46 protein-coding genes (2 of these 46 only partly in view) are annotated in these 57671 nt (G+C 35.2%); 2 read left to right on the top strand and 44 right to left on the bottom strand.

Going from position 1 to position 57671, the window contains the following annotated elements; translation table 11 throughout:
- From NTX65_00915 to NTX65_00795, 25 genes are all read right to left on the bottom strand, one after another.
- On the bottom strand, window positions 1-240 hold the 5' end (the start) of the coding sequence (locus NTX65_00915) for a gamma carbonic anhydrase family protein (protein ID MCX6167873.1). Its footprint begins 318 nt before the window's first position; 240 of the gene's 558 nt are visible here — the first part of the coding sequence; it begins with the start codon at window positions 238-240; the stop codon falls past the left edge of the window.
- A gap of 45 nt (window positions 241-285) precedes the next feature.
- Window positions 286-1893: a S41 family peptidase gene (locus NTX65_00910; GenBank protein ID MCX6167872.1), complete on the bottom strand. Its 1608-nt coding sequence runs from the start codon at window positions 1891-1893 to the stop codon at window positions 286-288.
- A gap of 8 nt (window positions 1894-1901) precedes the next feature.
- A complete protein-coding gene (gene lysS, locus NTX65_00905; GenBank protein MCX6167871.1) occupies window positions 1902-3410 on the bottom strand; it encodes a lysine--tRNA ligase in 1509 nt (502 codons plus the stop codon).
- 32 nt (window positions 3411-3442) lie between these two features.
- Window positions 3443-4951 (bottom strand): D-alanyl-D-alanine carboxypeptidase/D-alanyl-D-alanine-endopeptidase, encoded by a 1509-nt coding sequence (dacB, locus tag NTX65_00900; protein ID MCX6167870.1) that lies wholly within the window; start codon window positions 4949-4951, stop codon window positions 3443-3445.
- Window positions 4932-5645, bottom strand: coding sequence for a pseudouridine synthase (locus tag NTX65_00895; protein MCX6167869.1), 714 nt, complete (start codon window positions 5643-5645; stop codon window positions 4932-4934). The genes dacB and NTX65_00895 overlap by 20 nt, the downstream gene beginning before the upstream one ends.
- Window positions 5626-6318: an SMC-Scp complex subunit ScpB gene (gene scpB, locus NTX65_00890; protein MCX6167868.1), complete on the bottom strand. Its 693-nt coding sequence runs from the start codon at window positions 6316-6318 to the stop codon at window positions 5626-5628. Before scpB ends, NTX65_00895 begins: the two co-directional genes overlap by 20 nt.
- Window positions 6311-7030 (bottom strand): segregation/condensation protein A, encoded by a 720-nt coding sequence (locus NTX65_00885; GenBank protein MCX6167867.1) that lies wholly within the window; start codon window positions 7028-7030, stop codon window positions 6311-6313. The genes scpB and NTX65_00885 overlap by 8 nt, the downstream gene beginning before the upstream one ends.
- Before the next feature lies 1 nt (window position 7031).
- Complete coding sequence (gene trpS, locus NTX65_00880; protein ID MCX6167866.1) at window positions 7032-8018, bottom strand: tryptophan--tRNA ligase; 987 nt, start codon at window positions 8016-8018, stop codon at window positions 7032-7034.
- Window positions 8019-8080: 62 nt separating this feature from the next.
- Complete coding sequence (locus tag NTX65_00875; GenBank protein ID MCX6167865.1) at window positions 8081-8413, bottom strand: HNH endonuclease; 333 nt, start codon at window positions 8411-8413, stop codon at window positions 8081-8083.
- 306 nt (window positions 8414-8719) lie between these two features.
- On the bottom strand, window positions 8720-9823 hold the full coding sequence (mnmA, locus tag NTX65_00870; protein ID MCX6167864.1) for a tRNA 2-thiouridine(34) synthase MnmA: 1104 nt from the start codon (window positions 9821-9823) through the stop codon (window positions 8720-8722).
- Between the two features lie 88 nt (window positions 9824-9911).
- Window positions 9912-10298 carry a holo-ACP synthase gene (acpS, locus tag NTX65_00865; GenBank protein ID MCX6167863.1) on the bottom strand — a complete coding sequence of 129 codons (387 nt, stop codon included), beginning with the start codon at window positions 10296-10298 and terminating at the stop codon, window positions 9912-9914.
- Between the two features lies 1 nt (window position 10299).
- Entirely contained in the window at window positions 10300-11997 is a 1698-nt protein-coding gene (gene ggt / locus NTX65_00860; GenBank protein MCX6167862.1) for a gamma-glutamyltransferase, read from the bottom strand.
- The gene (locus tag NTX65_00855) at window positions 11981-12889 is read right to left on the bottom strand and encodes an MlaD family protein (GenBank protein MCX6167861.1); all 909 of its coding nucleotides are present in this window, start codon (window positions 12887-12889) and stop codon (window positions 11981-11983) included. The genes ggt and NTX65_00855 overlap by 17 nt, the downstream gene beginning before the upstream one ends.
- Entirely contained in the window at window positions 12861-13205 is a 345-nt protein-coding gene (locus NTX65_00850) for a hypothetical protein (GenBank protein MCX6167860.1), read from the bottom strand. The genes NTX65_00855 and NTX65_00850 overlap by 29 nt, the downstream gene beginning before the upstream one ends.
- A gap of 42 nt (window positions 13206-13247) precedes the next feature.
- A complete protein-coding gene (locus tag NTX65_00845) occupies window positions 13248-14528 on the bottom strand; it encodes a hemolysin family protein (protein MCX6167859.1) in 1281 nt (426 codons plus the stop codon).
- Window positions 14529-14562: 34 nt separating this feature from the next.
- On the bottom strand, window positions 14563-15009 hold the full coding sequence (gene ssb / locus NTX65_00840) for a single-stranded DNA-binding protein (GenBank protein ID MCX6167858.1): 447 nt from the start codon (window positions 15007-15009) through the stop codon (window positions 14563-14565).
- A gap of 162 nt (window positions 15010-15171) precedes the next feature.
- Complete coding sequence (locus tag NTX65_00835) at window positions 15172-15639, bottom strand: SPOR domain-containing protein (protein ID MCX6167857.1); 468 nt, start codon at window positions 15637-15639, stop codon at window positions 15172-15174.
- A gap of 62 nt (window positions 15640-15701) precedes the next feature.
- Window positions 15702-16979 carry an outer membrane protein transport protein gene (locus tag NTX65_00830; protein MCX6167856.1) on the bottom strand — a complete coding sequence of 426 codons (1278 nt, stop codon included), beginning with the start codon at window positions 16977-16979 and terminating at the stop codon, window positions 15702-15704.
- Window positions 16980-17050: 71 nt separating this feature from the next.
- Entirely contained in the window at window positions 17051-17551 is a 501-nt protein-coding gene (locus NTX65_00825) for a hypothetical protein (protein ID MCX6167855.1), read from the bottom strand.
- A complete protein-coding gene (locus NTX65_00820) occupies window positions 17544-19040 on the bottom strand; it encodes an acetyl-CoA carboxylase biotin carboxylase subunit (GenBank protein MCX6167854.1) in 1497 nt (498 codons plus the stop codon). The genes NTX65_00825 and NTX65_00820 overlap by 8 nt, the downstream gene beginning before the upstream one ends.
- A gap of 5 nt (window positions 19041-19045) precedes the next feature.
- Complete coding sequence (locus tag NTX65_00815) at window positions 19046-21394, bottom strand: endonuclease MutS2 (GenBank protein MCX6167853.1); 2349 nt, start codon at window positions 21392-21394, stop codon at window positions 19046-19048.
- On the bottom strand, window positions 21391-21945 hold the full coding sequence (locus tag NTX65_00810; GenBank protein MCX6167852.1) for a CvpA family protein: 555 nt from the start codon (window positions 21943-21945) through the stop codon (window positions 21391-21393). Before NTX65_00810 ends, NTX65_00815 begins: the two co-directional genes overlap by 4 nt.
- Window positions 21942-22394, bottom strand: a complete 453-nt coding sequence (locus tag NTX65_00805) for a GatB/YqeY domain-containing protein (GenBank protein ID MCX6167851.1) — start codon at window positions 22392-22394, stop codon at window positions 21942-21944. The genes NTX65_00810 and NTX65_00805 overlap by 4 nt, the downstream gene beginning before the upstream one ends.
- 64 nt (window positions 22395-22458) lie before the next feature.
- Window positions 22459-23148, bottom strand: a complete 690-nt coding sequence (locus tag NTX65_00800) for an SDR family oxidoreductase (GenBank protein ID MCX6167850.1) — start codon at window positions 23146-23148, stop codon at window positions 22459-22461.
- The gene (locus tag NTX65_00795; GenBank protein MCX6167849.1) at window positions 23145-24170 is read right to left on the bottom strand and encodes a hypothetical protein; all 1026 of its coding nucleotides are present in this window, start codon (window positions 24168-24170) and stop codon (window positions 23145-23147) included. Before NTX65_00795 ends, NTX65_00800 begins: the two co-directional genes overlap by 4 nt.
- Before the next feature lie 93 nt (window positions 24171-24263).
- Between NTX65_00795 and polA the strand changes: the two genes are divergently transcribed.
- The gene (gene polA / locus NTX65_00790) at window positions 24264-27095 is read left to right on the top strand and encodes a DNA polymerase I (GenBank protein ID MCX6167848.1); all 2832 of its coding nucleotides are present in this window, start codon (window positions 24264-24266) and stop codon (window positions 27093-27095) included.
- Window positions 27096-27138: 43 nt separating this feature from the next.
- Here polA and NTX65_00785 read toward each other — a convergent pair whose 3' ends face one another.
- The 8 genes from NTX65_00785 to fni are packed head-to-tail and all read right to left on the bottom strand — an operon-like array spanning window position 27139 to window position 36746.
- Window positions 27139-27744, bottom strand: a complete 606-nt coding sequence (locus tag NTX65_00785; protein MCX6167847.1) for a hypothetical protein — start codon at window positions 27742-27744, stop codon at window positions 27139-27141.
- The gene (locus NTX65_00780; GenBank protein MCX6167846.1) at window positions 27716-28870 is read right to left on the bottom strand and encodes a PQQ-binding-like beta-propeller repeat protein; all 1155 of its coding nucleotides are present in this window, start codon (window positions 28868-28870) and stop codon (window positions 27716-27718) included. Before NTX65_00780 ends, NTX65_00785 begins: the two co-directional genes overlap by 29 nt.
- A complete protein-coding gene (locus NTX65_00775; GenBank protein ID MCX6167845.1) occupies window positions 28867-31671 on the bottom strand; it encodes a BamA/TamA family outer membrane protein in 2805 nt (934 codons plus the stop codon). Before NTX65_00775 ends, NTX65_00780 begins: the two co-directional genes overlap by 4 nt.
- Entirely contained in the window at window positions 31668-32696 is a 1029-nt protein-coding gene (locus NTX65_00770; GenBank protein MCX6167844.1) for a bifunctional phosphoglucose/phosphomannose isomerase, read from the bottom strand. Before NTX65_00770 ends, NTX65_00775 begins: the two co-directional genes overlap by 4 nt.
- Window positions 32697-32703: 7 nt before the next feature.
- Window positions 32704-34452 (bottom strand): phosphoenolpyruvate--protein phosphotransferase, encoded by a 1749-nt coding sequence (gene ptsP / locus NTX65_00765; GenBank protein MCX6167843.1) that lies wholly within the window; start codon window positions 34450-34452, stop codon window positions 32704-32706.
- A 4-nt stretch (window positions 34453-34456) separates the two neighbouring features.
- Window positions 34457-34720 (bottom strand): HPr family phosphocarrier protein, encoded by a 264-nt coding sequence (locus tag NTX65_00760; GenBank protein MCX6167842.1) that lies wholly within the window; start codon window positions 34718-34720, stop codon window positions 34457-34459.
- Entirely contained in the window at window positions 34717-35709 is a 993-nt protein-coding gene (locus NTX65_00755; protein MCX6167841.1) for a polyprenyl synthetase family protein, read from the bottom strand. The genes NTX65_00760 and NTX65_00755 overlap by 4 nt, the downstream gene beginning before the upstream one ends.
- Window positions 35706-36746: a type 2 isopentenyl-diphosphate Delta-isomerase gene (gene fni, locus NTX65_00750; protein MCX6167840.1), complete on the bottom strand. Its 1041-nt coding sequence runs from the start codon at window positions 36744-36746 to the stop codon at window positions 35706-35708. The genes NTX65_00755 and fni overlap by 4 nt, the downstream gene beginning before the upstream one ends.
- Window positions 36747-36973: 227 nt before the next feature.
- Here fni and NTX65_00745 point away from each other — a divergent pair, with 227 nt between their 5' ends.
- Window positions 36974-38272 (top strand): MFS transporter, encoded by a 1299-nt coding sequence (locus NTX65_00745; protein MCX6167839.1) that lies wholly within the window; start codon window positions 36974-36976, stop codon window positions 38270-38272.
- Between the two features lie 51 nt (window positions 38273-38323).
- On the opposite strand, the gene NTX65_00740 is transcribed toward NTX65_00745, so the two are convergent.
- From NTX65_00740 to NTX65_00690, 11 genes are all read right to left on the bottom strand, one after another.
- A complete protein-coding gene (locus tag NTX65_00740) occupies window positions 38324-41470 on the bottom strand; it encodes a PAS domain S-box protein (GenBank protein ID MCX6167838.1) in 3147 nt (1048 codons plus the stop codon).
- A 5-nt stretch (window positions 41471-41475) separates the two neighbouring features.
- Window positions 41476-42723, bottom strand: coding sequence for a fibronectin type III domain-containing protein (locus NTX65_00735; protein MCX6167837.1), 1248 nt, complete (start codon window positions 42721-42723; stop codon window positions 41476-41478).
- A gap of 209 nt (window positions 42724-42932) precedes the next feature.
- A complete protein-coding gene (locus NTX65_00730) occupies window positions 42933-44831 on the bottom strand; it encodes a hypothetical protein (GenBank protein ID MCX6167836.1) in 1899 nt (632 codons plus the stop codon).
- Window positions 44822-45310, bottom strand: coding sequence for a hypothetical protein (locus NTX65_00725; GenBank protein MCX6167835.1), 489 nt, complete (start codon window positions 45308-45310; stop codon window positions 44822-44824). Before NTX65_00725 ends, NTX65_00730 begins: the two co-directional genes overlap by 10 nt.
- Before the next feature lie 24 nt (window positions 45311-45334).
- Window positions 45335-46774 (bottom strand): glycosyltransferase, encoded by a 1440-nt coding sequence (locus NTX65_00720; protein ID MCX6167834.1) that lies wholly within the window; start codon window positions 46772-46774, stop codon window positions 45335-45337.
- 300 nt (window positions 46775-47074) lie between these two features.
- Complete coding sequence (locus NTX65_00715) at window positions 47075-49531, bottom strand: hypothetical protein (GenBank protein MCX6167833.1); 2457 nt, start codon at window positions 49529-49531, stop codon at window positions 47075-47077.
- A gap of 11 nt (window positions 49532-49542) precedes the next feature.
- On the bottom strand, window positions 49543-50799 hold the full coding sequence (locus NTX65_00710) for a hypothetical protein (protein MCX6167832.1): 1257 nt from the start codon (window positions 50797-50799) through the stop codon (window positions 49543-49545).
- A gap of 154 nt (window positions 50800-50953) precedes the next feature.
- Window positions 50954-52621: a glycoside hydrolase family 9 protein gene (locus tag NTX65_00705; protein ID MCX6167831.1), complete on the bottom strand. Its 1668-nt coding sequence runs from the start codon at window positions 52619-52621 to the stop codon at window positions 50954-50956.
- Between the two features lie 42 nt (window positions 52622-52663).
- Window positions 52664-53326 carry a sterol desaturase family protein gene (locus NTX65_00700; protein MCX6167830.1) on the bottom strand — a complete coding sequence of 221 codons (663 nt, stop codon included), beginning with the start codon at window positions 53324-53326 and terminating at the stop codon, window positions 52664-52666.
- An 80-nt stretch (window positions 53327-53406) separates the two neighbouring features.
- A complete protein-coding gene (locus NTX65_00695) occupies window positions 53407-54444 on the bottom strand; it encodes a dipeptide epimerase (GenBank protein MCX6167829.1) in 1038 nt (345 codons plus the stop codon).
- 269 nt (window positions 54445-54713) lie between these two features.
- Window positions 54714-57671: the 3' portion of a fibronectin type III domain-containing protein gene (locus NTX65_00690; GenBank protein ID MCX6167828.1), read on the bottom strand. The gene runs 648 nt beyond the window's last position; only the last 2958 of its 3606 coding nucleotides appear in the window; its start codon lies off the right edge, out of view; the stop codon is at window positions 54714-54716.

Below are 57671 nucleotides of genomic sequence, written 5' to 3'. Positions count from 1 at the left end.
CCCAATTACAAGCGGGTATTTTTGATTTGTAACATGAAGCATCGAGCTATCCTGAATGTTCGTCATAGCACCAATCTTAATGTAATTAACATCACCACGAATTACTGTATTGTACCACACAGATGAGTATTCGAGTATTTCAACATCGCCAATAATTTTTGATCCCGGTGCCAAAAAAACCGAACTGTGCAGTTTTGGAAATGTGTCGTTATATGGAAAAAGTTTAGTTTCTATATTCATCGATTAATTTTTCAACGTGATCTAACAGTTCTATTTTTAAAATATTTATTTAGATAGACCTTCTAATTTTTCTGCTTCTCCAAAAAGTGTAATTGCTTTTTTAAATTGCCGGTCAGACCGAAGTAAAGTCAAATACCAGCCGTTGTTCTTGAACATATCACGAGCAACATAAGCTTTAAGCCATGCACGGATCATTTCTTTATCAGTCGAATATCCTTTAGCATCATATTTCACTTTTTGAGATTCTGCAAATTTGATAAAACTTTGCATTTGTTCTTCGTTAAACTGAAATTCATCAACAAATTGATGAAGATTGTTTTTAAATTTTTCTTTCAACTGTTTGCTGTTTTTATCTAAATAGTTACGGACAAACTGGTAATAAATATTATTTTTTCTCAGCTCAACCGAGTAATTTGAAATAGTACCAGATTCAACTAAATAATCTGGAGTTATACCGCCGCCGCCGTAAACGGTGCGTCCATTTTTGGTTTTGAATTTTGGCTTTGCGGAATCCTTTTCAGTTTTATGATCGATATTTTCACCATCCGCTTCTTTACGTGCGAGTACATCTTGATAATATTTTTGTTTGTCTTTATAATCTCTTTGAATCTGTCTGCCGGAAGGTGTATAATATTTTGCAATTGTGATTCTAACAGCAGATCCATCAGAAAGTTGGATTGGTCTCTGTACCAATCCTTTTCCAAATGTTGTTTCTCCTACTATCAGTCCCCTATCCCAATCTTGAATAGCACCGGAAACAATTTCACTTGCAGAAGCGCTTCCGCGATTAACCAATAATATCAAAGGGATTTTTTCATACGGATAACTTTTCTCCGCGTGGAATTCTTCGTTAAATTTGTTTACTCTACTTTTATTGTATACGATCATTTTGTCGCCATCTATAAAAAGATCGGCTACATTGGAAGCTTGAAATTCGTATCCGCCGGGATTGTTACGCAAATCCAATATCAGTCTTTTCATGCCTTTTGCAGATAACTCTTGAAGTGCATTTTTCATTTCATCTGTAGTAGTTTCCGAAAACCGAGTCAAATTAACATAACCAGTTTCGTTATCAACCATTACTGATGCATCTACCGAATACAAATTAATTTTATCGCGGATTACATTATAATTAGTTACAAGTTTTGACGACGGACGGAAAATAGTCAACTCGACAGATGTTCCTTTCTTGCCGCGTAGTTTTTTTATTACGTCTAAATTTTTCCATCCAACACTTGCCTTTCCTTCTATTTTCACAATTCGATCACCGGATATTATGCCAATTGCTTCACTTGGTCCACCAGTTATAGCACTTACAACAGTTATCGTATCATTCACAATTTGAAATTCAACTCCAATTCCGTCAAAATTTCCTCTAAAAGTTTCTTCTTCGGCAGATTGTTCTTCCTTGTCTATATAAATAGTGTGCGGATCAAGTTCACTAAACATCCCCTTGATTGCATCTTCTACTAATCGATTTGAATTGACGGTATCGACATAATAATCTTCGGTATAGCTTAGTATCTCGCTAAATTTATCAATTTGTTTTTTATTGCCGGAAAAAGAAAAATGTTTATTTAACTGAATCCCGATATACGTTCCGAGAATCAAAAAGAGCAATAAATATGGCAGTTGTTTCAAAATATTTTTCATTATTATCCTTATTTCTGCGGACGCATTTGCGGGAACAAAATTACATCGCGTATAGATGATTGATTTGTAAAGAGCATAATTAATCGATCGATTCCGATTCCAAGTCCGGCAGTTGGCGGCATTCCATACTCTAAAGCCCGGACAAAATCTTCATCAATCTGATGAGCTTCCTCATCACCTGCTTCTTTCATCTTTGCTTGATCTTCAAACCGGCTGCGCTGGTCGATCGGATCATTCAATTCACTAAATGCATTGCAAATTTCTCTGCCAAGGATAAAGCCTTCAAAACGCTCAACCAAACCTTCTCGACTTCTATGCTTCTTTGCCAGCGGAGATAACTCAACCGGATAATCAGTTATGAACGTTGGTTGAATTAAATTTGGCTGTATAGTTACTTCGAACAAGAGGTCAATCAATTTACCTTTACTTTCTCCCCCTTCCATATCAACATTTTTTGTCTTCAATAGTTTAATCAATTCTTCATTCGAAGCCGCCAAAACATCAACACCCACTTTATTTTTTAATTCATCAACCATAGAAATTCTTTGCCAGGGCGGATTAAAATTGATTTTATTTCCTTCGATTTCAAATTTGGTTTTTCCAAAAACATTTTTGCACAACTTGGCAACCATGTTCTCAACAAATTCCATCATCCAGAAATAATCTTTGTAGGCAACATACAGCTCAAGCATTGTAAATTCCGGATTGTGGGTTTTGTCCATTCCTTCATTTCTAAAATCTTTTGAGATTTCATAAACGCCGTCAAATCCACCAACAATCAATCGTTTGAGGTAAAGTTCATCGGCAATTCTCAAGTAAAGATCAATATCCAAAGCATTATGATGGGTTACAAACGGACGTGCCGTTGCGCCTCCATATAATGGTTGAAGAACCGGTGTTTCTACTTCGAGAAGTCCATTCTCATCAAGATATTTTCTAATTTCAGTCACAACTTTAGAACGCATTCTAAAAACTTCCTTTACATCAGAATTCAGGATAAGATCCAGGTAACGCTGACGATATCGAAGTTCTTTATCGGAAAATTGATCATGAATTACTTTGTTCCCTTGTTCATCTAAAGTTTCTTTTGGAATTGGAATTGGCCTTATCGATTTTGAGAGTACAACAAATGATTTTCCATGTACCGATATTTCTCCGGTTTTGGTCTTGAATACAAATCCTTCTACTCCAATAATATCACCGATATCAAGAAGCTTAAATACATCGTAATAATCTCCGATGTCATCCTTCTTTAAATAGATTTGTATCTTTCCTTCATTATCTTGAATATGGGCAAAGGATGCCTTCCCCATTCGTCGTATTGCCATTAATCTGCCGGCAATTTTCACATCTTTATTTTCTAACTGCTCAAAATTATTTTTAATTTTCTCTGAGTAGCTGTTAATATCAAAATTATATGCAAAAGGCTGAATCCCTTTTTCAATAAGTGCTTTTAGCTCTTCGTGTCTGCGCTGAACCAACGAATTATATTCCTGCTCTTGACTTATGTTTTCCAATTTTCCTCCATATTTATCTGGGTACGTGAAAGTTAATTTCTAATAAAATTTACGAGGCGATTGCATACATTATCTTGTATATAATTTGCGAGTGTTGACGGGGTTAAATAATTATTTACAATGATCGAAAAAGCTAACGGTTCACCTGAAATGGTTTTTAAGTATCCAGATAATGCAGATACATTATTATTATAACCTGCTTTAGCATGGACGTTATTTTCTGCTGCTGTTTTTTTCATCCGGTTAATTAATGTCCCATCGATACCGCCAATAGGAAGTGACTCGTAAAAATTTGGGAATTCATCACTCTTATACATAAATGACAAAAGGTTAATTATTTGTCTAGGTGTTACCAAGTCTAAACGGGACAATCCCGAACCGTCTGCCATCATCATATTTTCTGGATTGATACCCATAGTATTAAATATTTCTTTACACGCCTTAACACCATTCTCGATTGTTCCGTAGTTATAGATTTCAAGACCGATTGTTTTTAATAACTGCTCGGCATAAAAATTATTACTGTTCTTATTCAATTCCTTGATAATTATTTTTAATGGAACTGATCTATAAGTATAAAGAGGAGTTAGATCATTGGGTAAAATATTCTTCTTTGAACTGTCGATAGTTCCTATTCGTCCTTGAATAACAATTCCCTTTCTTTCAAAAACTTCACGTAGAACAGTCAAGAAAAACATAGTTGGATTGGAAATTGAAACGTGCTCGATAATTGGTTGAGAATCTTTTTTGATATTTCCTGTTACATTAATTTGATTTGTTCCGCGCTGACGTTGAACTGATACTGATGATTCACCTAGTTCATCAACCGTAATAACTTTTGAAACAAGTGAAACATATTTAGTATAAGGTGTTATGATGATTTTTGCCGGAAAATTGACTTCAGTTGGTTCAATTTTTACTTCAATACTATTATCATTAAAACTCAGAGCACCAGAAGGAGCTTCAAACCAGCTTGATTCATAATCCCAGGTCCAGCCGTTTCCAAGTCCGACGTTATCAAAAAAAGTATCATCACCGAAAATGTTTCCGCTTATAACCCAAATTCCCTTTGATTTGAGTGTGTCAGCCCAATTTTCAAAAATTTTAATTTGATTGCTGGGAAAGAACCGGCTTGAGATTGTAGGGTCTCCAGAACCTTGAATTATAAGGTCCCCTTTTAATACACCTTTTTCCAGCCCTCCGTTAACATAAAAATCGGTTTCATAAATATAATTTGGACCTAAAAGCAAAAGCGCTGCGGCACTTGTAAATAATTTCATATTGGATGCCGGTATAAATAATTTATCAGCATTCCGCTTATAAATTATTTCACCTGTTTTCAAAGATTTAACAAGAACGCCCCAGGTGGCACTGCTAAAATTTGGATCGTTGAAATAATCATCCAGTTGATCACGCAATTCTACCAACGGATTTAATATTTGAACGGATTTTTTTTCGTTCAACGAATCTTTTTGTTGAGCGGATAAAACCGACAACGAAACAAAAAAAATAATAATTAGCTTACTTACCGTAAACTTCATAAATTTTTTCAATTTCACGATGAGATAAAATTCTATAACTGCCTACCGGAATTCCTTTAACCTCCAGACCACCGTAGTTTGTTCTCTCCAGGCGGTCAACAAAATATCCAAGAGCAATGAACATATTTTTGACAAAATGATTTCTGCCTTCTACGGCAACTACCAAAACCTTGTTACGGTCTTCTTTATTAATAAATTTAATTTCAATGAAACGGCTTTTTCTTCTATCAAGAAGAATTCCTTTTATTAATTTCAATCGGTCTTCTTCTTCGAGAGGTTTATGAAGTGTAACCTTATATTCGCGGGGAATTTTATTACCCGGATGCGTTAAATAATTTGTAAAATCTCCATCATTCGTCAAAAGAAGAACGCCTGTGGTATCGTAGTCCAATCTACCAACCGGAAAAATTTTTTGCTTTGTTTCAATGAGATCGAGAACTGTTTTTCTGCCCTTTTCATCATCCGTGGATGTGATATAACCTTTCGGTTTATTTAAGAGGTAATAAACTTTTTTCTCAGGTTTAATTCTTTCTCCGTCTAGCTGAATAATATCTTTATCTGGATCAACTGTAAATGCAAGGTCTATTACAGTTTTCCCATTTATATCAACGCGCCCATCTTTAATGAACTCTTCCGATTTACGGCGTGATGCAATTCCGCATTCGGAGAGATATCTATTCAGTCGTATTTTCATTTTCTAAGTCAGACTCCGGTTCTAATTCATTTTCCTGTTCAAGTTCCGATTGAAGTTCTTCTTCTTCGGCTTTTTCTTCAATACCACTCATCATAATTCTACGCTTCTGTTCGAGGAAATCTTCATCTTTCATTATCTCTTCAATCTCGCGCGGTTTAGGAAGATCGCTTACGGTTCTTAATCCAAAATATTTTAAAAACTCTTCTGTTGTAATATAAAGAAGAGGACGACCAACCGTCTCAGCCCGCCCTTGAATTGTTATAAGATTTTTTTCCAGCAATGTATTAAGAGTATAATCTGAGTTAACACCCCGAATTGATTCAAGCTCCGGTTTTGTTAGTGGCTGTTTATAAGCAATAATTGCAAGTGTCTCAAGTGCTGCTTGACTTAATCTTCTTTTTGTTTTTTCTGTAGACAAATAGCCGACATACTTTGCATGATCTGGTTTCGTAGCATGTACAAATCCATGTGCAATTTTTAATATAGTAAAAGCATTCCCGTTCTGTTCATACTTAATATTTAGTTCATCTATTGTCTCTTCAATTTCATCATCAGTAATCTCTGTGTCGGATCCGTCCAATGCTTTTATTGCAGTTGTAATCTCCGTCGGAGTTATTGGATCGTCTGATGCAAAAATTAAGGCTTCTATAACTGAGTTATAAATTTTATCCATTTGATAATCCGTAGATAATAAAGTCGTTTAGGTTTATTGATTCTCTTAATCCAATAGTTCCCGCTTTCACCATTTCAAGCATTGCAATGAATGTAACGACAATCCGGATCTTATCATGCATCTCAATCATCAATTCAAGAAAGCTAACATTATTATTCTCTTTGAGTTTAGAATTTATGTAAGTCATCTGCTCATCAATTGAAACATTCCATTTTTTAATTTGATGAACTGGTTCTGGAGGACGATCTAACAATGCTTTCTTAAATGCTTTAATCAAATCATAGATTGTTATGTTTTTTAAGAGAACTTCATAATCATTTGGTGCCTGCTTGGCATCTTCTTCATAATTTCCACGGTAATTGAATTTACGCATATTCGATTCCATGAAGCTCATCTCTTCGGACATCTCTTTGTAACGTTTATATTCGATTAGAGCTCTTACTAAATCCGCACGCGGATCAATCTCTTCTCCTTTCTCATCAATTTCTTTCGGAAGAAGCATTTTAACTTTTATTTGCATCAACGTAGCTGCCATCAAAATAAAATCTCCGGCAACTTCAAGATCTAATTGTTCGAGAAGGTGAAGGTAATCCATAAATTCTTTGGTGATCTTAGAAATTGGAATATCATAAATATCCAATTCATCTCTCTTTAGGAAAAAGAGAAGCAAATCAAGAGGACCTTCGAATTCATGTAATCTTATCTTGTACACATCAACCTAACTTCATTTTCTGATGAACTTCTTCCATCGTCTGTTTTGCTATTACTTTTGCTTTGGATTCGCCATCGTTCAAGATTTCTTTTATTTTATTAATATCATTTATATAATATTTTCTTTTTTCAAGAATAGGCGCAAGCACTTCATTTATTTTGGAAGCACATCTCATTTTGCAATCTACACATCCAAGAGCACCGCTTCTGCAATTTGTATCTATTTCCGGAATTTCACCCAGATTAAATTTTTTATGATAAGTGAATACCAAACAAACTTCGGGTCTGCCGGGATCGTTCTTTCTTAATTTTTGAGGATCGGTCACAGCTTTTCGTAGTTTTTGAATAACCACATCGGGTTCATCTGAAAGAAGGATTGTATTGCCAGCTGATTTGCTCATACGCTGACCATCGAGTCCAGGTAAACGCGCAAAATTTGTTATCATTCCTTCAGGCTCAGGAAACACAGGATTATCAATTGCGTACTGTGTATTAAATTTTCTAGCAATCTCACGTGTAATTTCTATATGAGGTAATTGATCTTCACCAACCGGAACTACTTCACCTTTGTACAGCAATATATCTGCGGCTTGTAGTACGGGATAACCAAGGTGACCGTAAACCAAATTTTCAATATTCAAATCACGCACTTGCTCTTTCAATGTTGGATTCCGTTCGAGCCTGGCTTTGGTTATTAACATAGAAAATATTAGAAACAACTCTGTATGTTCTTTTATTTGAGATTGACGGAATATGGGCGATTTTTCTGGATCGAGCCCGGCAGCCAACCAATCCGTCACCATTTCGATTGTGTTGGAATAAATATCTTCGGTTGAAAGATCTGTTGTTAAAACATGGTAATCTGCTACAAGATGATAATTTTGATATTCATCCTGTAATTTAATCCAATTTTCGAGTGCGCCTACATAATTGCCTAAATGCATTTTGCCGGTGGGACGCATACCGCTAAGTATTCTTTTCTTTGCCATAAGCCGAGAATTTTATTGAGTAACTAATTTGATGTGCAAAAATAATGAAAAATTAATTGAGATTACGATTGGAATAAGTACTGTTTCCAAGTGTCTTCCAAACGGCCTGCATTATTACGGATAAACATGATATGATTCGGTGCATAAGGTTTGATTTTCATTTTAAGTTTTGCTTCTTCGGGTGTTCTGCTTCCTTTGCGGTTATTGCAAGGCAGACAAGCGGCTACTAAATTTTCCCAGCTATCATCCCCGCCTTTCGATCTCGGAATAATGTGATCTATAGTTAAAGGTAAATCCGCTCTTCCGCAATAAGCACATTTATGTCCGTCGCGTTTTAAAATGTTTCTTCTTGTTAGAATAATTTTTTTGTAAGGAACTTTAATGTAATCGTTCAAACGGACAACACTTGGCCATGGATATGACTTTGAGACTGAATGAATTTCTTTTTTTTCATTATTAACAACTAATTCAGCTTTACCAAGAAAAATAAGTACGACTGCCTTTTTGACATTGCAGATAGTGAGGGGTTCGTAGCTTTGATTAAGGAGAAGAACTCTTGCGTTAAGTGATCCATTTGTTCCAAGTTTTCTTTCGAAGACTTACCTCCGTAAGTTTTATAATTTCTATTTAAAGCCGGATTTTTGATAATTACCCTTCCTTAAACATTGCAAATATCGTAATTAGATTAGAATAATGAAAGCCTAATCAGTTTTTTTCTGAATTATACCTCCCGCCAGCACATACCCTTGTTCATCGTACAAAACAAGCGATTGCCCAGGAGTAACTGCATTTTTAGGTTCATTAAATTTTATTTTGATTTCTTTTTCGTTAGCATCAATAACTACTGCCAATGATGCTTTATCACTATACCTAATCTTTCCAAAAACAATTTCATCTTTTTTTAATTCGGATTTGCTGACGTAGTTGATTTCATTTGCAACACAAACATCTTCAAGCAGTTCATCCTTGTCGGCAATTTCAACCGTATTAGTCTCTTGATCGATACTCTTCACATAGACTGGTTTACCAAGAGTCACTCCAAGTCCTTTTCTTTGACCTACTGTATAAAATGGAATTCCGCGATGCTTTCCGACCGTCTCTCCATGATAGACAAGATTGCCGCCTTGAATTTTTTCAACAACTTCCGGTGCTCTTTCTCTCAAAAATCTTTCATAATTATCATCCGCAACAAAACAAATTTCTTGACTGTCCGGTTTGTTAGCAGTTTTTAAACCGAATTCAGTTGCGAGCCTGCGTACCTCTTCTTTTGTGTAGCCACCCAATGGAAATAGCGTCCTGCTCAAACTTTCCTGTGTTAAACCCCAAAGTGCATATGTCTGATCTTTCCTCTGATCCGTAGAATATTTCAATGAAAAACGATTCAATGAAACGTTATGCTCCACACATGCATAATGACCGGTTGCGACATACTTTGCATCAAGCGAATCTGCTTTCTTTAGAAGTTCCTCCCATTTAATTTTTCTATTACAAACCACACATGGATTAGGAGTTCTGCCGTTGACATATTCATCAACAAAATTATCTATCACAGCTTCTTCGAATGCTTTTGTGAAGTCAACCGTATAATGCGGTATACCGAATGAAGTTGCAACATTCTTTGCATCAAATATTGCGTCTAATGAGCAACATCCGGATTCATGTTTCGGCGCACCGCCGACTTCCATGAATCCCCACGTTTTCATAGTTACACCAATAACTTCGTAACCTTGTTTGTGTAAAAGCGCTGCAGCAACAGATGAATCAACACCGCCGCTCATTGCTACTATAACTCGTTTTTCGTTCACTTATTCCCTTTCTGAGAATATTTCTATTAACCTTAACAACAAATATAAAGAAATAGTTTAGTTTGATGATGTGAGAAGAAAATGCATCTTATTCTGAATTTTTGGTAGAATAAAGAATTGCTACACATGTAACATAGTTCTCGGAATGGCTCATTGAGATTTTCAATTCTTTACCATGATTAAGATAATCCTTAAGTGATCCGTAAAATTTTACTTTAGGAAGTCCGTTTACTTCGTTATAGATCTCTACATCCTGCCAGCTGTAAACTGTATCTGTATCATTCGAAAGTGCTTTGTAGATAGCTTCTTTGGCAGCGAAGCGTGCGGCGAGATGCTGATATTTATTCGGTCGGGAAAGTGAATAATCTATTTCAGTTTTAGTGTATATTTTTTTTAAGAAAGCATCACCGTACTCATCAATACTCTTTTGAATGCGCTCAATTTCTATTATATCAATTCCAATTCCAAGAACCATATTACCATCCAGCTGCTTTCCCAAATCCACGTGGATCTGATGCACCATAAAATGTTTTAGTACTTGAATCGATTATAATTCCTTCCAAACGTCCCAAAGATTTTACTTCATTCAATTTATATCCCAGAGAGACAAGATCCTTGTAAGTTTCATCAGATAAAGCCGGCTTCTCAAAATCAATTTGATCTGGAAACCATTGATGGTGAATCTTCGGAGCGGCAATTGCATCATAAATGCTCATATTGAAGTTAATTACATTCATAACTGTTTGAAGCACCGCGGTAATAATTGTTGAACCGCCCGGTGTACCGATAACCATAAACGGTTTATCATCTTGCAGAATTATTGTCGGCGTCATTGAACTCAACATTCTTTTCTTAGGCTGAATCGAGTTAGCTTTACTTCCAATCAAACCATATTGATTTGGCGCTCCCGGTTTGGCGCTAAAATCATCCATCTCATTGTTCAACAAAAAACCAAGACCATCTACAACAAATTTATTCCCAAAGCCGCCGTTTAGCGTATATGTTGTACTAACCGCATTCCCAAATTCATCTGCAACTGAGTAGTGAGTAGTTTCTTCTTTTTCTCGATGCTGAGGAATTTTTGCGGCTGAGATTTTATTTGATGGAACTGCGTAATTTCCTATTTCGTCTTTTAATTCAGCTGCATATTGTTTAGAGGTCAGATAATTTGTTGGCACATCATAAAAATCCGGATCGCCCATATGTTCAGAACGGTCGGCATAAATATGTTTCATAACCTCTGCAAGTGTGTGAATATATTTTGCACTATTCCAACTTTCCTTATTGAAAGAAAAATTTTCCAGAACATTTAACGCTTCGATCAAACATATTCCGCCTGAAGATGGCGGAGGCATCGAAATAATTTTATATCCGCGATAAAATCCCTCTACCGGAAAGCGTTCAATAACTTTGTAGTCTTCCAAATCTTTTAATGAAAATAAACCATTATTCTTCTTCGATTCAGCAACAAATTTAGCAGCGATTTCGCCTCTGTAAAAAGCATCTTCGCCATTATCTCTAATCAATTTCAAAGTATTTGCCAATTCTTTTTGAATCAGAGTGTCACCTTCCACATACTTTATTCCGTTCTTAGTAAATATTTTTTTTGAAGTTTCTATTTTCAAAAAATCTTCATAATAAAAATTAATTGATTCAGCCATATCTGCATTAAGGACAAATCCTTTTTCTGCAAGATCAATCGCGGGCTGAATAACTTCTTTAATATTCATTGTACCGTATTTCTGAAGAGCGTAAATTAATCCCGCGACTGTCCCCGGAACACCGGTTGAACTCCACCCGGTTTGGCTAAGTTCTGGAATAAAATTTCCAATGCTATCTAGGTACATTTTTTCATATGCTGCAAGAGGGGCAACTTCTCTAAAATCGATTGTTGTATTCTTACCATTTGAAAGATGAATAACCATAAATCCGCCGCCGCCAATATTTCCTGCGCTTGGAAATGTTACTGCCAGTGCAAATCCGACTGCAACTGAAGCGTCAACCGCATTGCCACCCTTCTTTAGAATTGAAACGCCTATATCGGTCGCAATATCATTTGCGGTTACAACCATCCCATGTTTTGAATGTGCGGCAATTACTTTAAAAGAATAAGTTGTGGAGAAAAGTGAAAGGATAAAAAACAAAACCAGCATGAATTTAGAAGATGTGAGCATTTACTTCTACACCTTTTGATTTCAACTGTTCCATAAGTACTTTTATAAGTTCTCTGGCTTGTTGTATTGTTGTTTTTAGATCGTTCATCAAATCCGGATCATTCAACATTTTGCCAAGATTATTCTGGTTCTTATCTGTCTTATCCATAAAATCATTTACTTTTACTAAGAGATTTTTAGAAACCATTAATACACTGTTGATTGAGGATATTGTTAGCGAGATTGAATCGCGGTTAGTTTTTAAAAAGTCATTCGCATTTTTTGTTAATTCAGTTCCCGATTTCAAAAGTTGATTTATTTCCTCTTTATTATTGAGAACTAATTTGTTAAGATTCTCCGTAAGAGTGACGAGATTAGATACCGAAGTTTTCAAATCCGAATTAAACTCTTTATCTAATAACGTTTTGTTAAGTGCCGTAAGTGATATTTTGACTTCCTTAATTACATCTACGAGATCATTCTGAACTGTTCCCAGCATTGCCATAGCAGATGCAATATCACCATCAAAAACTCCTTGCTGCAATTTATTAAGATTCATATCAGTTTCGGAAACCCCGGGATTAATCTCAACTTTTTTACCACCCATAAGATCCAACATCATTACAGAAAATTTAGCATCTTCTTTTAAGATAACATCAAGAGGTAAATTTAACAATGTGTTAACTTTATTACTTTTGATAGTAATCTCGTCAACGTAACCTTTCCTAACACCGTTAATAGTGACCGGATCACCAACTTCAAGTCCCGCGACCGAAGGGAATTCAACATTCACTTCTTTCCTTTGTGCATTGATGGTCCAATTTTTTGCCCATCCTAGAACCCAAAGGAATATGAGCAATCCGAAGAATACGGTAATACCAACTTTAATTTCTGTTTTTCTCTGATCTTTCATATCGCGTCAAATAGTTTTTGAAATTGTTGAAATCGAGAGAGTCTATTTTTTTATAGCGGAAAATATGCTGTGCTTCACTCATAACACTTTGGACTCTTTCCATTGCTGAATCAAAAGGAATATGTTCATTTTGCTTAAAGAATTTATGAATCTCAATTTGCAGCGAATCCTTATAAACTGATGCCTTAACATCCGTAAGTTTCTTATCAAATTCATCTCTTGCCATATTAATTACTTTGTTTTTCGAGAATTCTTTCAAGAAATCTTTTTTATACTTAACAAAATAAACAACAACCATCACAAATAATGTAAACAAGACCACCGATGTTATGAAGCATCCTTTTTTCATTAGCAATAATTAGTATGTGATTTTTTCAACAAGTACTTTATTGATTCGGTTGTTTACAACTTCCGTTACAGTAAATTTATAGTTATTGTGAATGAAATGAAAACCTTGCTTGGGAATACTTCCCGCATGGTTAAATATAAATCCGCCAATAGTATCGTAGTCGTCATTCTCAGATGAATAATCTTTACCCAGCAAATCATTAAGTTCATCAATCGAAACTTTTCCTAAAATCATATAACTGGTATCGCTCAATTTAGAAATTTCATTTTCTTCTTTGTCGTACTCATCACGTATTTCGCCTACTACTTCTTCCAGAATATCTTCAAGAGATATTAGTCCGGAAGTACCTCCGTATTCATCAACAACAATTCCCAAATGCATATTCTTTTCTTGAAATTCATGAAGCAGTTCGTTAATCAATTTTGTTTCCGGAACAAATAGAGCTTCCCTTGCAATGTTTCTGAAAGATAGTGTTTTTCTTGATTCGGGATTCTTTAAAAAAGGCAGTATATCTTTTGCGTAGATGATACCGCTTATTTTATCCAAACTATTTTCATACAATGGAATTCTGCTGTGTCCAGATTCATTTATAATTTTCATTAATTCATCAAAGCTTTCATCTATAGATATAGCAGTGATATCAACTCTCGGAGTCATTATTTCACGTGCTGTAACCGTTTTGAAAGAAACTATTCCATGGATAAGTTCGTGTTCTCCCTCTTCGATGGTTCCTTTCTCAATACTTAAATCGGCAAGATCGGTTATTTCTGTTCCTTGAAGAACAGATTTAGATTTATCAAAATTAAAACGTGATGTTACGAAAACTAAAAGATCGGTCAATATCTTTGAAACTGGATAGAATATTATGCTGATCCAATAGAGAGGAATAGCAACCAACTTTGCAAATTGAAGAGGATATTTTTGTGCCCATAGTTTAGGAGTAGTTTCACCTAACAATAAAATTAATATTGTCAGTAATGTTATTTGAACAAATAGAGCAATCCCGACGGAAATTTTAAATGTACTTGCAATCTCTAAAGCAATTACAACTGAAATTATAGATGCCGCAACGTTTACAATTGTATTCCCAAGAAGTATTGTAACGAGCAGTCTTTTGGGATGATCTAAAAGCAGTTGAATATACCCGCCGATTATTCTATGCTCCTTTTTAAATTCTCTAATTTTCTTTTTATTAAAAGAAAAAAGAGCAACTTCTGATCCGGAAAAAAAAGCAGAGAATAAAAAGCAGATTAGTAAAAGCAGAATTTTAGAATATAAACTATAGTCCAACTAATATTTTATCCTACACAGTTCAACATTCATATTAAAATGGAAGATCGTCATCTGGTCCGGTTGTAGAAGCATCCGGATCACTTTGAGCTGCAAAACTGCCGGTTCTTTCAGTGCTGTTATATTCCACACCTCCGCCTTCTCTACCTTCCAACGGAATAAGTTTTTCCGATATAATTTCCGTTATGTACCGTTTGACCCCTTCTTTATCAGTGTAATCTCTTTTTTGAATACGACCTTCAACGTAAAACTTTTTACCTTTTTTAAGAGATTCTTTGTAGAAATCGGGTATGTTGAAAGAAACAACGTTGTGCCAAGTAGTTTCGTTTACCCAATTGCCGTCTTTACCTTTATAGCTATTCGATGTGGCAATTGAGAAAGATGTGACAGACAAATTATTTGTAGTGAAGCGAGTCTCTGCATCATTTCCAAGATTACCTATCAGCATCACTTTGTTTAATGAGAATGCCAAATTATTCACCTTTATTTGTTAGAAATGTTTCTTGCTCTAAATTTATCATTATTAGTTGAAATTACAAATACCGAATAACGATGCGGGATAATATACCAGATTCTAATTCAGAAAGTCGATACGTTCATCTATACCAATTTTCAACACAAATTTTACTTGCTGAATAGTATCCTATTCAAGAGTTATAACGAAAGCATCTTTGAATGAAGGAATTTGCCAAATATTATTTTTAACTTTTTCCGCTTCTTCATGAGTGGCAAACGGCTGCAAACGAACCACGAAGCGTTTATCACTGTCGCGCAATGTTATACTCATTACGTAATCAATCTTAGCTTGATTTTCTTGTACAAATGATTGTGCACGATCTTGAGAAGAGAAAACACCTACCTGAACATAAAATTTTTTGACTGATGTGACAGGTTCGTTTTTTACATTTACTTTATTCTCTACTTTGCTAGAATCTACATTTTTCGGTAATTGCTGCTTTGGGGTTTCTACTTTTGTTGTATCTTTTTTAGTTACATCATCGAATAGATAAACTTCCGGATCTTTTTTCTGCTGCTGAGTAGTTTCTTGAGAAGCAGAGCAGGCAAAAAGAATGGCAGAAATGAACATCAAAAAATAATTAGTTTGTCTCATACGCCTACACATTTAAAAATTACAAAGGGATGGAATAAACCATCCCTTTGTTTTGAATATTCTTAGAGACTATATGAAAAGTCAAGACCGAATAAGTGTGCAGAATTACTGTACGTGCCATTAAATCCAAATTTGGAATTTCCAATGGTTCGATCTGCAAATATTAGATACATATAGGAAATATCAAGACCTAAATGATCTGTTAACTTTCCTCCGAAACCGAGATTAATACCAACACGATTTGCATCCGGTAAAGTTGGGTCAACATATCCGTCAGGAATTGGATTTCTATCATAAAGCAATCCGCCTCTTAATGCAAAACTGTCTGTTGGTTTATATTCGAAACCCCAACGGACGATAAAAGTATTTTCGTAATTTCTATCAACTGAGTTTGTGTATGTGCCGCTAAAGGTTGGGCTTGCAGGATTATAATTTGCAAAAGTAACAGCTAGTTTATCATAACTTGACCAACCGACATATTGAAAATCAAATGTTGTTGTGAAATTATCGCTAGCCATATATGCAAGACCGAAAGTAAGATTTTGTGGTGTGGTTAGTGATGCGGTGATGTCGCCATTCGGCCACGGAACAGTAACCGGTACTTTTAGAATAGGATGTACAAAGGTGAAGCTAGCCGGTGTGCTTGTTGCTGTTCCGGAAAAATCAAATGTCATTTCACTTCTGTAAGTTAAACCAAATTGCAATTTATCTGATGCCTTATACAGAATACCAGCTGTAAAACCGATTGCAACATCAGATGTTCCTTCCATAAGTGTTAAAAATTCTGGACCAAGTGGATTAACAGCATTTACGCTCTTCTTTGAAATTGTCACATTTCCAACTGCAATTGCAGGTCCGGCGCTTACTGATAAATTTTCAAATAATTTGTAAGCTATAACAGGTGTAAAAAAGTAAGTTTCAACTTTTGTTTCAACAGCCAAACTGCGACCAACCCAATTCTGATCCCATTTTGTACCAAGACCGTATTGATTGTTAATTCCCAGTCCGATAGCTAATTTATCTCCAATCTGCTGTGTTATATAAAAATTAATTGGATTGAAGACCTGACCGTTCATATCTGTCAGCGTATTTTGTGGTTTTGGGGCTGTATAAGATGAAATAGGGAGAATTAATGTTGCACCGGCTAAAAATTGTGTTCCTTTTAATTGAGTTATACCAGCCGGATTAAAATAAATTGCCGATGGATCGTTTGCTAAACCTGTAAATGCACCAGCCATAGCCATAGCGCGGGCACCGTGTTCATTCAGCTGGAAACCGCTTCCGTAAACACTATTAGCAAATAACCCACAGATGATAATAAGGGTAAATAATTTCTTCACACAACCTCCTCTTGTTTTTGAAATTTCGGCGAAAATATAAGTAATTGTATTTGAAAAGCAAATAAGATTTCTTATTCAATTGTCAGGATAATTGAATCCTTCTCAACAGACTGTCCTTCATTAAAGAATATTTGTTTCAAGATCCCGCTCGCGGGAGAGCGTAATTCATTCTCCATTTTCATTGCTTCCAGGATCAATATCGACTCCCCTATTCTTATTTCTTCTCCAACTTTCTTTTTAAATTTCAATATGAGTCCCGGCATAGGCGCCTTAACATCCGAATGATGTTTTAATTTGCTCTGTTTTTTCTGAAGATCATTGGCAGTCTCTTGAAGTTGTGTCCTAACTACAGTATCGAAATAACAAGCATCAATAACGATTCCGAATCTGTCGCTGTTTAATTTATTTGAAGTAATTTCAAAAACACTATTATCTATTCTAATTACATAAGAATTGTTTGATATTTGAGAAAGATCCGTTTTCACTTCCCGATTGCCAACCTGAACTTTGCCATCGCCGAGAATCTTTACTAAATGTTTACGATTATTAATCGTAACAATAAATTCATTCATATAATTGCGATCGCCATGAATTGTTGTCGGAAATATTATTATTAGAAAGAGTATTCTGAATTTCTCTTTGTTTAAGGAGCGCCCCAAGTATTGCGGCAATTTCTTCATAATCCTTTGATGATTCATCTTTCCATTTGTCCGGAACCAAGGGCATAAATTCATTTTCAAGAAAATTAATATCGAATGTTCCGTCGAGAAAAGTTTTTTGTTTTAGAACCCAATTGAATGCCGGAATATTTGTGATCACACCGCTAATTTGATATTCACCCAGAGCACGTTTCATTCTTGCCAGTGCTTCTTCTCTATCAATTCCCCAAGCAATAACTTTCGAAAGCATTGGATCGTAATAAATCGGCACTTCGCTGAGAACATCAATACCGCGGTCAATTCTAATTCCCGGACCTGAAGTAAGCCTGTGATGAATTATTTTTCCAGTTGATGGTGCAAAATTATTATCAACATCTTCGGCATAAATCCTACATTCTATTGCGTGCCCGTGAATTTTCAAGTCCTCTTGTTTTAGAGTAAGCTTCTCTCCATTGGCAATTTTAATCTGCTGTTTAACCAGATCAATGCCGGTGATCATCTCGGTAACAGGATGTTCAACCTGGAGTCTTGTATTCATTTCGAGGAAATAAAAATTTTTATTCTTATCCATTAAAAATTCTATAGTTCCGGCATTGTAATAATTACATGCTTTAGCTGCTTTCACCGCAGCTTGAGTAATTTTTTCACGTGTCTGTCCATCTACTGCAATGGACGGTGCTTCCTCAATTACTTTTTGATGCCGGCGCTGCACCGAGCATTCTCTTTCGAATAAATGAATGTAATTACCAAACTTGTCTGCTAATATCTGAACTTCAATATGTTTTGGATGCTCAATAAATTTTTCGATATAAACATAGTCATTGCCGAATGCTTTAAGAGCCTCATTCTTTGCCCGGTTGTAAGATTCCTCAAAATCTTCCTCGCGGTCAATCTTACGCATTCCTTTACCGCCGCCGCCTGCCGCTGCTTTTAACATTACCGGGTAACCAATTTCCGCTGATATTTTTTTCCCATCATTAATATTTTTTATCGGTTCAGTCGTTCCGGGTACAATTGGAACGTTATTAAGTTTCATCAATCTTCTAGCGGAGGTTTTTTCTCCCATCATCTCAACAGATTTTGAAGATGGTCCTATGAAAATAATTCCGGACTGTTCAACCATTCGGATAAATTCCGGATTTTCTGATATAAATCCGTAACCGGGATGAATAGCATCTGCTCCAATTTCTTTTGCAAGTTTTATAATTTTTTCTTTGTTGAGATATGATTCATTTGCGGGAGAAGGACCGATTAAGTATGCCTCGTCCGCTCTTCTAACATGAAGTGCATTTTTGTCTGCCTCAGAATAAATTGCTACCGAGGTTATCCCCAACTCGCGGCATGCTTTAATTATTCTGTGAGCAATTTCACCGCGGTTTGCTATTAAAATTTTTTTTATCATTCATCCTACTTTAATTCAACGACGGTAATTCCTTCTCCGCCGTATTCGATATTTGCAAAATAGTAATTTTTTACTGAACCGTTGTTTCTGAGCAATCCATGTACAAGTTGTTTTAGTGCACCGGTCCCTTTTCCATGTAGAATTTCCACACGATCAACACCGGCCATATAAGCGTTATCTATAAATTTAATGATTTCAAATTCCGCTTCGTCTGCTCTTTGACCGCGTAAATCTAAGCGGTAACTGATTTCACTTTGATCAAGAGTAAATGATTTTGCCGAAGGTTTTTCAATTTCCGATTTTTTTGAAGGCAGTAAATCGGAATATTTTGTTTTCATTTTTAGGGTACCGACACTTAGCACAGCTTTATTTTTCTGCTTATCAATTTCTTCAATAACACCAATAGAATCAGTTTCTTTTATTTTTACATAATCCCCTACTTTTAATTCACTTTTTTCGGAAACAGATTTTTTTTCTTTTTTGAAAACGACCTGACTTTCATTTTTTATCTCTTCAATTTTCTTTTTCTCCTCTTTGACAACTAACTTATCTGCCTGAGACTCCCGGATTTTTTTAATCGCATTTTCAACTTTCTTATTTACATCACTCAGATATGTTTCTGCTTTTTCTTTCGTATCGGCTAAAATTTCTTTCTTTTGAATTTCCAGTTGTTCAATCTTACCATGATAAAGATTTGTCAAACCTTTTAACCGGGAATTTTCACGTTCCAACTTGTTAAGTTGTTCTTTTAGACGCTGGGATTTCTTTTCCAAAGAAACTAGAAAATCTTCGATCTTCGTTTTATCAGTATCCAGATATTCCTTTGCTAGAGTTATAAATTCCTCATCGAAACCGATTCTATTAGCAACCTCAAAAGCATAACTTGAGCCTGGCGTACCTTGATTAAATTTGTAAGTCGGCTGAAGATGTTCTGTATCAAATTCCATAGAAGCGTTTTGAAATTTCTCAAGCTGGTTTGCAATTAGTTTTAAACTACCGTGGTGAGTTGTTGCAAGAACTTTGGCACCTTTATCACGAAGAGTAATAAGCATTCCGGATGCAATTGCCGCACCCTCCGCCGGATCTGTACCCGTTCCAATTTCATCAAGAACCACTAGAGTTTTTTCATCGGCTTCATCAATAATATGTTTTATGTTTTTCAGATGTGAACTAAATGTACTCAGATCGTCTTCAATTGATTGCGCGTCACCGATATCAACCAATACTTTTTCGAACACGAGAAAATTTGAATCGGGATGTGCCGGAATTGGGATACCCGCCAGAGCAAGAATAACCAACAACCCGGTTGTTTTCAAAGTAACAGTTTTGCCGCCGGCATTTGGTCCGGTGATAAGAACGATATTTATATTATCCATTTCCAAATCCATCGGCACTGTTTTCGAATAACCAATCCGTTTGATAAGTAATGGATGTCGTGCATCAATTAATTTAAATGGCTTTTCCTGATCAAAAGCAGGGTGAGAACCGATTATTTCAATTGAGTATTTACCACGCGCAAAGATGGAATCAATTTCAGCAACTGCAGCAAGAGAATTTTTCAATTCTGAATTTACTAAACCGATCCGCTCGGTCAATCCTCTTAATATTTTTTCTATTTCCCGTTTCTCCGCAAAGCTGAGTGAAAGGATCTCATTATTAAGTTCAAGGGTCTCTTCAGGCTCAATATAAACAGTCTGCCCCGTAGACGATTCTGAATGGACGAATCCTCTTACGTGGCGTTTATGTTCCGCTTTCACGGGAAGAACAATTCTTCCGTCGCGTTGAGTTATATATTCTTCCTGGACAAGATAAGAATCGCTCAATTGCTTTAAAAGTTTTTGTACTTGTTTACGGAGCGACGTTTCTTTGTCTCGAATTTCAATTCTGATTTCACGGAGTTTTGGACTCGCATCGTCACGTATTTCACCATTCTCTGTAAAGACTTTTCCAATGAAGTGCTCGAATACTTTATCAACAAAGAGTTTTTCAGTTAACTCATGCAGGAAAGTGTGTCCGCCGTCTTTAGGTTTCAAAAATTGAAAAAGTTTACGCGATACTTCGGCAAGTTTAAGGATATCAATAATTTGTTTCGCCTGAAGAACTGTTCCTTCAATTCTACTCCGGGAAATGACTTCGTTTAAATCCGGCAGGTATTCAATCGGGGGAACATCATTTTTAATTAGAATTTCTTTAGCTTCATTGACCCGGCTGCAGTTTATTTTTAAAAGATCAATATCAGTCAGCGGTTGTAAACTATTTACAACATTTTTACCATTCTCGGTGATACAATATTTGGCAATTAAGGCAATAACTTTTTTGTATTCTAATTTTTCGAGTATCTCTTGAATGATCATTTTTTTATCTGAAGTGAGTCAATTTGCGAATTAGAGTCTTCATCTTTCTTTTCAATATATTTTTTTAAATAATCTGATGCATTTACATTTTTCCCGATTACTATATCAATTGATTTGGGAATAAGATTCAAAACAAAATTGTAGCTCCAAGAATTTTCTCTTTGTGTGCTATTTGGAAAACTGAAAATATTTAAGAACAGGAATAAGGCACTAAGAAAAAAAGAAATTTGGACTACGCCGATTACACCGCCGAGGAATTGGTTAAGAAACCGGTTTACTTTATCAAATGGGTGAATTACTCGCTTTAGTAATGAGGCAATTAAAATTATTACCAAAAATATTGTTATACCGGCAATGACACTTGATAAGTACTCATCATTATTAAAAAAAGGTATTAATAATTTGCCGACTTTGTGAGAGAATTGGAATGCCAGGAATACTCCAAGTATTAGACCGATAAGACCGATTATTTTTCTAACCAACCCATCTTTGAATCCCAGCAGAAAGCCGATGATGATGACAATAAAGATTATGTAATCGAGATAGTTCAATTACCGCTCAAGACTTTTTCGACGATTTCCTTCACGACTTTCCCATCAGCTTTTCCCTTTAGTAATTTTGCGGCAACAGGCATCAGTTTTGGAAAATCTTCTTTTGTTTTAGCCCCAACTTCTACGGCAATTTTTTTTACCTCAGTTAGGATCTCTTCCAAGGAAAGTTGTTTGGGTAAATACTCTTCAATTATTTTCAACTCGGCTTCCTCTTTTTCAGCCAATTCATTTCTTCCACCGTTACGGAATTGTTCAATCGATTCTTTTCTTTTCTTTGCGGCGGTTGTAAGCATTTTAATCTCTTCTTCCGGTGTAAGTTCTTTTCCCGAACCGCTTTTTTCAAATTCTAATATTAGTGCGCGTATTGATCGGATCGTTTCGAGCCGTATTTTATCACCCGATTTCATCGCTTGCTTCATATCTTGATTTATCTTTTCAGTTAAGTTCATAATTCCTCCACTATTAAATCGTGTTTTTACTTGCGCCAAAATAACTAATTAGATCCATAAATTTTTATCGTAGGGAAAATGGCAATTCAACAATATTTCCGGATGACACTTTGTAATTTTCGAATAATGAGTTCACAACGCTGCATATATCAACTGGGCTAACTAATTGTGTAATATCTTTTACCCATTCACGGTTCGATTTAGTATCAATAATGAATGGAGCTACTGCATTAGCGCTAAGACCAATGTTTGAGCACTCAAGAGCAAGTGATTTAACAAGCATATTTAACCCATTCTTGGAAATGTTATATGCTGCTTTATTAGCTTCCGGTTTTAGACTCGAAAGAGCACTCGTAAAACAGATTGATCCGCCTTTTGTTCCATACACCAATTTTGTGAAATGCTTGGCAATTAAGAATGACGTTCCAAGATTTATATTGATCATTTTTAAGAAATCGTTATAGATAGTTTCAGAAATTGCATTCCCTCCTGTAAAACCTCCGATTGTATTAAACAAAAAATAAGTGGCGTTACTATCTTTTCGAACTTTGGAAAAAGCATCAATAACATTCTCTTCATTAGTAAAATCATCTGCGTTTATAATTACAAAATTATTTTTTGCATTTCCCAATTTGTATTGACGGCGGGCAAAGAAATAACAATAATCATAATCTTGATTTAAGAAATATTCTACAGCAACTTTTCCAAGATCCCCGGTTGAACCAAATAATAAAAATATTTTTTCAGTTTTCATTTATTCTTTCTATAAATAAATTTAGCGCCTATAGGAAAATGATCGCTGTAACCGCCAATATATTTGTTCCCTTCATAAGTTGGAATTGCCCCGCCCTTTCGATTCCCTTCTTCAAAGACAATAAACGGCGGTTTAATAATTTCAAATGAATTACAATCGTATTTAAATTTTTTTCCGTCTATCAATGTAGATGAAATAATTATCTGGTCAATCATATCAAATTTACCTTTGTATAAATATGAGCCTTCCTCATTCGAAAATTTTTTATAGGCAAGATTTAGAAAAGCATTTTTAGATTGTTTTTTGCAGTCAAAATCTTCTGCCCCCAATATTTTCTCTACCGACTCATTATTCGGTTCATCGTTAAAATCCCCTAATATGATCACTTTACTTTTCGGAGATGTTTGGGCAAGAGTATCTAAACTTTTTTTCAGTACACTTGCGGCAGCAAGGCGGTTAATATTGGATTTCTCTACACCTCCAGTTCTTGAAGGCCAGTGATTTACATAAATATGAAATTTTTCTTTATCCTTTTTATGAATTAATACAACATGAAGAATATCGCGTGTAGGGTTGCCGTTAGGCAGTTCAACATGAAGAGCCGCGAGACTATCAATTTTGAATACATTTCTATCATACATCAATGCAACATCTATTCCTCTTCTATCGGGAGAATCTCGATGAGCAACAATGTAATCGTGGTCTCTCATATTATAGATCAACTTTTTAACAACATTTATATTTTCGACTTCTTCCATAGCTATAATATCCGGACCGCATCCGTGATTCATATAATTTAGAACTCTAGTAATGTTATTAATTTTATGATCATATCTTTCATTGTTCCAGCGTTTATCTGACCCGGGCAGAAATTCTTCATCATTTTTAAGTGTATCATCTTCCGTATCATAAAGATTTTCTAGATTCCAGTTTGCAACATAAAACGAATCTTTTTTTACAATTTGACCGTTCACTGTCAAAGAGATAAGCAATACCAAAATGAAGACTATTCGGCGAATCATTTGTTCCTCTAGTTTTGTAGTTGTTGTATGAATCTATTTATATTCTCACCTGAAAATATAATTAAAATAAACTAACGAGATAAGATGAGTTTGATGGAAAAATCATACAAAAGCAATCCGCTCCTACGCCCTAAATTTGTAATTATTGATGCAATGGCGTTAGCATATAAGGGTTATTACGCATTTATATCGCGTCCGCTAACATCCTCATCCGGTGAACCAACATCTGCAGTATTCGGGTTCCTCAATCAGCTTTTTAAAATCATTGAGGATACAAAACCGGATTACCTTGCAGTCGGTTTTGATTCAAAAGAAAAAACTTTTAGGCATGAGAGGTATGAAAATTATAAATCATCACGGCAAGCCATGCCGGAAGACATGATTCCTCAAATAAAGAGGATTCAAGAAATCATTAAGGCATTTAATATTCCGCTCTACATTTTGCCTGGTTACGAAGCAGATGATTTGATTGGAACCGCTGTTAAAGAAGCGGAACAACAAGGATTTGACTGCTACGCAATTACCCCCGATAAAGATTATATACAACTCATTTCACCAAATATAAGAGTTGTAAAACCTGGCAAATCAACAGATGAGATCGTGATTTTAGATGAAGATAAAGTCCGTGAAGAAATGGGATTCGATCCAATTCAGATGATTGATTATTTAGCCTTGGTTGGAGATTCAAGCGATGACATTCCGGGAGTTGCAGGAATTGGACCCAAGACTGCAGTGCCTCTTATTCAGAAATTTAAATCACTAGAAAATATTTATAAGAACCTTGATAATATTGATAAAGCTGGAATTGTAAATAAATTAACAGAGAATAAAGAGAATGCTTTCCTTTCAAAAGAATTAGCAACAATTAAAACCGATACACCATTCCACATGAATTTTGATGAGGCGAAGTTTCACAATCCCGATTTAGAAAAATTGTTTAAAATTTTTGCTGATCTTGAATTCAAACAATTCTCCAATAAGTTGAAAAAACTTTTTATCGAATCAGAAATTGAAAAACCGCAAGAGAAGATTGAAGAACCGACCACTCCTAAAAATGAAACAGAACAAATAAGTACTGAAATGGGAGTATTTGAAAAGAACAAGGTTAAATACAAACTGATCTTATCGTTCAAAGAAGCCAAGGGGCTATCGCAAAAACTTTCCGAATGTGAGTTATTTGTTTTCGATACTGAGACAGATGGACTGGACACACTTAGCTTAAATCTTGCAGGCTGCGCATTTGCGATGAAACCGAAAGAGGCATTTTTTGTTGCGACTAACCCAGCTACACTCTCAACTTCATTTTTTGAGTCTGATCTTAGCGACCGTTTGCCGATGGACGATTTCGTAAAAATTTTCAAACCGGTATTTGAAAATAAAAAAATAAAAAAAGTCTGCCAGAACGGAAAATTTGATATCGGTGTGATGAGGCATATCGGAATTGACGTGAATAATTTTTATTTCGATACAATGCTTGCGAGTTATGTAATAGATGCCGACGAAAAACACGGTATGGATGAATTATCAAAAAAATATTTAGGCTATAGCCCAATTCCGCTTACTGAATTGATTGGTGCGAAAAAAGAACCAAAAAAAATTTTTGATGTTGATCCAAATTTACTTTCCGATTATTCCGGCGAAGATGCAGATATAACATTCAGACTTTATGAATTACTCCGGAAGGAATTAAAAAAGGAAAACCTTGAAAAAATTGCCTACGAAATTGAGTTTCCACTAGCGCCTGTTCTTGAAGATATGGAGCGCACTGGAATTAAAATCGATACGAAAAGTTTAAAAGTATTCAGTAATTTTTTACAAAATAAACTTGACGACTATTCAACTGAGATTATTAAACATGCCGGCGAGAATTTTAATATTAATTCTACTCAGCAGTTACAGAAAATTCTTTATGAAAAATTGAAACTTGTTCCTCCTTCAAAAACCAAAACCGGATTTTCGACTGATGCAAAAACACTTGAATTGTTAAAAGGTATGCATCCTATTATTGATGTGATATCTGACTACAGACAAGTTTCAAAACTAAAATCTACTTATGCCGATTCGCTGCCGCTGCTAATACATCCTTCTTCCGGCAGATTGCACACATCATATAATCAAGCTGCAGTGTCAACGGGACGTCTATCAAGCAACGATCCGAATCTTCAGAATATTCCAATTCGAACGGAACTTGGTAAAGAAATCCGGAAAGCATTCGTTCCGCGCGATAAAGACTATCTTATACTTTCAGCCGATTACAGTCAAATTGAATTGCGCATAATGGCAAGTATATGCGGAGATGTAACACTTACCAAAGCATTTAAAGACGGTGAAGATATTCATAGAAGAACTGCCGCACTTGTTTTTAAAGTTGATCCGAGGGATGTTACTCCTGATATGCGCCGTAAAGCAAAAGAAGTAAATTTTGGAATACTTTATGGTCTTGGTCCATTTGGATTAAAATCCCGATTGGGAATTACTCAAGGTGAAGCAAAAAAAATAATTGAAGACTATTTCACTTCGTTCAAGAGTGTGCGCAAATTTATGGATGATTGCGTTGCAAGTGCCAAAAAGAAAGAGTATGCCGAAACTATTTACGGAAGAAGAAGATATTTAAAGAATATTAATAGTAAGAACCGTGTGGTTCAACAATTTGAAGCGCGTGTTGCCATCAACATGCCGATACAAGGGACTGCCGCGGATATGATTAAGATTGCGATGATAAAAATTTATTCGGAACTGGAGAAGCGAAAAGCCAAAACAAAAATGGTATTGCAAGTTCATGATGAATTGGTTTTTGATGCCCACAAAGATGAAATTGATGATCTGCAGCCAATGATCAAAGAGATGATGGAAAATGCACTTCCATTGAATGTTCCAGTCGTTGCGGAAACCGGTGTTGGCGAGAATTGGTTGGATGCGCATTAACATTTCTACTGTAGATCAAAGACAATTCCAGTATCTGCAAATGTTAATCCGACAAAAATTTATAAATCAAATAACCAAAGTTAATTTGAAGAAGGCCAAAGGAGATTCCGCTGTATAGATCCAGCCGGTTAACTTCATCAAGAGTTGATTGATTCTTTGAAATGACATAATCATCATATTTTTTATCAGCACGGATCTTGTAATATGCAGCTATGCCTCCAAGTACAGCAGCACTGCCAAGTAAGATCTTAAAAGTTGCCGAGCTGAAAAAAGTATCAACCTTTTTTAATTTTCCGAATTCAAAATTTGACTGATTAATTGTAGGAACATTTTCGGGTTTGAACTCATAATTGAATAAATAATTCCGTGTGCAGTCAGTAATAATTAATGTGTCATTAATTTCTGATTTTCCCCATTGGAGCGATGATTCATTCATCCTAAGATAGTGACTTCCCTTTGTCAATTCAGTTTTAACATTGCCTTTCCCAATTAAGACGCTGTCGACAAAAACCAGCGCATTATCTTTATTAGATATGATTTCAACTTTTGCTCTGCATTCTTGTGAGTAAGTGCTACTGCACAAGAGGAACACCGAAAGGAACAATATTGCCGATTCTTTCTTAATCATTGAGCGACGTTTTATAAGCATTGATCATTCCTTTATCAGAACCGAGATATAGAATGCCGTTGTAGTATACAGGTGATAGTTTGACTCTTCTTTCAAAATCATACGTCTTTTCTATTTTCCCGGTTACTGTACTAATTAAATAAACCTTTTTATTGACATCGGGCTGAACCAGAAAATTTTTAAATAGTAAAGGAGTTGTATTAATAACACCGCTGGTTCTTGTTTTCCAGATCAGTTTACCATCTATTTTATTCAGGCAGAAAATATCTCCGGCAAGATTTCCAAAGATAATTTTAGAATTATCATGAACCGGTGTAACCATGATTTTATTTTTTGAATCGAACTGCCAATTAATAGTTCCATCATTTATATTTATTGAAAATAATCTGCCTTTATTATCACCGAAATATGAATTGTTGCCATCAATACAAATATCGCCTTCGATACCGTCACTTAACTTAGAACGATATTTAATCTCACCATTTTTCGCGGAAGCGGCTACCAGCTCACCGTTTTCATTTCCGAAAAGTATCACTTCCCCATTTGACGATGGTGAAGATTTTGAATTTACTTTTGTCGCAGTACTCCACTCTTTAGTTCCGACCAAATTATATTTAATTAGTTCGCCCAAATCTGTAAGAACAATAATCCCGTCCTTCATTTTCAGCATTTCATTCTGCACACTTCCGTTAATTTTGAACTCATTCAATATTTTCCCGTTTATAAAATCGAATATTTTTAATGTAGAATATCTTTCATTCAGATTGTTCAGAATTAGAAACATCCTAAGATTATTAATTACAGGCGCAACTGGAATGGCTCCAGAATATTTTTCATAACCAAGCTGCTTCCCATTTTCGCTATCAAAAGCATAAACTTTTCCGGAAAGATCGGTAACAAATAAAATATTCTTATAGATAACTATTGAAGTGTTGCTTTGACTTCCGCTCGTTTCTTCAGACCATTTTGACTGCAACTCTTCGTTAATTGATATATTCTCATAAAATGATCTTTCGGGATTTTTTCCAAACATAAAATAACCGGGTTCACTTGGTGACATATATTTAAATGCAATTGGTTGTGTGCAACTTATCAACCAAACTGAGACCGAAAGAAGAATGAATATTTTAGTTTGCCTGTATTTCAAAAATCCCATCCGAAGAAAAATTGATAAAACAATCCGGCTTGAAATTGCGAAAAATCATTTTCAATTTTTTTGCCGATATCATAGCGTAGAGCAATCGCATTGAAAAAATTAATACGAATCCCAGCCCCTATACTTCCTAATGTTTCTTTGTATTTAGTGTCCCATGCAGAACCAGCATCAAAAAACGCCGCTCCCCTTATCTGGAATAATGAGAGACCGAATAATGGAAAATTAATCGAGAACTGGTCTATCAACGGAAAGCGCAGTTCAATTGAAGTCAACCACAATTTTTCACCGCGGATTGACCAGCGGTTCCATCCGCGTAAATCCCAACTTCCGCCGGCAAAATATCTCCTTGCTTCTTTTCCATTATTAATAAATAGTGCAGCCCGTGCTGCAACACTGCTGCGAAGTCCAAGGCGGAAATATTTTCTGTAATCTACAATGAACGAATAAAAATTTACATTGCTGAATTTTACATCGCTTGTATATCCTAGTAGAAGTCTGAAACGTGAACCATCGATAGGACCTGTAAAAGCCCATATCGAATTATCATGAACATATGAAAGCGTATTGGTAACTAACAAAGATTTTCTAGTAATTAAATTTGCCTCAAGATCTTTAGTGGAATTAGCAATATCAAGTTCGGTTTCCAACCTATCAAATGAAGAGAAAGGATAATAGAGAGAAATGTAACCGCCGTAAACATGTTCATAAAAGAATTCATCGGACTCTCTGATGTCATATCGCCGACCGGAATAATTAAATAATCCGTAACCGTAATTCGATCTATCTTTAAGGTTAACACGCGAAATGGCAATATTGAAGTTCTCTAAGATTTCACTCTGAATTTCTGCCGAGTTCGAGATGTAAAAAATATATCTATCATCACCAAGCATATCACTCAAGGTTAATAGTGCACCACCGCGTGTTCCATAGACGGGATCGGTTATCAACTGACTTACTGCATAATCCAATGTGTATTCTTTATCGTACTTCAGACGATCTGTTTCGGATGCAATGTTAATTCTGTCGACTGTCCATTTGGAGCCAATATCATCGAAAGCAAATGAAGCATATTTTCCAACTGTAGTATTGTTTAAATCAAGCGAGTAGAATTGAAACGAAAAATTTTCGAATGCCGAGGTTATCATAGTATGTGAATCAACAAATGAAAAATCATAAACGCTAGTTAAAAAATTGGTCACTTGAATCATACCTTGAGCTTTCTTCTCTCCGTACGGAATTTTCCAGATATTATAAGTGCCGTTATAATCACAAGTGAAATAAAGTTCTTTGTAATCGGGTGAAAAATGCGGTGTGGAGATATTCGCGTTCACATTTGTTATATACGATATTTCTTTTGATGAAATATCGTACTCAAAAAGATTGTACTTTTGTTTGAAGATGCCGTCGGTACGGTCAGAAGAAAAAATAATTTTGCTTGCATCCTTATTGAAAGTTGGATCAATATCCTCGTAATAATCGTCGGTAATTCGTGTAAGATGTTTTTCTGGAAAATCATAAATGTATAAATCACTAAACCCTTTTGTATCGGTAGCCGAGAAAACAAGAAGATTACCATTTGCAGAAAAACTTGGTGCTTTAATTCTAATTAATCCATCAAACCTCAAAGTGTTAATAATTTCTTTTTCATCTATCGAATAAATATGAAGAACATCCGTCGCCTGACTTTTAGTTACAAATGAAATTAGTCCGGTGGAAGAAACTGCAATTGTGTTTTCTAAAAGATGGAATGCTTCAAAAATTGCATCCTTCTCACCTTGGATCAATACTTCCGGTTCAGCAAATTCGGTTGTATCTGCAACGTAATTCATTTTCATCAATGAAGTGTAACCGCTGTGATTCCCAATGAAATAGATCTCTTTTTTATCGCCTCGCTGAAGAAATCTTGGACCAAAGTTGAAACCGGAATTTGTGATTTTTTTTGATTTAATAAAATGTGGATAGTTCTCTTTATATAGAGGAAAATATCTTTGACGTGTTTCGTAAATCCATTTAGCATCTATTTCAGAGATCTTTTCACCGAGCGTAAATTCAAGATCATCAGAAAATTTATTGAACCGCCAGATATTTTCCATAAGAGAAAGAATTTTATCTTCTCCGTAATTTTTGCTTACAAAGTGTAAAAAATCTTGACCTTCTTTATAAACTAAATATCCTCCTAAATAGTCAAGCTCAGATAAAGGAACAAAATTTCCATTAAGCACAACATCTCGCATCACCATTTCGCCTTGCGTGTCCCAATCGCTTGACCAAAATTCGGCAAGCCCTTCAGTGAACCATAGGGGCGGTACTCGGTCGGTTGTAATTCTATGATCATTAAGAACATTATAAACCTTGTTAGTCATAAAAACATGTACCAGCTCATGGCGTATAACATGTTTGAATTGGGCAAGATTTCCGAGATATGGTATTACAACTCTTCCCTTCATAAATTCAAAAAAACCGCCGATCCCTTCGGGTAAGAAACCGGGAATTGTATTTGTCTGCTGGAAATGAGTATGTGTATTATAAAAAATGAGTGGGATTTTGTTTAAAACATAATGATTGAATTTAACCTTGTGTTCATCGAATGCTTCTTCTGCAAACTTAGCTCCAATTTCAGCGAGCTCACCGAAATCATCGTAATAGTAAATATTAAAATGCTCGGTTTTTAGAATCTTCCAGTTAAATTTTTCATATTGAACTTTATTGCGACCGAAGAAGTAAAACTGGGCGGGAATAATTTGAGGTATAAGAATAAATACCCAAATATATTTCCGCCAATTTTTTATCAAAGATGTGCCTTTAGATAGTTTATACTATTAATTGACGACGGATCAAATCCGCGCATCAATGCCAAATAATATGTTGCCCAATCGCCAAGATAAATTGAATCAATCAGACGTAATTTCGCATTAGCTTCTGTGCTTTTAACCTCGATTATTTCTCCGCCGGCTTTCCGAACCATTTCGGATGTCAATTCATATCTTTTCTTAACTTGTTGATGATAAGCGTTGTCAATAATGTTGATCAATTTAAAATTCATTGTTGGTTTATAACCTTCCCAACCTAAAATTTCATTATGATCAAGTTCCGGCAAATAACCAAAGAACGCATGCTGTTTAGCATTTTCATTGAATTGACCTTTCCAGCGAGTTCCAACTGCTGATGTATAATCACTTACAGCATAAACCAATGGTGTAAAGCCCAATATTTTTTCGGCAATTTCTAAAGCTTCATTGGTCGGTTTTGAATATTCGGTTCCTTTTCGCTTTAACAGCTCAATTGCTTGTCGTACATTTTCTGTTTGATCCGGTACTAATTTCAACGAATGAAGTGTCTTTAGCAATGTAAAAAAATTTATCCAAAGTGCGAACCTCGGTTGAAATCCTTTCAACAATTTGGCAAAAGGGATATTATTTTTTTTTGCTATCTCTTCTATCTTTCCTCCTGTTGAGACGCAAACGATCTTACATTTTTTACTAATTGCCTGGTTCAGTGCGGCGATTGTTTCTTCCGTGTTGCCGGAATATGAAGAAGCTATAACCAAAGTTTCTTCGTTAGCGTAAGGAGGTAATTCATAATTTCGATTAACAAGGTAAGGATAGTTCAGCTCCGATCTAAAAAAGTTTTGAAGGAGTTCCCCGCCGATTGCTGAACCGCCAAGGCCAGTGACAATAATATTTTTAATTTTCGACTTATCTATTGTTGAAACATCGAAATCATTATTCCACGCATATTCTATTTGTTGATACGAATTAGTTAATACTTTGAACTGATTTTCAGTATCCAATTTCGACATCATTTCTTGCAAATTCATTTTTACCTCAATATAAGTTTTTAATATGGTCTTTTTCTTTTTCATTAAAGAAATGGCGCATACGATTATTAATTTCTTTTTCAGTTTTGAAGACCAGACATTCAGCCGCAAGCATTTGCAGTTCTTTAAAATTAAGATTTCTAATAATTTTTTTTATTAACGGCACCGCCGAAGCTGAAATACTAATCGAGTCCAATCCAAGACCGATTAGTAATGGGACTGCAAACGGATCAGCAGCCATCTCTCCGCACATACTGACCATAGTTCCGGCTTTTTTACCTTCGCTAATAATGTGGTGTAATGTTCTAACAACTGCCGGATGAAATTCTTGATAAAGACTCGAAACAATTTCATTCCCACGGTCAACCGCAAGAATATATTGGATTAGATCATTCGTGCCGATACTAACAAAATCTACTTCTTCTGCAAAATCATTAATTAAAACAGCTGCAGAAGGAACCTCGATCATTATACCAACACCGATATGTTTATCGAAACCTTTACCTTCCTTTCTTAACTCTTCTTTACACGAATTAATAATTTCTTTTGATTTTTTAATTTCAAGCATTGATGTGATCATTGGTAACATTAATTTCAAATTTTTATGTGAGCTCGCTCTTAAAATTGCACGAATCTGCGACTTGAAGAGCTGGGGACTATCAAGAAGAAGTCTGATTCCGCGCCATCCGAGAAACGGATTAGGTTCTTTAAAATCAACCGGTAAAACTTTGTCTCCTCCAATATCAAAAGTACGGATAATGACAGTTTCCGGATAGATCCTTTCGGCAATAGTCTGGTAAACTTTGTATTGTTCATCTTCATCCGGGAATGCTTCATATTCTTCGAACAATTGTTCGGTTCGAACAAGTCCAATACCCTTTGCACCATTCTGATTGATTAATTCGATTTCGTCAATCAGTTCAAGATTTGCATAGAGTTGAATCTCTTTTCCATCAAGCGTAATTGCGGGCAGTTCTCGAAGTTTATTTAATTCGGTATCCTGCTTTTGTAACTGATTAATTTTCTTCTGATAGTAGTGAAGTTGTTTTTCATCCGGATTAATTAAAACTTCTCCTTTGAACCCGTCAATAATTAGCAAATCCCCTTCTTTTATTCTGTTGGAAGCATCATGCAATCCTACAACGGCGGGAATGTTAAGTGAACGGGCAACAATCGCTGCATGTGAAGTCAAACCACCAAAATCAGTCACGTAACCCTTAACGTTTACACGCGAGAAAAGAACTGTATCTGAAGGCGAAACAAATGAGGTAACAACAACAACGTCACTTGTTATTTTTGATTTCCATTTTTTCTTTTTGAGATTGCGGATGATTCTATTTTTGATATCTTCGATATCATGCGAGCGTTCTTTCATATATGGTTCATGAGATCGATTCATCAAGTCGGTATATTTGGAAATTTCATCGTTAACAATGTATTCAGGAATACGCATTTCTTTTTTAATTCTATTTTGCAAAGTTGATACTAAGATCGGATCGTCAAGGATCATAATCTGCGCATCGAAAATTGCCGCACGTTTCTCGCCCAGCTTATCAACAGCAAGTGAAAATATTTTTCTTAATTCTTTTTTGGATTTTTCGAGAGCTGTATCGAGGTTTTCAAGTGCTTCATCAATATCTGTAATCGCTTCATTTGTAATTTCTTCTTTTTCTTTCTTGTAAATGAAAGCTTGAGATATTGCTATACCGGGAGCGGCGCCAATCCCCTTCATAATATTTTCACTATCAGATTTCATTTTATTACTCGTCAAATCCTCTATTGAAATAATCGACTATTTCGTTTGAAGCCTGCTCTTCATCAACACCATCGAATATCAAAGTAATTTCAGACCCTTTTTCAGCTGCAAGAGTCATAACTCCAATTATACTCTTTCCGTTGATGTTCAAGCCGTCTTTGATTAAGAAAAATTCGCATTTATATTTCGATGCTAATTTAACAATATTAGCAGCAGGTCGCGTATGCAAGCCTGCATTATTTATTATTTTAATTTTGCGTTCAATCATTTGTCTCGATTAATTAGGATGTTCGCCAACCAATACATCAGAGATTTTCCTTCATCATTTGGCAATAGTGATAAATTTTTCAAAGCTAATTTAGTGTATTTCATTATCTCTCGCTCGGCATCTTTTAACACACCTAACTTAATATAAAGATTGCGATATTTTTCGATTTCTGATCGTTCAATTCCCTTTTTCTGTATCACTTTCAGCAGATCATATTTTTCCTTTCCTTTTGCTTTTTCCAAAGCAAGCAAAAAAAGGTAAGTTTTCTTCCCTTCAAGAAGATCGCTTCCAACAGTTTTTCCAAATTGATTCTCTTCCGCCATTATATCAAGAAGATCGTCTTGAATCTGAAATGCCATACCTAGATTTTTTCCATACTCAGAAACAATTTTAATTTGCTCTTTAGTTGCATTACATAATTGTGCACCAACAGAACAGCACATTCGAACAAGCGCTGCTGTCTTCTTGTAAATCATCTTTTCATATTCATTGATCGTTACACTTTGACGAATCTCGAATTCCTTGTCCAAACTTTGTCCCTCGCATACTTCTATTACACCACGGGTAAAAGTTGAAACAATTTCTGCGGTATGATGTTTTGAATCTTTGAGAAGACTTTCATATGCAAGAGCAATCAAACTGTCTCCCGCGAGAATAGCTGTACTCAAATCATATTTATGATGAAGCGTTGGGTGTCCGCGTCTCTTAGTTGAGTTATCCATAATGTCATCGTGAACAAGTGTAAAATTATGAAGGACTTCAACTGCTGTAGCAGCATTATATACATTTTTAAAATTTCCGCCAACTGCTTTTGCAGAAATTAGAACAAGAAATGGACGCAATCGCTTTCCACCTCCGTTTAAAATGTAAGAGCACGGTTCATATAAAGATTTTGGTTCTTTATTTAAGATTAACGCACTCAATCGTTTTTCGATTTTTACTATTTCTCTATTATAAATTTTTCCGTATCGCACTGACTCGGTATTCAAAACAAATCCTTTTTTTTAATCAACCCAACATTGGTTAGTTTTTTAATACTATCACAGTTAGTTAAAAACATAATTTTCTTCACTGTCAAAAACCAAGATTCAATTAATTTGACAACTCCTTCAACATTACTTTTCATTACATCTTGAAGAATGATTCTTGCTGAAGCACTTAGATCAGCACCCAATGCAATCGATTTGGCAATATCAACTCCATTGTAAATACCGCCGGAAGCGATCAAAGTAAATCGAAAATTACTTTTCAGTTCTTTTACAGTTCTAACACAATAAGAAGTTGGCAGACCCCAATCTCTAAAATAGCTATCCTCTTCATTTTTTCTCAATAATTCTACCGCGGCCCAACTTGTACCACCCGCTCCGGCGATATCAATTCCTTTCACTCCAATCTCTAATAACTTTTTGGCAACAGAATTGGAAATTCCAGATCCAACTTCTTTGACTATAATTGGAGTTTGAATTTTAGAACAAATTCTTTCAAGATTCTTCAAAAGTCCTTTTAAGTCCGGTTCCCCATCCAATTGTAATAATTCTTGCAGCGGGTTCAGATGGATTACCATTGCATCCGCTTCAGCAAGGTCAATAAGCGATTTTATTTCATCGATTCCATTTTTTGATTTTGCAATTTGAGATGCGCCAATATTTCCGAGTACTGGAACTTTTCCGGCGTTACGTCTAACTACTCTATATGAAGAGTGATGCTTCTTATTTTCAAGTGCCTGCCGCTGACTGCCGATACCAATTGGAATATTAAGTATTTTGGCGGTCAAAGCTAATTGTTCATTTATTTTTTCAGCTTCTTTCGTCCCGCCGGTCATGCATGAAATTAAAAACGGATAGTTTATTTTCTTGCCAATAAACTTTGTGGAAAGATCTATTTTGTTAAATTCGACTTCGGTTAGCGCATTATGTTCGAATTCGTAATTCTCAAAACCATTTGTTTTGGCTTTAAAACCAACTTCATCTGTTAGACAGAGTTGAATATGGTCTTTTTTCCTTTGTGATATTTTACTTTCAGCCATTTTTAGCAAGAATTAATTTCGGTGACAAAATAAAAATTTTTTAACTCAGATTCTCTGATTTGATTTTCGACATTTTCATCAAAATGAGAAGCATTTAACCAATTTGATTTGTAAAAAGAAGATCTATTTTTTTTCAATTATAACATCTTCTAATTTTTATAAAGATTTTTAAACAGCATTCGGTTAAATTGTTCATCAAATTATAAACTAATCACTTGGGCAAAATTATGTTGAAGAATCGATTAAACTTTTGGCAAGTTTGGAATATGAGCTTTGGATTTTTAGGAATTCAATTTGGATTTGCACTTCAAAATGCAAATGTTAGTCGCATATTTGAAACTTTAGGCGCCAGTATTGATGAAATTCCGATCCTCTGGATTGCAGCACCTGCGACCGGGTTGATTGTCCAACCGATTATTGGATATTTAAGTGATAGAACATGGGGTAAACTTGGCAGACGTCGCCCTTATTTTTTATTTGGTGCGATACTGGCTTCACTCGGGCTGGTTATAATGCCAAACTCACCTGCTTTATGGATTGCTGCCGGCATGCTCTGGATGATGGACGCTTCTATTAATATTTCTATGGAACCTTTCCGTGCATTAGTGGCAGATATTCTACCATCAGAACAGCGCACAACCGGTTTTGCCGTTCAAAGTTTTTTCATTGGGACCGGAGCAATAATTGCATCGGCTTTACCATATATTTTTACTAATTGGCTTGGAATCAGTAATACTGCACCGCATGGAGAAATTCCACCATCAGTCAGATATTCATTTTATGTCGGCGCTTTTGCATTCATATCAGCAGTAGGATGGACTGTCTTTAGAACAAAGGAATATCCCCCGGAAAATGTTGAACTATTCGAGCGTAACAAATTAGAGAATAAGGGTTTACTCAAAGGAGTTCTGGAAATTTTTAGAGCTTTTACTGGAATGCCAAAAACGATGATTCAACTAGCTTTCGTTCAATTTTTCTCTTGGTTTGCCTTATTTGCAATGTGGATTTATTCAACGCCCGCAGTAACTCATCACATATATGGTGCAAGTGATCCGACCAGTACTTTATATAATGAAGGAGCTAATTGGGTTGGAATTTTGTTTGCAGTGTATAACGGCTTTGCAGCTCTAACTGCATTTTTACTTCCTTGGATTGCCAAAAGAACCTCCCGGAAGACTGTTCATATGATAAGTTTAGTCGCAGGAGGAATTGGTCTTATCTCTTTTTACTTTATAAAAGATCCAAATCTACTACTAATTTCAGAACTTGGAATCGGCTTGGCTTGGGCCTCAATTCTCTCTATGCCATATGCAATTTTAGCAGGTTCACTCCCATCGGATAAAATGGGGGTTTATATGGGGATTTTTAACTTCTTTATTGTAATTCCACAGATAACAGCGGCAGCCATCCTTGGCTTTTTGGTAAGCCATCTTATGGGAAATGAAGCAATCTATGCACTGCTTGTAGGGGGCGTTTCAATGTTTATTGCTGCTATGCTTGTGGTATTTGTAAATGATGTTGATTAAATTTTTAAAACCGGAAAAGCATAAGAAAAAAGTTGTAGAATGAAATTCAATCTATGAGAATAAAATTCTAATTACGTCTAAAAGCTTTTCGCGCAATAATGGTTTAGAAACAAATTCCGTAAAACCAGCAGATATAAAATTATCTCGTGCCCCGGGTTGGACATATGCAGTTGAAGCTATTATCGGAATATCTTTATAACCGGGCATTTTACGAATAATTCTTAATGCATCAAGTCCGTTATACTCACCTTGTAGATTAATATCCATTACAATGAAATCAAATTTCTTAGTTTTAAGCAACGGCAATGCGCTTTCGAAACTAGGTGCAAATTCAATGCTCTTTAGATCCTTCAATTGAACTTTAAAAAGCATTTGCGAGTCGACCTGATCTTCCAGATATAAACAAGAGAGTTGAGAAAGATCCAACTGTTTTTTCTCCGAAACCATTATTTTTTCACCGGCAAGATCTTCAGCAAATTGTTTTATCGATGGTTGTGTATGCTGCTTTGTCTCAGTTTTTTTAGAAGCAACAACACTCTCAACTTCCATTTTTTCTTTGTCACCAATAACAAATTTTAGAGGAAAGATGAGAGCATACTCTTGCGGTTCCCCTTCTTTCATAATTATTTCTTTACGAACAGATAATAACTCAATTATTTTTTTTGCAAGTTTAACAGAAAATCGAGAGAAGCCGTAATTCCTTCTACTCATATTTTCATCTTCGGAAAATATTTCGGTAAACGCTTTCACCAAATAAGGAGTTATTGCATTACGTGTATCTTTTATACGGACAGCACAAAAATTGGAATCGTAGATTCCGGCAGAAAGATAAATGGAATTTTCTTTTGTTATCTGAATTGCAAATTTTATAAATAAGCTTAACAATGATAAAAACTTTGATCGATCCGTCTCCAGCATCAAAGAAGTAGATATTTTCCCGTAAGCCATTTCAACTTTTTTATCTTCTGCAGTTTTACGAGTATTTTCTTTCAGTTCATTAATAACATCAATAAACTTTATCTCTTCCGGTTTAAACTTAATGACTTTCTGTTCAAGCGTAGAATACTCAACAGCATTATCCATAACCTGTAGCAAAAGTTTTTGATTCTCTTTAATTATATCGATAGCTTCTTTTTGCTCTCCGTTCGGATCTGGTATACTATCTCCCAATTCTTGTGTAAATCCGAGGATTACATTTATTGGTGTAAGTATTTCGTGGAAAACATTCGATAGGAACGGCGGATCCGCTTTACTCGCGGAATCTTCCTGCAAATGTTTTACATCTTTAGAATTCACTGGTTCATCTATAAGTTTTATTATTAGAATAAATGAATCGATATCTCCGTTGTAATCTTTTATTGGAGCCGCTATAACTGTAGCTTTTTGAAAAGTTCCCGATGGTTTTTTAAACCCGACTTCCAGAGTGATTGTTTTAAGAAGCCCAGAATGAAAAATATTTTTATTAACCTTAGCACGATCTTCATCCGAAACTAGAGTTATAAAAGGGCGCGTCTGTAGATCTTTTTTTGAGTAGCCCAACCGCTTAGATACTGAGTCATTTATCTCAGTAATAAATCCATCTTTATCTGTGTTAAATATTGCATCACCGGAATATTCAAAGGCTGTCTCGAGAATTTGACTTCGTTTTTTAAGCTCCGCCTGTTCAGATACATTACGGACAATATTTAGATGACATTTTTTATCATTGAATTCAATAGATGATCTATTAATTTCAACCAGAACTGAAGTGCCGTCATTTTTTTTATGGCGCCAAGGCCCGCTATAACTTCCCGGTACCAACTTGCTCTCACCAGATTGAATAATCGTTTGTATGTCCTCCGGTGCATATAGATCTGTTAAATCCATATTTAAAAACTCGCCACGCTTGTATCCATATAATTTTAACGCCTCTTCATTCACTTCAAGAAACTTGAGGTTTTCTATATCGTAAACAAACATTGCTTGATGCGAGTATTGAATAATCGCATCATACATTTTTGCTTTAGCTTCAGTTTCGGAATTTTTCTCTACATTTTGTACTAAGGAAATCCTTGTGCCCGTGTATTCAAAGTTCTCGTCAAATATTTTTTTTAAATGGACTTCGACGTTTAACTGTTTTTTCTCCATGAGGACATAATCAAATACTTGATCACCGGTTAATTTTTCATCTTTCAAATAATTTTCTATAAAAGGTATTAATCCTTTTTCAAATATCTTCGTTATCTCCTGTCCGATTAAATCCATTTTTTCGCTAATACTCATGAATCGTAAAAACTCATAGGTATAGGCAGAGATTTTAAATTCCTTATCAAAGAAAATGACCGGTGAGGGAATCTCTCTAAGATAAAACTGAATATTTGTTTGGTTTTTACAGGTTAAAGATTGCTCGCTCTTTTGAGAAAAACCAATTATTGCAACCACATTATTATCCAAATCACAAAGTGGAAACTGAACTACAGAGAGATTCCGCAAAGCACCTGCTGCAATTGGAGATGAGATACTATCAATAATAACTGAATTTGTCGAACTCATAATGTATGAATCAACAGTTTTGTAAAGATTGGTTAAATATTTTGGAAGGAATTCTTCTTCTTTTTTGTTCTCAAGCTGGTTTGCTTTAAAACCAAGGGAATCAGCATATTTATCATTGACAAGTTGATAGTTGCTCTCGTTGTCTTTGATCCAAAAATATTCACTCAATTCATTAATTTCTTTTTGAATTTTAGCTTTTTCTATGAATGTAAAAGGAAATGTTAATTTTATCTTATTGATAACAGATATAATCCTTTTGTCATCAACAATTTTTTCCAACTCAGTAGATGCGATCCACAATTTATTTGTTTCAGAACTAATTCTATTTTGATTCGCTTCGTTAAAATTTACGAGGAAATAAATATTATTCTCACTTCGCAAAGGTGAGATAACAATTTCAAAACTAGTTTGACCGAGTGTTGTTTCTAATTGTATGATATCTTTAGAAATCGTCTCAAATTTTCTTACATCAATAAATATTCGCTGAAGAGTGAGTAATCTATCTTCATCAAATAGTTCGAAAAAGTTTACTTGAGCATTTGATGCAGGAATGAGATTTTTAAATTCCGGACTAAGTGCAATTATTTTTCCACCTTTATCAATGATGACCGAAGGCGTTCCGGTCAAACTCTGCTGCAAAGTATTTGTTTTAACGTTGCTAGTCATATCTGTTAGAATATTACCCTTAGACTATTCGAATATGGAGTATATGTTTTTGTTCCTAATATTTGTCTAACTCTATAGTAAGAAACTCCACTCACCGGAGCTCGATCAATGAATGAAGTTTTATCTGAACTTACATTTCCAATCTCAACAAATTCATTAGAACCGATCTGGCGTTCAATTATTGTTCCTTTAGAAAGACTTTGACTATTATCTTTCCACGATATTTGCAAACCTTCTGCAACAAATGTCGAGGCTAATTCTGACGGAGCCGTTACATCTGCATGGAATGTTGTTAAAGTTACAATGTTGGAATAAGAACTCATAGTTGTTTGAGTAAAATATGCTACACGGTAACTATACGCAGTACTAGCTGAAACAGAATTATCATAATATTCGGTTATGTTAGGACCCTCAGTAATTTTAATGATTTTAAATTCGTTCGTTGCGGGGTCGGTTCTTTCGATTTGAAAAGCTGTTTCATTTAAGGCAAAATCAACCCACTTTAGATGGACTGAACTTGCTCCAATAGCTTCAGCTTGTAAATTCCAAGGACCGTCAGGTAAAGAACTGGTACTAACAATATTGCTGGCGGAGGAGCCAGATTCATTATAAGCTTTTAAATAATAGGAATACTCCTGATACTGGGACAAGTTTCCGTCTGTATAACTTAAATTGCTCACGGGAAGACTTTTGATTTTCCTATAAGGAATTTCTACACCGTTGATGACATCTCTTCTCCACAATTCAAAACCATCTGCGTTTTTCGGTAAATAAGGATCCCATTTGAGAATTACCGAATTATTTCCATAACGAGAGAGAACCAAATTTGTTGGAGCTAACGGTACTTTATCTTTAACATAAATGTTCTCTTGCAATTTACTTTCTTTCCACTTACCGCCTAAGTTATACACTTTAAGACTATAACTTATTCTTGTATGAATTAAAGCAGAATCAACTTCCAGATAAATTGTTGGATTGCCGTCTGTAGGTTGCGAATATTTTTTTTTGAGAGTGTTATTGACATAAAGTTCGAAGTATGACAATCCCTGCCCGCTGGCGCCATCTGCAGCCTGATAGTTAATTACATTTTGTCCAACCTTTACAGTATCACCTGTCTTTGGACTAAACACATCAATTGACGGAGTAGTAGATGTTTGAGTGTCAGTTACAGATTCCACACATCCGAATAGGAAAAAGACGAGGAATAATGCTGCAATTAAATAAGTAAATATTTTTTTCTTTGGGTGGTTCATCTATTTATTTTTTTTATGATCCAAATTTAATGAATGAGAAACAGTTTTTACAGCAATAATAAACTCAATTTTTCATAGAATTACTATATCTAAAGCATATAATTAAATATTTATCCACAACTAAAAGATTTCTGACGTGCGTTTCATATTTCTTCTATCGTATATAATTCTCGGTCGATAACTGAGAATATTCAATATTGGAGACCAAATCAATTTTCGACATTATCAAAATCTACAAGTAAAGAGCGAGATTCATGCGCATCCATTTTTTCTAAGTAGAAATAGATGGTTTGACCTTCACTTGTCAATTTATATTTTGGAATTTTAGTATTAATAATGTCTGAAGAGACCTCTACATTTTTTACTTTCTTATTAAGGTTCACTTGGATAACCAATGAATCAATTTTTTCATTTCTTGGATTTGTAAACTCAACAGCAATCCTTCGCTTACTTCTTGTTTCATACCTAACTTCAACACCTTGACGTTTCATCCACCAAGTTTGTAATTCCTTTAAAGAAGTAATCCACATCTTTTTGCTAGCTGCGTACTTTAATATGTCACTGATTACAGAAGAATATTGCGGCTGCAGCTGGTAATCTGTATGTACCTTGAAAACATAAAGCCCTCCCTCAAATAACACACGGTCAACATCTTCTTCATAAGTATACCGTTGAAAGGATGTATTAACTAAACCATAATTACGAACTACTTCATAATCATCGCGTGCGGTTTTTGTAATAATCATTATCGGTTTATTATTTCTAACTCTAATTTCCGGCACCGAGCGGTCTGTTAATGAATCAGTAACCAAAAATTCATAATTCAGAGATGCCATCGCTTGAAGTGTATTATCATCGTAATACCCGTTTAACGGCATTATTGCTCTAATAGGTTTCCCACTAATCTTCCTTAATGTATCCGTCACAAACTTAAATGTTGAAAACTGTACTTCCTTACTAAATAATTTATTGACTGTATCTAGAGGCGATTCAATATATCCTAAATCAATTATAGCACCTAATTCGCCGTTTTTGGCTAACGATCTAACAAACCCATGATTTTGAGTTGCGACCGATGGATCAATAAAATATGTTACTGGTGTTTTAGAGGTATTTAAAATCTTTGTGAGATTATAAATATTACCTGGCTGTTCTTTAATTGAAGGCACTATAACTAAAGCCGCGTCATACTGCGCCGGCCAATCTTTTACAAATGCTGTCGGTTGATATATTAACCAGTTAACTGAATTATTAAAGAGTCTTTCAAAAAAGATGTAATCTTTTTGAACCCCAATTACCGAATTAATTTCAAATCCGTACCAAACAAATCTGCCCTTACCATATGTACCGTATGAAATACCTGCACTCTTTTGAATCTCTTCTCTTACTAGTCCGGCTTCTCTCCTGAAGTCATACCAGAAACTTACTTGTGTTGTTCTTGGTTCAACCACCTCGGCATAAATTGGGCGATCCCATGTTGCAACTTTTAAAGCGTAACCAGTAGGAATCTGGGCTGTAATGGGAAGATTACCGCGCAATGTATGTACTTTATAATATTCTTCCGGTTTAATTTCACGGTTAAAATTCATTCCAAATACTTCTTTAAAGAAATCCCACCCTCTCCATTTTCCTTCATCCGAATAAGTAGCAGGACCGCCGGTAACGAAAATACTACCACCGTTTTCAACATAACGTTTCAGCTGCATTATTTCTTTATCGCTCAAAGACTTAGAACCCGGTAAAACAATCAATTTATATTCGAAATGTTCGCCGAGTTCAATTGTTTGATCGGTAATTATATCATAATCTAATTTTGCATCTTTTATTTTTTGTTTCCATGTATCAACATTATCCTTTAGCCATGTACTTCCCGGGTTTAGCATATTCTCGGTATATTTTGAATACAAAATTCCGGCTTTGGTTCTTTTTTCATTTGAGAGGAATTTTAGGTTTTCTTTTGTAGGAAGGATTTCTCTAAGCTCGTAATTCCCATAAATATTTTTTACAATGAGAAGAAAAACAAGAACTGCCGAGATCAGTAGAACTAACCCGCTAAGAAAAATTATTAGATAATTTACTTTAAGCCCTTTGGCTTCTTTTACCGCCACCTCAAATTATCCTCTTGTTTACGATCTTGACTCGATGGATCAACATAACCTTCATTTGTATATCGCATAAATTTTTTCTTCGGGCCTGGGCGTTCCTGTTCATTAAAATGAGCTGATTCTCCTGTTGGCTTCTGATATCTTTCTCCATATGTAGGTGGCGATGTCCCAACAAATGTTGGTCTTAATTCAGGACCGCGAGTTGTATCTTCATATGGTATATTAGAAGGTTGACGTTGATATTCAAATCCAAACTCCTGTTGGGGAATATCGAATGTTCTTCTCTCAGGAGTAAGTCTTTGCTCGGAAAGCAGGGGTGCAGGAGCCAAGAGTTCTGCCGGTAATGCCGCCGGCTGAGCAACTTGAGTTGTAACGCCTTTACGTTCCCTAACTTTATAGAGAATGTAAGCACCCACAGATAGTATGAATGTGGAGATCGTTGCAACCAAAATGATGAGAGAAAGTATTGGAATTAATTCCATAAAAACCTCTATTAAAATCTTTTGTTATTTTGATGCGACCGTAACAGGAATAGGTTTGGAAGTAGAGCTTGGAGAATTACCTAAACCGGTTCTTTCTAATTTCCCCCAGGTCATCCTAACTCCAAGAAATTCTTCAACAGTTGCCATTGCCTTTGTAACATCTATCAATAGGATGAATACAATTCTGTAAATAATTGCATACGGTACTAATCTAAATTCTTCTTTTTCCGCTGCTACGCAATATACGGCAGCCATAAGATCCAGTACTGCAATACCAATCCACCATAAGAAGATAAAACTCGATAAACCGTAAAAGATTGCAATAATTATAAAATAAAGATTTACAAAGATATTCATTGCCGGCCAAATTAATGCTTCGTAAAACATTGACCACATTATCAAACTATTATTAAAATTAACGGTTGGATTGAAAAGATACCGTTTATGTTTTCTTATTGCTTGAAGAATTCCTCTAGTCCATCTATATCTTTGTTTTAATAACTGGTATATAGTTATAGGAGCTTCGGTATACGCAATAGCATTCGGTTCATAAACAATTCTCCAACCGTGAGCTAAAATTTTAAGAGTAACATCTGCATCTTCAGCGAACGTGTCACTTGAATAAAATCCCGCATCCCTTAAGGCAGTCTTTCTAAATAAACCGATGGGACCTGGAATAATATTCACCATTTGAATAAATCCTTGGGCGCTTCGTGCCATATTTAATCCTTCTAAATACTCAAGCGCTTGAAGGTCAGTTAATATTCTTTTTCTATTTTGTACTTTTACATTGCCTGCAACTGCGCCAACTGCCGGATCAATAAAATGTCGTACAGCCATTTTTAAAGAATTAGGAGTTAATTGAGAATCTCCATCCATGCATAAAACAAATTGGGCTTCAGAATATTGTATGCCAGCATTCAAGGCTTTAGCTTTACCCCCATTTGGCTTATTAATCATCGAAACTTTAATAAGCCCGTTCCGTCCTCTCTGATTGCCTACTAACAATTCACCTACAATCGAAGTATCATCAGTCGAACCATCATTTACTATTATAATTTCATAGTTCGGGTAATCAATATCCAGAAGGGATTCAATTGAATATTTTAGAACCACTCCTTCATTAAAAACCGGGACAATAATTGAAATGAAAGGATAATAACCTTCCTTATTCTGAACTGTATATCTCGTATTGTAGAAATAAGCCATGAAAAGGATGCCGAAATATCTGATCAACAAAATAAACAAAAAGATAACTAACGAAACGATTGATGAATAAACGAACAAACCACTCCAGGATAGAACGGTTAATGGGACTGTTAAAATAATTGTGATGATCAATAGAAGAGAAATAAATCCAGAAATGAAAATTACCCTTAATTTTTCAGCTCCAAGATTTCTTTTGGGCGGTTTGACCTCTCTGTTATCGAGGGCAATCTGATATTTTTGATTTTTTGAGTCCACTATTATTCTTGCATTGGATATTAATCAATTTAATTAAACAATGATGGTGCCATTAAATCAAGCGATTAAATCGAAATTTCAATACTATTCTTGCTTTCAGATGTCCCAAGATTAAATTAATAGTAATTCTGACTCATTAAGAAACAACATCGAGACGAATATAGTTTTTTTATTAACTTGTTGCAAGAAAATACGTTAAAAGTAACTCTTAAAGGAAGTGTGCAGAATAATCTTATAAATCATTTTTATTCATAGGATCAAATTCACTTACTGCAATTGTTCTGTTTGATCTTGAGATTATTAAAAAACTCCAAAAAGAGCTGATAAGGATACAGAAATATTTTTATAGCTATCACCGTATCTGGGATTATTTCCATAGGCAATTTTTCCAACCAGATCAAGATTAGCTACCGGATTGTAAATTGCGCCCAATGATAAATCTAAAAGGAAAAAATCTGCAGAAGGAACATAGCCAATTTTCACACCGGCTTCTAATTTCAAATTCTTAAAGATCCAATTCCATTCACTCCATAAAGAATGTGAGTAATAATTTTGGGGTGAGTAATAATGCTCAGATATAAAAGAATAATCTGAGAAGAAGTATTCGTACCCAAAATTACCGTTCTCAAAAAATTTTCTACTTATTCTAAACTGAAAATCATTCCCTTCATTTCCATCGCCCAATTTGAAATAATTATAATTTCCAGCAAGCTTAAATAATCCCTTATAATCATAATTAAGATTCATGAGATAATTATCAATATTAATCCGAGAGAAAATAAAATTAGAAGAATACCTTGTCATTCTTAAATCATTCTTCTCGAACGATAATAACGCAGATAGATCGTTCCCCATATTAAATTGAATAGAAACATCGCCAATTGTTTTATTAGGTTCGTCAAATATTTTCCAAAATCCGTAACTCCCTTTCAATGTAACGGACTCAAAAAGGTTGAGCCGGGCATTCCCTTTTAATTGGGTAAAGTCTTTGTCAATTAAGCTATTACTAATATTTGCTCTAGTAACTGATGCACCAAGAGAAAAATATTTGGAAAATATTGCTTCAGTCTGAAGTCCATAATTCATTAAGCTGTATTTTTGATTATCACTATAATAATTTGAAAATGGAATTATATTCATCTCGTTAGGAAGAAAGACCGAAAAAAGGTTTTTAACTTCTGAGATTCTACGGTTGAAACCAGAGGGCGGTAACCAGCTAATTCTTTCTTTTATTGTTATCAATTCCATTGTATCTTGAGACTCTTCCAATAAATTACCGTAAATACGTTTTGCATCACCGTATCTTTCATTCATAACATAAGCATCACCCAAAAAAATAAATTTCTTATTTAATTCATTTTTGGTAGAAGGAGCCGTAATAGATTTATTTATTTCATCAAATATTTTTTCGCCTTTTTCTAATTTTTTATCTTCCACATAATTTTCACCTAATGCCATCATTTGTGTGTCAATCAGCTGTATTTGATTCTCATCGTTAGTTTTTCTAAGAAGATCATGGTAAATCTCATCAGCTTTTTCCAACTGAAATGTTTTTGTATATGCATCGGCTAATATTAGTCGGTATTCATCGTTATTTTGATCAACTTTACTCAAGGATTCAAGTTCTTGGGCTGCCCGGACAGTATCCCGATTGTAGTAATAATTTATCGCTCTTTTAATAGAAAGTGAGAAATCATATTGTTGATCAATGGCTTTGCTGTAAGCCCCAATTGCCTCTGCATATTTCTTTGCACAAGATGAGATGTTTGCATATTCGACCCATTCATCCCGGGTAACAACAGATTTGCTTGAAATATATTTAGAATATTTTTCGAACGCGTCGCTGCAATTCCCATCGGAGAATAAATTATTAGCATCAACTCTCAAAGATTGTAATGCAATTTGAGCATCATAATCTGCCTTTTTTGAGACTAGATTTTTTCCGGAATTTTCAACATCATGATTATTGGGAGCAATTTGTTTTGATAAGTTCAAATATTTTTCCGCTTCATGAAAATCAGTTTTCCAGACGTAGAGATTTGTTAAAGCAGTCAAAACATTCAAGTCATTCGTACGGTTGCTAAAAACATTTAACAAATATTTTTCAGCTAAGTCAAGATTGGTAACCGTCATGATACATATTTGTGCGCGTAAAAGTTGATAATCTAAATTGTCCGGGTCAAGTTCCAGCAATTTATCAATTTGTGAAGTCGCTTTTTCCCATTCATAATTCCACGCACAATATTGGGAATATTTGAACCGTGCATCCAAATCTTGATCTTCCGGAATGCTCTGCAGGAATTCTTCTAAAATTTCTATGGCGCTATTGTAGTATAAAAGATTTCCATATGCAGCAGCAAGTTTCATAACTGCTTCTTTATCCAAAGGATTTTCTTTAAGCAAAACAGTATAATGTTCTACCTCCCGGTTAAAGGTACTGTCACGGAAGTCAGTAACAATTTTGAATTGAGATTTAAATTTTTCATCGTCTTTATACGCCGGTTCGAGATACTGAAGTTGCTGGTAAGCTTCATCGTAACGATTAGTTTTTATAAGTTCATCAATAAGACCAAAACGTAATTGGAAGTTTTCCGGTTCGTTATTCAGGACACGGAAAGAACTATCTATTTTTGACTCGGTGTTTTCCCTAACTTTTTGTTTTTGATGTTTTTTACCTTGGTTTTTAAAAGACTCGGATTTGTTCTGAGAATGGATTGTTACAGCAGAAATAAATATGAATATTAGAAGTATTTTCAAATATGTTTTCATTACCCTATAAATTTATTGAGCGGCTGATAATTTTGCATAGAATTCGCATCGGAGTTATGGATTAGTTCCATCATTGATTCTGCATTCTCTATACGTTCATCCACTTCAATATTATATATGGAAATAAAATCTAATACTACACTTATATAGTTCTGGTCATGGCTAGGTAAATTGTTCTGCATATTAGACATCAGATCAATAGAGCTTTTAAGACTTCCTCTAACCAAAAGAACTATTACTTTATTATCAACAATACAAATTTTATCCTTCTTACTTGTAGATAAACGGATAGCATTCTGTAACTGTTGTATTGTCAATAAACCTCTTAGAGGAGCTGCAGGATCTAATCTAAAAGAAATAAGATTGAAGCTTTGCCCGGTACTTTTGTAAAGTGCAATTTGATTATTAAGAATCAAAAGAAAATCATTATAATTATATACGTTCGAGAAAGCATAAGGCTCTGAGGGTACATCTATTCTTGTAGGTTTATTAAAACTACGTCCTCGCGGCATTGCAGGAAGTTCTTCAATAGTTTTTGTGGGGGGTGAAAATTCTGTTGTAACTCCTTTATATGGTTCAATTCTATAATTATCCGTGAACTGCCCTTCGGTATGCCCAACGTTTGGTGTAATAGTAACTTTTCCACCTTGAAACCGTTCTTCTCTTGTTTCCCCTTCTTTTTTCAATTCAATAGTTGCCGTTACATTTTGAGAGAGCCCTTCAACAATTGAAAAAGCTTTTTTTGTTGCAGGTTCACTGATGATAAACAAACTTGTGATATCTTTCTCTTCAATCGTTTCTAATGTATGAACAAAAGCAGCTTGTAAATAATCCAAATTCTTAAAACCTACAAACGGAGTCAACTCATCAAAAATTATTCTTGAAGGACGGTATTGATCTACTACTGTTACTATATCATTCAAATATTCAACGAGATAATCATCCGGATTGTACATATCATAAATTCCATTAGGGGGGGCAACACGAACAACAATTATAAGATTTTGATTCATGTAAGATTGAATATCGAAATTCAAAGATGCTGCTTGAATCATCAAATCTTTTGGGCGCATTAATGTAAAATAAAGACATACCTCAGAAGATTTTGCAGCTTCAAGCGCAAATTGCAATCCGATAAGTGTTCTTCCCGATTTACGCGGACCAACCAGCATGTAACTTCCACCTTTGTAAATTCCACCCCAATTCTTATCAATGAAAGAAAAGCCAGATGGTATTCGTCGTATATTTCCAACCATATTATTTACCTAATAGATTTTAGACTTCTGATTAAAACCAACAAATATGCCAGTAAAACAGCATAATTCGGGAGAAAATCAGCATTTTCATCTCTTTTAAAATCCTAAAGTGAGAATATAAAAACTGTTGGATCATTATAGTACAGCATTAAAACTACTTCCGAGACGATAAATTTCCGAATACAAATATTGCTGTTGCATTTCCGCTTATTGTGGGTTCGTTCGTTATATAATCCATTCTATCATCTCGATAGTAAGAATCCTTCGTTTGAAATTTAGCATATTTATCTGCTTTCTCGAAAACAATTTTCGAATTATCTACAAATTCTTTTGTTGCTGGACCAGCGGCAAACCCACCCGGAAGTTTTCCTTTAATTTTTGCAATTTGATGATGAAAATTAATTGTAAAATTTTTGCCGACATTTGAAATGAAACTCACTCCCCATGAATTTCTTCCAAGAATAAAATCTCTTTGAAATACTGCAACTGAATCGAATTTATTATCATTCGTTAATTTTTTATACAGAATATTTTGCAAAGTAATACCTAATAAGGTAACATTTGTTCCCCAACTTAATTCTGTTCCCTTTCCAAATAGATTACTGTTTTTATTTGTATTAAACTCATCTAGATTTTTTTTAATGAACCCGGAGAAACGGGGAATGAATTTTGCTAAACGGTAATCTGCTAAAGAATTTACATTTCCCCAACTCCACCAATAATCCGATCCAGCAGAATCAGCATAAGTTGAAGCATCATTTAGATAAGATGATTTCTGAGTAGTCATATAAAGTTCAACAGCACCTAGAGCAAGTTTACCTTCGAATTTAGAATCAAGATATTGACCGCTGCCACTACTATCAACATTGGCAACTTTATTTCTAATAGAATAAATATTTTCTGCAGCAGTAATGCACTGATTTGAAAATTCCGGATATTTTAATTTATCGCGCCATATTCTCGATGCTAACGCCATTGTTGCAGAATAAATACCTATAAGATTTTTTCCCATTCCAACAAATGCCGGACGATCGAATCCGAGCGGATCGTCTTCTGGTAAACGCCAGCCAACATCATGGTCGCGCAAATTTTGAACTTGTGTTACTACTTTATTCTTATCATTGTAGCAACGCAGCATCCAGTCTAAACCAACTTTTGCTTCCTCAAGAATATCGGGAATACCATTTTTATTATTGTCGAATCCAAACTTACCCGGATCGAAATCATATGAGAACAATAAGAGATAAGTTGAAAATGCAGTTGTATTAAGGAATTTCACGTAATCGCCTGCGTCATGCCAGCCGCCGGTAACATCAATTGTCTTTGCAATGGTTTGTTTACCATCAATGATGCTGGTTGCATCTGCAATATGACAAACTTTATGAAGTAATGGGTCCGTATAACCGCATCTCTGAACTCTAAAGAATTGAAGTAGAGTATCTGCGAGTCCATTATAAACTTGTTCACTGATCTTGAACTGGTACGTTCTCTGTTTTGAATATAGAAGATAATAGTCGCCGCTGTTTTTGATTTGACTGAAATCTATTAAGTATGTAAAAGGAAAATTTCCATACGGTCCTTGATTTATACCGAATGAAACTGAAATAACTTTTTTATCACTCTTAGAATCAACAATAGAAATAGATTTCCCATCCATATTAGTAGTTGAAAGAACCACAGCAGTTTTTATATCGTTTGGAGTAAATCCAAGTTGATTAAAACGAACAAATATTTCGGGCTCCGCATTAAGATTTAGAGTACAGCTGCTTACCGTACCTAATACAAGGAAATACAAAATTATTTTTACACATTGAAAAATCATATGCTTCCTTTAAGCTGGAAATTTTTCTTAGTTATCACTAGCTCACTTCTGATTAATGAGTTTAGTTTCATTCTCTTGCGTATTTTCTTTTACAGAGAATGATGTTCGAAATACGTAATCCCAAGTTGGTTGACTGACACCGTATCCTAAATCTGGATTTTGGTAATGATGTTTTGAATGATGATTTTTTATCGCTAGCCAGAATTTATTGTGCATATTAAAATGATGTATCGCATAATGAGTGATATCATAAAATAAGTAACCAATCAAGAATCCGGCAAAAAACGGAAATACATAAGCATTACCAAATAAAGAATTAAATAGAATAAAAAAGAATGACGCAAGCGGCAGACTAACCGAAGGCGGCATCACAAGTCTTTTTGAATCCTTTGGATAATCGTGATGTACTCCGTGCACAATAAAATGCAACCGCTTCCCCCAATTACTTTTAGGCTGATAATGAAAAACAAATCTATGTAACGTGTATTCAGTAAAAGTCCATATGAATAATCCGAATACAATAAGCAGCATGGATTTAGAAAACGGAACAGAAAAAATATACAGACCCTCATATAACATAACAATGATTATTGGTACAAATAACCATAATGGAACTGTCCAGTGCACGTGAGAAAGTGCTTCCAAAAAATCATTCTCAAACATTCGAACAGTTTCATCTTTGTTAGAGACATAATTCTTCGGCATACTATTTCTCCTCCTTTATTTTATAACAAGAATATAATCAATTGAGAAAGAAGATTAAACTGCATTACACTTTGATATTTTTATAATTCAGTAAAGTCAAAGTCTTCCTTCAATTCCAATCCAAGCCCATCTTTTTCAGAAAGTTTTAGAACCCCCTCTTCCGAAGGTTCTCCATCAAAAGGATCATTAGTAATTAGCAAATTACCGTCCAGGTCTACAAAATCCACCAGTGAGGCAAATTGTGCTGCGGCTGAAATTGCACACAAAGTTTCAGTCATACATCCAAACATTATTTTAAGATCATTTTGACGCGCAGCTTTTATAATCTTTCCCGCTTCATACATTCCGGTACATTTCATCAATTTGATATTTATACCTGTGAATGAATTTTTAATTTTATCAAGATCGCTCAATCTCAGTATTGACTCATCTGCAATTATTGGTATTGGAGATTTTTCGGAAAGTCTAGAACTACTCTCCAGATCATCTTTGTTAAATGGCTGTTCTATTAATAATACATTTTGCTGGTGAAGCCATTGCGACATACGAATTGCATACGCTACATCTTTCCAGCCCTGGTTGACATCAACATAAAGAGGTTTATTTGTTTCTTTCCTAATCAGTTTGATTATCTCATCATCTTGATCGGTCCCTAATTTTACTTTGATAATTTTGAAATGCTCTGCTTCGCGTATCTTCTGTTTCATTATTTTTGGTTCATCAATTCCTATTGTAAACGATGTGAATTGCGATTTACTTTTAGGGATTTTCAGATATTCATAACATGGTTGATGATTAATCTTACTCACCAGATCATGCAGAGCAATGTTAATTGCCGCTTTAGCCGCATTGTTATTCGGTGCAATGGTATCTATCTCACTAATTAATTTTGGCAGATGAGTTAGGTCTTCATTTTTTTTCTTATCTATCTTTCGAAGAAAATCAATTACAGAATCTTGAGTTTCCGGCAGGTAAGGAGGAAGCGATGCCTCGCCATAGCCAGTAAATCCATTATCTTCAATCTTTACCAAAACAATTGGAGTAGTTTTTCTTGAGCTATACGCTATCCTAAATTGATGTTTCAATTCCAGAGTGTACTTTTTGTACGAGAGTTTCATTCTCACCCGATAATAATTATAGATGCAATATAAGGAGTGTTATCGAGTTTAAAAAAAAGGTCACCAAGAAATGGTGACCTTTTCATAATCATTGTATCTATTTTATTTTATTAATCTATACAAAATACGCTTGGTGACATGCATATAAGGCTAAGCCTATTACCGCCAGCACGAACAACAAAAAGAGTGATGCACTTATCTTTTTCATTTCCGCCTCTTTTCTTTCTTTTAATTTGAGTTATCTATTTTTAGTTGAATTGTTTTTACTGTTACTTCAGTAATAACATTTTCTTTGTGGAAATAAAATTGCCCGCGGTTATTCTGTATATGTAAGCACCGCTTGCTACTTTTCCACCTAAATTGTCCTCTCCTTTCCACTCAACCGAATGACTTCCGGCCAACATTTCACCACTTATTAATGTTCTTACTTCACGTCCTAACATATCGTAAACCTTAATGGTTACGTATGAATTCTGTGGAAGTGCATAAGTGATTCTTGTTGTTGGATTGAATGGGTTTGGATAGTTTTGTGATAACTCAAATGCTGTCGGTATTGCTTCTTCTCCTTCTACGCTAGTAGCTCCGCTTGTCTTGAATGTTCCTGTTGTTGAATAATTTGAGATCGAACCATTATCGTTCTTTGATAATACTCTCCAATAATAAGTTGAGTTTTGATCTAGTCCGGATACTTGCATTACCGGTTCATCAAGATTTGTTTTTGCCTGCGCATTACTAAAATCCGCACTCTTGGAATATTGTAAATCATATTTCAAATGCGTTTCAGTTGGTACCGGAATCTTCCATGTTAGTATTGCACTTGTATTGTTTATCGGCTGTCCATAGTTAGGACTGATAACTAATGGCACTACTGATGACGATCCGGCGGCGGTAGCAAAGCTTGCAACCATTGACCATGGAGAGACTATAAGGTTATTTGTGTTTAACCTAGATCTTACTTGCCAATAATAAGAAGCTCCAGCTGTTAAAGTATAAGGAATAGAAGTAACGGTTATTGATGTTGCCGCGTTTGTTATCCAGGCCGCAGAAGTTGCTAATGGATGGTCCAACCTACCATTAATATCAACGCTCGAACTCTGAGCAATCCTTACTTCAAAATCCAATACTTGAGTTGAAAAAGCTGACCAATACAAAGTTACTCCGGAAAGCGGACTATCTAATATTTGTCCACCAACAGGAGTTGAAGGTATTGGCGTCGTTGCCGCACCGCTTGCCGTCGTTGCAACTAAGAAATTCACAGTTGAAGACCAAGCGGAAATTGATGCCGGTGTTGCGGCTAATCTTGATCTAACATGCCAGTAATAAAGTTGATTTGGAATTAGTGAGGCATTAAGTGCCGAAAACAAGTCTGTAGTCCAAGTTGATGTAACCGGAGAAACTGAAAAATCTCCTCCTCCGCCAACAGAAGAACTCGTAGAATACTGAACTTGAAATTCCAAACCGGTTGCATATACATCAATATAATAATATAATACAGGAGGATTAACATATACAGTAGCGCCTCCCGATGGCCACGATGCATATGGAACAATTGGTGAACTTGCTAAGCTTGTATACATAACAAAGGATGAATCTCCAATTGTTGACCAGTTTGAATAAACTCCGCCAATGAACGATCTAACCTGCCAGTAATAAGTTGATCCAGCTACTAAATCTGTGGAGATTGTTTTGTATAATTTGTTTGATGTTGTTGTTACCTGAGGTACACCTGGATAAGGATCCGTTGATAGTCTATAACGAATTTGATAATCTAAAAACGGTTCATTTCCTTTTATATACCAGAAAAATGTTGGTTTCAATGCATAACTTGTTGCGCCGTCAATTGGATAGGATCTATAAGGAATAGGCGGTGCAGTGGCAGTAAAAGGAGTCGTTACACTTGAATAAGTTATTATTACTGTTCCTGCGGTATTCTTTGCTCTAACTTGAACATAATAAGTTGTACCTTGTACTAAATTTGTTAATGTATATGAAGTTGTATCAAGTCTAGCTACAGTAGTGAAACCAGCCATATTTGCACTAGCCGACCACAACAAATCGTAATATAAACCTGATGAATACGGAACAGGATGCCATGAGATATATGCAGTAGTAACACCAGTTAGAGTAGGATTCATATATGGCGTTGCAGCATTGACTGTAGTAAATTCTTGAGTTGGTGTCCAATCGCTGTTAGGTGGACCAAATTTTCTAATTCTCCAATAATAAGTTGTCCCATTTGCCAGTAAGATTGTTGACGTATTAACATATGGTGCAAAACTATACGATGTACTTGGATTAGCATTTAAAGATATAATCGGTGAACTAAAGTCGCTGTTATCGTCAATTTGGAAGTCGTAACTAACACCTCCCGACCATGCAAATGATGGTTGAATTGTAACACCGACTGCATAATTTGCTGGACTTGACCCACCAATTAATGGCACTGCTGGACCAGTTGTTGGATTTTGAGTTGAAGAATTTCCGCTTGTGCCGCTTCCATTGTAAGCACGAACTCTGTAATAATACGGGGTACTAATTGTTAATCCAGTAACAGAATAAGTTGTTACGTTTCCAACATTTAAATTATTAAATCCAGAAACATATGATGTAAAACCAACATCCGTTGCAACATCTAAGTAATAACCTGTTGCACCGGAAGCCGAAGACCAATTTGCCGATAAGCTTGTGCCGGCTATATTTGAAGCTGCTGAAGAAACTGGAGCTGGCGGAACTGTAACAACTGTTATTGTATTAGAATATGGGGGCGTTGCAGCTGCAGTGCTTACTCTATAATAGTAAGTTGTACCCGCAGTAAGCCCACTTACCGGAGTGCTTGAGACAACTCCGAAATCGAATGTTCCAGCAAAATTTCCACCGATGTTACCAGCAAAAGTTGGTGAGGTGGAAACTTCTAAATAATTATTTGCGGCAGCAACTGCCCAATTTGCTTGAAAGGACGTTTGGGTTATCAAAGTTGCAGCATTTGCCAGAGGACCGGTAGTTGTAGTCTGTGTTCCTGAATTTCCACTAGTACCACCAGTATTGAATGCACGAACTCTATACCAGTATGGCGTGTTCGATGATAATCCGGTTACTGAATAAGTTGTAACAACTCCGAGTGCTAAATTATTATATCCGGAAACAAATGAAGAAAATCCGGCATCTGTTGCTACATCTAAATAATATCCTGTCGCACCAGTGGATGCACTCCAATTTGCTGAAAAACT

This window comes from Ignavibacteriales bacterium (assembly GCA_026390795.1).
Lineage (GTDB): Bacteria > Bacteroidota > Ignavibacteria > Ignavibacteriales > Melioribacteraceae > Fen-1258.
This window is presented reverse-complemented; position numbering and strand designations above follow the sequence as displayed.

Bases quoted from the DNA above. Each gene is read 5' to 3' on its own strand.
- acpS (MCX6167863.1), bottom strand. From the start codon at position 10,298: ATGGTTCTTGGAATTGGAATTGATATAATAGAAATTGAGCGCATTCAA.
- dacB (MCX6167870.1), bottom strand. From the start codon at position 4,951: ATGAAGTTTACGGTAAGTAAGCTAATTATTATTTTTTTTGTTTCGTTG.
- NTX65_00700 (MCX6167830.1), bottom strand. From the start codon at position 53,326: ATGCCGAAGAATTATGTCTCTAACAAAGATGAAACTGTTCGAATGTTT.
- NTX65_00910 (MCX6167872.1), bottom strand. From the start codon at position 1,893: ATGAAAAATATTTTGAAACAACTGCCATATTTATTGCTCTTTTTGATT.
- NTX65_00710 (MCX6167832.1), bottom strand. From the start codon at position 50,799: ATGGTTGGAAATATACGACGAATACCATCTGGCTTTTCTTTCATTGAT.
- polA (MCX6167848.1), top strand. From the start codon at position 24,264: ATGGAAAAATCATACAAAAGCAATCCGCTCCTACGCCCTAAATTTGTA.
- NTX65_00760 (MCX6167842.1), bottom strand. From the start codon at position 34,720: ATGATTGAACGCAAAATTAAAATAATAAATAATGCAGGCTTGCATACG.
- NTX65_00805 (MCX6167851.1), bottom strand. From the start codon at position 22,394: ATGAACTTAACTGAAAAGATAAATCAAGATATGAAGCAAGCGATGAAA.
- trpS (MCX6167866.1), bottom strand. From the start codon at position 8,018: ATGGCAAAGAAAAGAATACTTAGCGGTATGCGTCCCACCGGCAAAATG.
- NTX65_00855 (MCX6167861.1), bottom strand. From the start codon at position 12,889: ATGAAAGATCAGAGAAAAACAGAAATTAAAGTTGGTATTACCGTATTC.
- NTX65_00820 (MCX6167854.1), bottom strand. From the start codon at position 19,040: ATGATAAAAAAAATTTTAATAGCAAACCGCGGTGAAATTGCTCACAGA.
- NTX65_00735 (MCX6167837.1), bottom strand. From the start codon at position 42,723: ATGAACCACCCAAAGAAAAAAATATTTACTTATTTAATTGCAGCATTA.
- NTX65_00745 (MCX6167839.1), top strand. From the start codon at position 36,974: ATGTTGAAGAATCGATTAAACTTTTGGCAAGTTTGGAATATGAGCTTT.
- NTX65_00835 (MCX6167857.1), bottom strand. From the start codon at position 15,639: ATGAGACAAACTAATTATTTTTTGATGTTCATTTCTGCCATTCTTTTT.
- ggt (MCX6167862.1), bottom strand. From the start codon at position 11,997: ATGCTCACATCTTCTAAATTCATGCTGGTTTTGTTTTTTATCCTTTCA.
- NTX65_00705 (MCX6167831.1), bottom strand. From the start codon at position 52,621: ATGATTTTTCAATGTGTAAAAATAATTTTGTATTTCCTTGTATTAGGT.
- NTX65_00740 (MCX6167838.1), bottom strand. From the start codon at position 41,470: ATGACTAGCAACGTTAAAACAAATACTTTGCAGCAGAGTTTGACCGGA.
- NTX65_00785 (MCX6167847.1), bottom strand. From the start codon at position 27,744: ATGCTTATAAAACGTCGCTCAATGATTAAGAAAGAATCGGCAATATTG.
- NTX65_00795 (MCX6167849.1), bottom strand. From the start codon at position 24,170: ATGATTCGCCGAATAGTCTTCATTTTGGTATTGCTTATCTCTTTGACA.
- fni (MCX6167840.1), bottom strand. From the start codon at position 36,746: ATGGCTGAAAGTAAAATATCACAAAGGAAAAAAGACCATATTCAACTC.
- NTX65_00815 (MCX6167853.1), bottom strand. From the start codon at position 21,394: ATGATCATTCAAGAGATACTCGAAAAATTAGAATACAAAAAAGTTATT.
- NTX65_00695 (MCX6167829.1), bottom strand. From the start codon at position 54,444: ATGAAACTCTCGTACAAAAAGTACACTCTGGAATTGAAACATCAATTT.
- NTX65_00770 (MCX6167844.1), bottom strand. From the start codon at position 32,696: ATGAATTTGCAAGAAATGATGTCGAAATTGGATACTGAAAATCAGTTC.
- NTX65_00725 (MCX6167835.1), bottom strand. From the start codon at position 45,310: ATGGAATTAATTCCAATACTTTCTCTCATCATTTTGGTTGCAACGATC.
- NTX65_00800 (MCX6167850.1), bottom strand. From the start codon at position 23,148: ATGAAAACTGAAAAAATATTTTTATTATTTGGTTCAACCGGGGATCTT.
- NTX65_00895 (MCX6167869.1), bottom strand. From the start codon at position 5,645: ATGAAAATACGACTGAATAGATATCTCTCCGAATGCGGAATTGCATCA.
- ptsP (MCX6167843.1), bottom strand. From the start codon at position 34,452: ATGAAATCTGATAGTGAAAATATTATGAAGGGGATTGGCGCCGCTCCC.
- NTX65_00825 (MCX6167855.1), bottom strand. From the start codon at position 17,551: ATGAATGAATTTATTGTTACGATTAATAATCGTAAACATTTAGTAAAG.
- scpB (MCX6167868.1), bottom strand. From the start codon at position 6,318: ATGGATAAAATTTATAACTCAGTTATAGAAGCCTTAATTTTTGCATCA.